The sequence below is a fragment of the Hyalangium gracile genome (assembly GCF_020103725.1).
Taxonomy (GTDB): Bacteria; Myxococcota; Myxococcia; order Myxococcales; family Myxococcaceae; genus Hyalangium; species Hyalangium gracile.
The window spans coordinates 1-49,885 of sequence record NZ_JAHXBG010000046.1 but is presented as its reverse complement, the minus strand read 5'-3'; the positions used below and the strand labels follow the sequence as shown (position 1 = coordinate 49,885).

General features: G+C 65.1%; 30 protein-coding genes and 1 tRNA gene. 9 read left to right on the top strand and 22 right to left on the bottom strand.

The window, feature by feature from the left end; genetic code table 11:
- Positions 1-119 precede the first annotated feature (119 nt).
- Complete coding sequence (locus KY572_RS45890) at positions 120-431, bottom strand: hypothetical protein (protein WP_224250146.1); 312 nt, start codon at positions 429-431, stop codon at positions 120-122.
- A 655-nt stretch (positions 432-1,086) separates the two neighbouring features.
- Here KY572_RS45890 and KY572_RS45885 point away from each other — a divergent pair.
- The 4 genes from KY572_RS45885 (at position 1,087) to KY572_RS45870 (ending at position 5,442) form a co-directional block, all read left to right on the top strand.
- Positions 1,087-3,912: an SEC-C domain-containing protein gene (locus tag KY572_RS45885; protein ID WP_224250145.1), complete on the top strand. Its 2,826-nt coding sequence runs from the start codon at positions 1,087-1,089 to the stop codon at positions 3,910-3,912.
- Positions 3,913-4,185: 273 nt separating this feature from the next.
- Positions 4,186-4,536, top strand: coding sequence for a helix-turn-helix domain-containing protein (locus tag KY572_RS45880; protein WP_224250144.1), 351 nt, complete (start codon positions 4,186-4,188; stop codon positions 4,534-4,536).
- A 271-nt stretch (positions 4,537-4,807) separates the two neighbouring features.
- Entirely contained in the window at positions 4,808-5,116 is a 309-nt protein-coding gene (locus KY572_RS45875; RefSeq protein WP_224250143.1) for an HNH endonuclease, read from the top strand.
- Between the two features lie 23 nt (positions 5,117-5,139).
- Positions 5,140-5,442, top strand: a complete 303-nt coding sequence (locus KY572_RS45870) for an HNH endonuclease signature motif containing protein (RefSeq protein WP_224250142.1) — start codon at positions 5,140-5,142, stop codon at positions 5,440-5,442.
- A 2,205-nt stretch (positions 5,443-7,647) separates the two neighbouring features.
- Here KY572_RS45870 and KY572_RS45865 read toward each other — a convergent pair.
- The 11 genes from KY572_RS45865 to KY572_RS45815 all read right to left on the bottom strand — a co-directional run bounded on the left by KY572_RS45865 (position 7,648) and on the right by KY572_RS45815 (position 28,707).
- Positions 7,648-8,613: a nucleotidyltransferase domain-containing protein gene (locus KY572_RS45865; RefSeq protein ID WP_224250141.1), complete on the bottom strand. Its 966-nt coding sequence runs from the start codon at positions 8,611-8,613 to the stop codon at positions 7,648-7,650.
- Between the two features lie 35 nt (positions 8,614-8,648).
- Positions 8,649-10,454, bottom strand: coding sequence for an SAVED domain-containing protein (locus KY572_RS45860; RefSeq protein ID WP_224250140.1), 1,806 nt, complete (start codon positions 10,452-10,454; stop codon positions 8,649-8,651).
- 123 nt (positions 10,455-10,577) lie between these two features.
- Entirely contained in the window at positions 10,578-14,522 is a 3,945-nt protein-coding gene (locus KY572_RS45855) for a patatin-like phospholipase family protein (RefSeq protein WP_224250139.1), read from the bottom strand.
- A gap of 77 nt (positions 14,523-14,599) precedes the next feature.
- Positions 14,600-16,027 carry a DUF4407 domain-containing protein gene (locus KY572_RS45850; RefSeq protein ID WP_224250138.1) on the bottom strand — a complete coding sequence of 476 codons (1,428 nt, stop codon included), beginning with the start codon at positions 16,025-16,027 and terminating at the stop codon, positions 14,600-14,602.
- Positions 16,028-16,032: 5 nt separating this feature from the next.
- On the bottom strand, positions 16,033-17,022 hold the full coding sequence (locus KY572_RS45845) for a hypothetical protein (RefSeq protein ID WP_224250137.1): 990 nt from the start codon (positions 17,020-17,022) through the stop codon (positions 16,033-16,035).
- Between the two features lie 257 nt (positions 17,023-17,279).
- Complete coding sequence (locus tag KY572_RS45840; RefSeq protein WP_224250136.1) at positions 17,280-19,535, bottom strand: hypothetical protein; 2,256 nt, start codon at positions 19,533-19,535, stop codon at positions 17,280-17,282.
- A complete protein-coding gene (locus tag KY572_RS45835) occupies positions 19,522-22,215 on the bottom strand; it encodes a hypothetical protein (RefSeq protein WP_224250135.1) in 2,694 nt (897 codons plus the stop codon). Before KY572_RS45835 ends, KY572_RS45840 begins: the two co-directional genes overlap by 14 nt.
- Before the next feature lie 4 nt (positions 22,216-22,219).
- Positions 22,220-23,548, bottom strand: coding sequence for a hypothetical protein (locus KY572_RS45830; RefSeq protein ID WP_224250134.1), 1,329 nt, complete (start codon positions 23,546-23,548; stop codon positions 22,220-22,222).
- A 77-nt stretch (positions 23,549-23,625) separates the two neighbouring features.
- Positions 23,626-24,465, bottom strand: a complete 840-nt coding sequence (locus KY572_RS45825) for a serine/threonine-protein kinase (RefSeq protein WP_224250133.1) — start codon at positions 24,463-24,465, stop codon at positions 23,626-23,628.
- 7 nt (positions 24,466-24,472) lie between these two features.
- On the bottom strand, positions 24,473-25,258 hold the full coding sequence (locus KY572_RS45820; RefSeq protein ID WP_224250147.1) for a sigma-70 family RNA polymerase sigma factor: 786 nt from the start codon (positions 25,256-25,258) through the stop codon (positions 24,473-24,475).
- Positions 25,259-25,260: 2 nt separating this feature from the next.
- Entirely contained in the window at positions 25,261-28,707 is a 3,447-nt protein-coding gene (locus tag KY572_RS45815) for a serine/threonine-protein kinase (protein ID WP_224250132.1), read from the bottom strand.
- Between the two features lie 1,002 nt (positions 28,708-29,709).
- Between KY572_RS45815 and KY572_RS45810 the strand changes: the two genes are divergently transcribed.
- A complete protein-coding gene (locus KY572_RS45810) occupies positions 29,710-31,968 on the top strand; it encodes a kelch repeat-containing protein (RefSeq protein WP_224250131.1) in 2,259 nt (752 codons plus the stop codon).
- A gap of 123 nt (positions 31,969-32,091) precedes the next feature.
- On the opposite strand, the gene KY572_RS45805 is transcribed toward KY572_RS45810, so the two are convergent.
- On the bottom strand, positions 32,092-33,132 hold the full coding sequence (locus tag KY572_RS45805; RefSeq protein WP_224250130.1) for a C1 family peptidase: 1,041 nt from the start codon (positions 33,130-33,132) through the stop codon (positions 32,092-32,094).
- Positions 33,133-33,642: 510 nt separating this feature from the next.
- Here KY572_RS45805 and KY572_RS45800 point away from each other — a divergent pair.
- The 3 genes from KY572_RS45800 to KY572_RS45790 all read left to right on the top strand — a co-directional run bounded on the left by KY572_RS45800 (position 33,643) and on the right by KY572_RS45790 (position 38,564).
- Positions 33,643-35,373 carry a DUF6345 domain-containing protein gene (locus KY572_RS45800; RefSeq protein WP_224250129.1) on the top strand — a complete coding sequence of 577 codons (1,731 nt, stop codon included), beginning with the start codon at positions 33,643-33,645 and terminating at the stop codon, positions 35,371-35,373.
- A gap of 148 nt (positions 35,374-35,521) precedes the next feature.
- Positions 35,522-37,255: a DUF6345 domain-containing protein gene (locus tag KY572_RS45795; protein WP_224250128.1), complete on the top strand. Its 1,734-nt coding sequence runs from the start codon at positions 35,522-35,524 to the stop codon at positions 37,253-37,255.
- Between the two features lie 157 nt (positions 37,256-37,412).
- The gene (locus tag KY572_RS45790; protein WP_224250127.1) at positions 37,413-38,564 is read left to right on the top strand and encodes a hypothetical protein; all 1,152 of its coding nucleotides are present in this window, start codon (positions 37,413-37,415) and stop codon (positions 38,562-38,564) included.
- Between the two features lie 525 nt (positions 38,565-39,089).
- Here KY572_RS45790 and KY572_RS45785 read toward each other — a convergent pair.
- From KY572_RS45785 to KY572_RS45770, 4 genes are read right to left on the bottom strand one after another with little or no spacing between them, the layout of a single operon-like run.
- Positions 39,090-40,247, bottom strand: coding sequence for an ABC transporter permease (locus KY572_RS45785; protein ID WP_224250126.1), 1,158 nt, complete (start codon positions 40,245-40,247; stop codon positions 39,090-39,092).
- 3 nt (positions 40,248-40,250) lie between these two features.
- Positions 40,251-41,411, bottom strand: a complete 1,161-nt coding sequence (locus tag KY572_RS45780) for an ABC transporter permease (protein ID WP_224250125.1) — start codon at positions 41,409-41,411, stop codon at positions 40,251-40,253.
- Complete coding sequence (locus KY572_RS45775; RefSeq protein WP_224250124.1) at positions 41,408-42,091, bottom strand: ABC transporter ATP-binding protein; 684 nt, start codon at positions 42,089-42,091, stop codon at positions 41,408-41,410. The genes KY572_RS45780 and KY572_RS45775 overlap by 4 nt, the downstream gene beginning before the upstream one ends.
- A gap of 1 nt (position 42,092) precedes the next feature.
- Entirely contained in the window at positions 42,093-43,328 is a 1,236-nt protein-coding gene (locus KY572_RS45770) for an efflux RND transporter periplasmic adaptor subunit (protein ID WP_224250123.1), read from the bottom strand.
- A gap of 331 nt (positions 43,329-43,659) precedes the next feature.
- On the opposite strand from KY572_RS45770, the gene KY572_RS45765 reads away from it, so the two are divergent.
- Positions 43,660-43,733: transfer RNA gene (locus KY572_RS45765), tRNA-Arg, on the top strand.
- Positions 43,734-44,042: 309 nt separating this feature from the next.
- Here KY572_RS45765 and KY572_RS45760 read toward each other — a convergent pair.
- The 5 genes from KY572_RS45760 to KY572_RS45740 form a co-directional block, all read right to left on the bottom strand.
- Complete coding sequence (locus KY572_RS45760) at positions 44,043-44,543, bottom strand: hypothetical protein (RefSeq protein ID WP_224250122.1); 501 nt, start codon at positions 44,541-44,543, stop codon at positions 44,043-44,045.
- A gap of 816 nt (positions 44,544-45,359) precedes the next feature.
- Positions 45,360-46,799 (bottom strand): IS1380 family transposase, encoded by a 1,440-nt coding sequence (locus tag KY572_RS45755; RefSeq protein WP_224250121.1) that lies wholly within the window; start codon positions 46,797-46,799, stop codon positions 45,360-45,362.
- A 456-nt stretch (positions 46,800-47,255) separates the two neighbouring features.
- The gene (locus tag KY572_RS45750; RefSeq protein ID WP_224250120.1) at positions 47,256-47,459 is read right to left on the bottom strand and encodes a hypothetical protein; all 204 of its coding nucleotides are present in this window, start codon (positions 47,457-47,459) and stop codon (positions 47,256-47,258) included.
- Between the two features lie 211 nt (positions 47,460-47,670).
- Complete coding sequence (locus tag KY572_RS45745) at positions 47,671-49,434, bottom strand: AAA family ATPase (RefSeq protein WP_224250119.1); 1,764 nt, start codon at positions 49,432-49,434, stop codon at positions 47,671-47,673.
- A 262-nt stretch (positions 49,435-49,696) separates the two neighbouring features.
- Positions 49,697-49,885: helix-turn-helix domain-containing protein (locus KY572_RS45740; RefSeq protein WP_224250118.1), on the bottom strand; the 189-nt coding region annotated here is incomplete at its 5' end.

The following is a 49,885-nucleotide window of genomic DNA, read 5'->3' as shown; positions in this document are numbered from 1 at the left end:
AACCTCGTAGGCCCCGAGGCTCGACGGTTCGACAACACGGCGCTCCTTCGCTTTCTGCGCCTACCGAAATAGGTTCTAAGGCTGATACCCACCAGCGCACTTGGATTTCTGATGCTGCGTCAGCCAGCGGGCGGGGCCCTCTGGCGGGGTTTGAGCATCCGCTCGACGTGCGCGTCGAAGCATCCCAGGATGATGTCCGTCCGTTCCTTCTGGCTGCCCACGAGAAACCGGACGTGCAGCAGCAGGCACGCGCGGCTCAGGCGCGGCTTTACCGCGTAAAGGCGCAGTAGGAAGGGGTGGACGCCCTTCTTGGCCAGCGCGTGCTCGCGAGCCATGGACTCGTTGAGGGTTTGGCAGAGGCACTTTGCCTCCGCGAACGTCATCGGCCGGAACAGGCGGCAGTTCCGGACTGCGTGGATGATCTTCTTCACGGTGTCCTCCATGCGGCGCGCGCACGAAGGGCGTGGAGTCCGCGTAGCGCGCGCGGTGCGCGCCAACGGGCGCAGGGTTGTGAGTGGGGTAGGGACTTCGAGATGACTCGACGCTTGGGCGCTACGACGGACAACTCCAGCGGGTTGCTGTCGTGGTCATCCGAGCGTCAGCGGAGGAAACTCCGCCAAGGGCTTATACCCGGGGAGGAGGGCTGGATTGTGCAAGGGCAGGGGCAGGGTGCTCGTCGTAACTGATCGCCGTGCCCCGTTCGAGACGAGGAGAGGGAGTTGCCTGCCGAGCCAGAGGAAGACGTGAGGCGGACGCTGCGTCAGCATCCTGTGTGCCCTGTGCCCAACTTCCAGTGGCATCGGGCTGTCCGGCCGGAGGCTCAGGAGAAGTGGATACTCCATCGCCACGATGCTGGGCGAGCAGTTACTCTGCTCGTCTCTTCAGGCTTCGGCTCTTCCCCTGCTTGATGACTCTCTCGCCCCTTTGACAGGGCCCCCATTCGTCTTGTGCTCCGGCAGAAGCTATAGTGCTCGCGCGAAGGCTACGCGCGCGGGAGCGCAGGGGCGCGTTAGGGTATCTGCCTTCATCGACCGCTTACGGCTTCGCTCAGCGGCGCATCGAACGTATCCTGCGCGGGGGAATGGCATGGACGAAGGCCGTCCGGTGGTGGTCGACACGGCTCAGCTGACTCGTATCGAGGCTGTCCACCGTGGTTTCCTGTTCCAGCATTTGTACGCCGCCCGGAGCCTGCTGCTGACTCCGGGCACGGACGTGTTGGCCGTTATCGTAGAAAGCGACGAAGACGTCGAGATCGTTCGTGCGAATGGCCGGACCTATGTGCAAGTGAAGTTCCGCGCCGGGCCACTCGGCAACACTGACATTGAGGCTGCGCTCGAGCGCTTCGACACGTACAGGCGATTGCATCAATCTGGAGCGCGCCCGGAGGAGGCGGTGTTCGTCATCGCGACGAACGCCCCGCTGACGCCGTCTCTCGCGAACCGCGTGGCAGACCCGAGCTGGCCGAGAGATGTTCGTATCGACTATCCCGGCAGCGCAGCGTCCGGTGACCCCGTCACTCCGATCTCGCCCGCAAGCCTAGCGGATGCATTCAACGTGTGTCGGGAACTCGCTGCCCGCCTGCCGTATGCTCTGCTGTCGCCCGAAACGCTCGTCTGGAAGCTCGCCGGGGCGGTGATGGCGGCGGCCAGCGGAGCGGCACCTCGCGCCGATCATGCATTCCGTCCAGATGAACTGACAGGGCTCTTCGAACAGATCGTCGTTCAGTTGCAAGACTTCCCGGCGCCACCGTCCGTGTACCGCGCGCAAGCGGACGAGCCAACTTTGCTCGCAGATGCGCCACTGCGGTTGATCGCCGGCTATTCGGGCGCGGGTAAAACGGCTTGGGTGTCCCAGGCCGCTCTGCATACGGTGGGTGACCTCGCCTACTACGATCTCCGCGAGGTGCCGGGGCCGAGCCTGGCGTCCGGTCTGGCGCGTGACTTGGCGGCGCGCATCTACGGTGCCTCAGGTGGCAGGCTCGGCGAAGTGCTATTGCCGGGCGCCTCTGGTTTGGAGATCCTGAAGGGGCTCGCGCGTCGCCTCGTCTCCGAGGGCCGGAAGCTGACTGTCGTGCTCGATAACGCGCACGACCCGCAGCCGGTCGACGTCGAAGCCGCCGTGCGCGCCGCGTCTGGGCTGAACTTCGTTTTGTTGTGCCAGCCCGGAGCGCACCAACTGGAACTTGCCCGACGGCTCGGGGTCGAGCCAGAGACTCTGCACGGCTGGTCACCCGATGCCATAGCGGCCGAAGCGGCTTCCATGAACTGCCGGGCCAATCTTGCTGATTGCCAGGCGCTGCTCGCCCTTACCGGTGGTCTGCCACTCTACGTGCAGAATGCTTTAGCCGTAGCGCGCTCGGAGCTTGGCGGCGACGTGGCTGCTTTGTGCGCTCAGTTCTCCGCCCTGACTCATTCTGTCGAAACCGTCCAGGAATTGATCCTGTCCCGCACTGTCGACGCCTTGTCGGGGCCCGCTCGGCACGCCTTGGGCGTGCTCAGCCTGAGCGACGTGCCCCTGTCCCACGATGAGATTGTCGGCGTTGTGACGGCGTCACTGGGCATCGACGTGCGAGCGGTCGCGGGATTGTTGCGCGGGCTGCGTACCGCGGCGGTGCTAGAGGTGTTCGGCGGCGACCACCTCAAGATTCATGACGCTTTTCGGCTCCTTGGTCGAGCGCAACTTGCGAGCCTGGGAGCCGACAGCGAGGCTGCGGCATACCGCAGTCTCCGGGATGTGCTTCGGAGATCGCTGAAGGCGGACTGGAGTTACCCTAAGCTGAAGCTCCTCTTGCGTGTCTTGGCGGAAACGGAGGACATCAAGACGCTCGTCCAGCTCGGGACCGACGAACTCTTTCACGAGATGGGTCTGTGGCCGGAGATAGAGGCTCACCTGCACGCCGCAGCGGGATCCGACAGCGTCGATCCCGAGTCGCGCTTCTGGGCTCTGGACGGAATCGTCTTCAATGCTCTGCGGGAAGGCGGCGATGTCCGACCTCACATAGAGCGCATGAAGCGCTTGGTCGCCGACCACGCTCTCGGCCAGGACGAACGGCTCGCGGTCAGCCTGAAGGAAATGATGCTGCTCGCGCGCGAAGGACGGGCAGACGCGGCGATGCGCGTCAAGACCGAGGCCCAAGCCGCGCTCAAGGCGACCCCGGCTTACCAGCGCATTTTCCGCTACAACGCTGCGGTCGCGCTCCACCATCTCGGCGATCACGACAAGGCCGCGTCCGAAGCGCTCGCGGTGGCTCAGGAGTACTACGACCTGCTCGGACTCACGCCCCAGGTCGTTCTTGGCCGTAATGCGTCTGAACTCCGCCCGCTGCTAAAGCGGAGTGACGATGTCGTCGACCATTGCAAGCATCTCGCGGACTGCTTGGACCTATGCGCCAAGGCGGTGAACGCGGACGGCGCGGATGTCGCGTTCGCGCGCATTCACGCGATGAAGTTCTATGAACTCGCACAGGCGCCGGAGTCGCTGATCCGCGTCGGGCAGGACGTCGTAGACGAGTTCATAGGCCGCTGCGACTACGTCGGAGCCCGGCAGGTCTTCGAGACCAACATCCTGCCCAACCTGCAGCGGCTCAAGCTTGCGGCCTACGTCATTCCCGTGAGATCGCAGTATGCTGTCACGCTGGCATACTGCGGAGACTTCAGAGGCGCTGAGGCCGAGATGGCACGGCTCGCGCCATATGAGGCGGGGCTCTCTGCCAATGGCCGCCTCGAGTTGCAAAGGCAACGCCAGCTCATCGCTAAGCTGAGACGGGACCCGCCCCCTCCTCAGTGGCTGCCGCCGCCGGGCTTTCCTTTGCCGGATGCGGAGCCGCGCCACGCCGAACGGCTGAGGAAACTCGGCCGCAACGAACTGTGCTTCTGCGGCTCGGGCAAGAAGTACAAGAAGTGCCACGGCTGACGCCGGCGGCTGAGACTGCCCAAGTTCCGGGACATCCCGAACGTAGTGAAAGAGCCCGGGGACCTGCGGGGGGGGCGCGAGCCCTATCTGCCGAGGTGTTGCCCGTTCTCAGAAGAGGATGGTGGGTGAAGGTAGGGAGAAACTGCCAGCTGGCCCCTGACCAGCTGCGTCATTAAAGCTGCTCGGCAGACCCACTTGACGGCCGTTCAGGCTCTGCTACTTTACGCACTTGCATATGCGAGTGCGTGCGCAAGGGCGTACGCGAGAACGGAGATGGCACTGATGACAGGCAACGCGATCAAGGAGCTGCGGACCGAACTCGGAATGACCTCGAGCGCGTTCGCGCAGCTGCTTGGCGTGAATCCATCGACGCTTTACCGGTGGGAGGCTGAAGGAGACAAGGAGGTGAAGACTGATCCGAACGCAGCGCGCATTCTCGCAGCGATCCAACAGGCTCGAGGACTGAAGGGTGGCGAGGACCTTAAGACGACGCTCGGAGGCGCGCTGCTGCTCGGCGGGGGGCTCTTCGCTCTCTTCAAGCTGCTTGAGCACCTGTTCTCGGACGACGAGGCACCAGCAGCACCCGCTACAACACCACCTGAAGTGACGAAGAAGGCCGAATAGCCGTCGTCGATGACGAAGGCATCGCCCGGCCAGAAAGGAGTGGCAAAGACGGCGAAGTGATGGAGCGGAACTGAAGCGAAAGAGGAGAGGTCGGAGCGGCAACTCCGACCTCTCAAGGCTACTGCTGCTCGGCCTGAGGGGCCTGACGGGACTGCGCAACCATTGGTGGTTTAGCCACCAAGCACGTCCTCCGTCAAGCCGACTCGAAGCGAGCGGTCAACTAGGCGCTGGAAAGGCGCCCGACGCGTCGCGTGGGAGACGAAGAGGATCGATGCTTTCTAACGAGATTATTGAAGCTGTGTTCGAGAAGACCAACGGGGCTTGCCGCTACTGCGAGAAGCAGATCGTGTTCAGCAACCACGGCGTGTACAGCCGGCGTGGCGCCTGGCAGGTCGATCATTCGGTCTCGAAGGCAAATGGTGGGACCGATCACCTGAACAACCTTTTCCCGGCCTGCATCGACTGCAACCAGGAGAAGGGCTCGCGGAACGGCGCCTCGTACATCAGGTGGCGTCGCGAGCGGAACCTGCACGTGCCCACCCGCGAGAAGCCGGGTTTCCTGGACTGGCTGTTCGGCTAGGCCCGTAGAAAGGAGGGAGAACCATGTGGTTTGAGCAGAGAAACGGCTACAAGATCTTCACCGATAGAAATGGACGGAAGAAGTCCGTCCACCGGCGGGTGATGGAGAAGCAACTGGGAGGTCCTATCCGTCGCGGGCGGGTGGTGCACCACATCAACGGGGACAAGGGCGACAACCGGCCGGAGAATCTGGTCGCGGTAACGCGTGCGGTACATGGGCGCCTCCATGGGCGGTCCCCGAACGTCTGCTACAGGTGCGGGCGCACGTCCCATTGGGTAGAGGAGTGCTACGCCACGACGGACTACGCCGGCAGGTTTCTGCGGTGACGGCGTAGTGCGTAGACGGGCTCGCTGATATGGCCTGAAAGGGGGCCTCGGGATGCTTCGAATGGGCAGTAACCTGTAGGCCCCTACCTGGTGTTGCTGGTCCTCGACACCATAAACAAAGAGTTCACCCATTTGCATGGACCCATGGGGCGAGGGGACATGCCGAAGGAAGCGAGCTCGCACCTGAAAGAAACCCGGTAGGTCCGGAGCGCGAAAAGGCGCCAAAGAGTTCCTGGAAACAGTTCCGAGAGTTCTTGGCGGAGTTCAAAGCTGTGCGGTGAAGTTGATGCTGCCCGAGGTGTCATAGATACGAGCACGACGAACATTGGGCCTTTCGTCATCGGCAACGAACCGTCTGCGGAGGTCGTTGCCGACCTGGATCCATCGATCCACTCCGACCGGCGCGAGGGTCTGTTGTCGCGGGGCGAAGTCCGTTCCTTACCGTTCGCGTTCGTGCTGGCGGATGAGGTCGCGCACAAGAGGCTGGATGGCTGGGGAGCTTCATACGGCGAACTCGAGGGTTACCGGGAGTCGGCCCAGCATGCGGAGATGCGCCATCTGGTGGTCGCCCGGGCGCTACGTGCCGGGCTCCGGGTCTTCCCTCGAAGTATCGGCATTCAAGGGATCGGGACGTTCGCGAATCTGCTCGTCACCGACGGCCAGAACATCGTGTTCATCGAGTGCCTCACCCATCCCACAGCGAAGACGGTGGCACGCAAGCGTCAGTTAGAGAGTGTTGCGCCAGTAGTCTTCATTGTCTCGCCTAACGCGGATGGCCGTGTACTTGATGAGCTTGAGCCAGGTCAGTTGTACGTTGCGCTTCCGCATCTCGGGACGTTGGCCGTACCGGGGACATATACCGGGGAGCCCTGCTCGCGGTGCGGTGCCTTCGTGCCACGCCGCTCTTATCGCCTTTATACTCGTATTCCTGCGGACGAATGGCCAGATGCGCCTTGGGCCGTGCGTCCCTTGGGCCGCCGTGCGCTTGTCTGCGCAGCATGCGAACCAGCACTGACTGAGGGGGTCCGCACGGCCACGAAGGCGAAGTGGGACGCTGCATTTCTTGAGCAGAGTCGCCAGCGTGATGCGGCTCGCTTCGAATCAACAGTTCCTCGTGTTACTGAGGAACTCGCGCGGGCTTGGGATGCGTTCAGAAAAACGTTCGATCACGTCAAGCGCAGGCACGCCGAGGCGCTTCCGTCACCCTCATGGCGCGAGACGACACTGGAACCGCTGTCGTCGGAACTTGCCGGGGACTTCGCCGCGTGGTGTCTCGGAGCGGAGTCCCGACTCTGGAACATCGCAGCCCCCGTCGCCGTTTCGCCCACTGCTTCAGACCACTATGACTTTCATCGGACCGGCACAGCTGAGGCACAGGTCGGGCCATTTCGGCTAATCGTGAAGTTTGAGGAGACGACGGAGTTTCGGTTCACGTTCGCGATCCTCGATGGCACGAGCCGCCTTGAGGGACCACTCGCGGGAGCTGCTCGGTGCTCTGGATGTGGTGCAGAGGGATGCAGTCGGTGCATTGCTTATGGGGATTATTCTGCGCCTGTCACTGAGCCTGAGAAGCGCTGCCGTGAGACTCTTGGCCATTTCCTCGCGTTACAGCTTCCGCAGTTGTTAGTGACTCAAGTTCACGTGCAGGGAGTTGGTCCCGCGACGCTTGATCGTCTCTTCTCGCTGAACCTCACGGTGCGAGGCGTGGTTGTTCGTGATCGATGGGAGGCAGCCGTGGCAAGCATCCCGCGCCTTCGGCAGAAGCAGGCCGAACTTCGTCGACGGCTGATTCCTCGGCTTCTTGAATCAGCTCGGTACGCTGCACTCCCTCCTGCGAAGCATGGGAACTTCTGTCTGGAGTGTCGCGGGCGCATGTGGTCACGGGAGCAGTGTCGTGAAGCTTTTCGTGAAGGCTGGGAATTGATGACGGCTGAGTGGGAGGGGCTCGCTCCTGACATGCGTCAGGTCAACCCACAGCCGACACGACACCGTGGCCATCGTTAGGCTAGGGGGCGAGATACCGCGAGACGAGCGCGGCGGGCGAGTAGTAATGGACGTGAGCAAGATGCTCGGTGCTGCCTTGGGCCACGCATTCAGCTGTAGCGTTCGCTCCTTCCGCCGCCTTGCCTCCCCATTGCCGCTGTCGGCGGGCCCACCTCGCTCGGCTTCGGCTCCGCACTCGCTTGAGGGCGCGGCCATCGAGCGTCACTGCTCAGGAAAGTCCTCGCCAAAGGCCTGGCGCAGTGGGCTAATGGATCGAGTCTTCCGCCCCTCCTCAAGCCATCCTCCCAGGATGCCCAGGCGCTTGTGGAACTCGATCATCTGCTGATTCGTCATGCGGGCGAACACGTCATCATGTGGTGCCTTGGGGAACAGGAGGGAGAGTCGCGGAACGTCTCGGGAGAGAGACGAATCCCAAGCTTGGCCGAATCGTTGGTGGATCTTTTGCACCAGGGCCATGGTCGCTATCAGGTCGTTGTACTCCTTGCCTGCAGCTGTGGCGTCTGCCATCGGCTGGAACCACTCGTACGCGGCGACGGTGAGGCTCAGTCCCGTGGGCGCCGCATGTCCCTCGCTGGAGAAGTGCTTGTCCTTCCAGCGCTTCAAATAGCGGATCACCCGACGGAACTGTGCGGCGTCTTCACTCGTGGAGAAGCGGTTTTCGACGGCCGTCATGAAGCCCTTGCGATCATCGTTCTGCCACTCGCGCTGGCTTTGCGCCGAGTTCTCCTTGCCGATCGCTAGGCGGAGCCCGCCTGTGTAGGGATCCTTGGCCATGATGGCAAGATCGACGTGATAGACGGGCTCTCCCTCCTGCTGGTAGTAGACCGTGATACAGGGCCGACGCCACTGGATGGCCTTGGTGTGGCCCTCGATGGCCTTGTAGACCCATCCTTTGACCTCGACGGGATCATGACTCCGGTAGTCGAGGTTGAGTTCGATCCCGACATCGATGTCGTAGTCCTTGTTGAGAGGCTTGATGCCCGTTCCCATGGCATAGCTGCCCTGGTTGAACGGCTCGAAGGTGACCTTGACGTTGCCAGGACCCTTCAGATTGTCGCGAAGCCTCTTCAGGATGCGGTCACGCTTCTCGATGAGTTCGGCGTTCTCGTCGAACCGCTTCAGTTGAATGGCCTCGTGGAAGCGCCGGAACAAGGGTTGAAATGACATGTGAGCTCCTTTGAACGGTAAGGCAGGGAGGAAGTTCAGCGGACGGTCTGCTCGAACGCCGCGCGCAAGGCGTCGAGGATCTTCTGGCTCTCGCGCTTCTGCACATGGGCGAGCAGTTCCTTGATGGAGAAGTCGAAGCGCGCTCCGTGTCGGTAGAGGCGGCCGTCATGGTAGATGGCGAGTTCAGGCACGTTCATGTGTGCGGAGTCGAGAGCGAAGTAGATGCGCTCGCTACGTGTACGGACATCGGGCCCGGCCAACTCGATGACGGGACGCTGGGCGAGAATCGCTAGGACCGTGTCGAGCGTTGTCCTGCGGCCCATCCCAGCGCCACGCTCCAGCAACAGGTATTGCCAAGCCCAGATGAGGTAACGGTTGAGTCGACGGACCTGGATCTCACGCAGCGGTGGCCCCCCATCATCGAATGCCCACATGGTATTCGTCGCGATCCGGATAAGATCCATGAAGAACCGCTGTACGTCTTCGACCTCGCGAGGGGACTGCAGCCCGGTCAGCGCATGTTCATGAAGCATTGCCCAGACGTCCGCGTGATAGTCGATCTCCTCAAGCACCTTGGGAAATCGCCCGATGCCCCGGCTTGAGAAACTGGTGAGTGCCTGAGGACCTCGGTGTGCGAGTTCATGCAGAACGAGCATGCGCAGAGCCCGCTGTTTCTCCTTGGTTTCAGGCAACCTCAGCGAGAGGCGGGTCAGCCAATGGTCGTCCAGTTGCCATACATTGAGCGTGGACTCGAGGCGAAAGCTGTCCTCGACACTGTGGGTGGGAACATCCACAGTCGACCGCGACAGAGGCGTCTCGCGCAGAGCAGGCAGGTGCAACCAAGCATGAGAAAATGCCGAATGTCCGTCAGGCCGTGCCAACAGCCCCGCAAGCCACCCTTGCGAAAGGTGTTGGGGAGGCTGGCTCGCGAAGCCCTTCATTCGCTCGAGGTCTTCCGCCAGGTGTTCGCGATCGCGCTTGGCCCGCTCTTTCTCCCCCGGACCCAAAGGGACGGGCTCCGGACGTTCCGGACCATTCACCAACACTGCAGGCACGTGATACACCGAGCTCTCAGTGTTCCGCACATATTGATAGGTTTGCACGGGAGGATGCATCGTCGGACTGATCTGGGCTCCTAGAAGGAGCGCCACACCTGGCTGTACTGACGCAAACAAGTGGATGCGGTCGACTCCAGGGAATTGATCCCCTAGAGTGTCCAGCGCTTCACGGAAGGCATGAGCGACCTTCTGCATCTCCTGCAGGTGGGAGAAGGCATCTTCGGCCGGGTGCTCCAGTGCAATGTCAATCTCCACGAGCGGTTCAGACACTACGCGCCGTGTCATCAAGGGGTCCACGACATGGGATGTCGAAACCCGGATGATCGCCTCTCCCGGCGTCCGATCCCGCTCCTCTGGCAGTTGGACGGGAGTAAGGCGGGCGGGCGGCTTCCCAGGCTCGGAGATCCACTTCCAGATCCGCTGCCCATGGTGGTGCGGGACGACCTCCACCTGCTGCCAAGTGTTGATCAAGAAGCCCAGATGGATAGCGAGCGGGACGGGTGAGGAGCCGAAGTAGATGATCCGGTAGTCGGGATGTTGCTTCTTGAGGGGAGCGAGCTTCGAACGGAACAACTCCTCCATCGTGTGCTGTACGGCACTCCAATCCAGAGAGCGGATTGCCTGCTGCGACTCCTCGGACATGTCCAAGTCGACGAGGATGTGGGGAAGCCCACGGTAGGCCTCGGGCAGCGCATCGAGCATCTCCTGATGCGCGGTGCGGAGTTGCTCAGGCTGGGAGAGAAGAATAAGTCCTTTGGGCAGCGCGTCGTTCGGTTCACTCATGGAGAGTCCAGTCCCTCATCTCCAGAGATGCCATTCGCGAAAAGATCCATCGCATGGTCGCCTCCTTTTTTTCAAAGCCCCTGGGTCAGCAGCACCCCATGTGCCGGAAGAGGAGGTAACGCCTCATCCGTGCATCGGGTCGGAAATGCACTGACGAAAGATGAGGTTCGCGGCTTTCTGCTTCTTCTCCTCCACGAACGGACACTCGAATCTCTCCCCTTGGCCTGAGTCAGAGACTTTTTCGAAGAAGGGGCACAGGAATGCATTCATGCGATTTTCGGCACGTGGGTCCTCTCTCTCGGTCCGGCGACGGAGGTCCTTGAGCTTTCCCGCGTTCCGCACGGCCCTGAGGGCTCGGGTGCGCTGGTCCTCTTGCGGCAGCCCAGCTTGCTCCAGGGCCAGGGTCCGCAGCGTCTGATAGCAGCCGTCTCCGATGGACCGGCCGACGCGCTCTGGAGCGAAGCCCGTGCTCGGTGTGAAGGCAAAGGTTGGGTTTAGGTGATCCCGCGAGGTGGGGAACACCGGAAGGATGGCGGAGTTGACGACGCCAGCAATGAGCTGGCGTTGGGAACTGTCCATGCGGCCCCCTTGCTTCGCGGCCTCGACCAGCCGCTGGATCTGACGGTCCACGGCTCGCGAGGCGCGCTGGAAGGTCCGGATCTTCACGTTGTCACGAAGGGAACCCGCTCGCGCGAAGATGGCTGGCAGGTGCTGGTAAGGCACAGGCGCCGCGTCCGTCTCCTCCGGGTTCACGTTGAGCGCCCCAACGATGAAGAGGTCTGGATTGTCTCTGCGGTCCTCCAGGGACTGGATGAGCTTCGCGTCCGGGACCTTCTCCCTGTTCTCCCAGGGCTTCAACTCATCCAGCTGAACAGAGCGCAGGACATTGATCGCCGGGATGAAGGGCAGGTTGTCGAACATCCCTCCATCTGCGAAGACGACATCGGAGCGGCCGACGCCCGGGCGGATCTGGCTCTCCCGCCGCGGGGAGAAGATCGCCGGGAAGGCGCTTGAGGCGAGCGCCGCTTCGACGATGTCATACGGCTCATCTTCTGGTGCTTCACCTCCCAGCAGCTTCAGGCTCTCGGTCCAGAGATCGGTCGCCGTCCCGAAGAAGGCAATGTGCCTGCGCTTCGGGTCCCCCGGCGGCCCCATGAAAGGTTGTCCACCCGAGCCGAGCGTCCACCAATCCGGCTCGAGGTGCGTCGACAGAGCTGCTGCCTCGTCGGAGAGATCGAGCAGCTCTCGGGCGCGCAGCTCCAACAAGGAAGTGCCCAGCAAGGCTTCACGGACATCGAGCCGAGGCAGCGTCTCCTGGCGGAGCAGATGCAGGAACTGGCGAAGGGCCTCAGCGAACTTCCCTGTCACGAAGCTCGACGCCATCTCTGCCGTCTCCCGGTGAGGGAATAGGAACATGTCGGCGAGAGCGTCGAGCAGCGCGGGAGGCGCCCCCACGGCTGCGAAGCCGGCATCCTCTCGGGCTCCCCGCTGCAGCATCCAGATCACCTCACGTGGCGAGAGGTTCACCGCTGTAGCCCGTAAGGCGAGGGTCCGCACAGCGCTCAACAGCGAGCGCGTATGCGTCACCTGCTGGTCCACCTCCAGGAAGATCTTCGCCAGCTGCTGCAGGCGCTTTCGCGCCTTCGTTTCCTCCAGATGGAAGAGCGCGCCCGTCACCGCTCCTATGAGCGTGCCCACCGAGGCACCGACGATGAGATCAGGCTGCAAACCGATCTCCAGGAGCGCCCCTGCCAACCCGACGTGGAAGGCGCCCCGGAACACGCCTCCGCTCGTCACGAGGACGACGCGGGGCCTGTCTCTCCGCAGCTGCGGGAAGTGGTCTGCCCGGAAGGGGAGCGCACTCTCCCGAGGTTGCGTGGCCTCTTTACGCTGTGCGCGTTGCAGCTCCTGGGGAACCTCCACTTCATGGGTGCAGTGCCCGCAGACCTCCGCACACCCGCCGCGCTGAGCCTGAGAGATGGCTTGCTCGCGGCGCTTCGCTACTGCTGAGAGCAGCATTTTGCATTGGAGCTTGCCAGTATCCTTTCCCTGGGGGTGGGTCAGGATCTCCCGCGCGTACAGTCGGCCAAGCGTGCGCCGACATCCTTCCGCCGTCAGGCGGAGGACCTCATCCCGCGTGGGCGCCACCTGGTTCTGGAAGGGCTCGTGCGAGGCGGGGGCGATCTCGTCCGCGTAGATGCAGCGGAGGGGCTGCATCGCGGCGCCCTGTTGGGGCTGCAAGTCGCGGATGGTTTTCTCGAGCCCCGACATGAAGTTGGTCTGGATGACCTCCAACTCCGTGTCACACCGGCGCGCCAGGCGCAGGCTCTTCTGGGCCGCCTCAACGATGTCCGGAAAACCTTCTCGTGAGGCGGCCTCGCCTAGCTCGCGCTTGTCCACGGCGATGCTGTAGACGACATGGATCCCCGGGCGTTCCGGTGTGTTCGCTCGCTCGATCTCATCGCCCAGCTTCGAGCCCTGGTCCTTCTGGCGTGGATCCAGGAACGTGAAGAGGGCCGGCAGCGGGTTGTTCCGGATTACGGCGCCGTCCACTAGGTCGGCCTGGGTGATGCGCGAGAAGTCAATCGACTGGGCGCCCTGCCATGCTTTCGAGAACCGCTCCTGAGAGAGCCGAATCGGTTCAAACAGGCCCGGCAGCGCGAGTGAGGCCCGTAGGGCTGCGATCAAGTCCGTGCCGGGAGCTGCCCAGAGCTGGTGGGTCTTGCTACCGCGCGGCTGACCCCCAGGCGCTTTCGCATCGTTGGCTTGGTCGGGCTTCCTGGGAATTGTCTGCAGTGGAGCGGCAACCAACAGGAGCTGGGAGTGCTTGAACGAGCCAATGGTCCTTGTCCGTCTGCCCCCATCCGCGAAGAGATGCGCCAGGAAATGGAGGAGGTAGAAGTCGGAGAGGAGGGCGCGGGTGATGCCCGTTCGCTCGATGAGGTACTCCACGAGCGCGGAGTTTCCCTTCGAGAAGAAATCCACGGCCTTCTGTGCCAGCCATGCGAGCGGCCTAAGGCGGTGCTGCTGAGCCAACCAGGTCGTGAGCGGGCGCAGCATGCTCACCAGCAGGCCAACGGCCACTGGAGCCGCCGCAATGATGGCTCCGAGCTTTAGGCACTGGAGCACGTCCATATCCGGGATCCACCGGGCCATGGCTGGCCAGCGAGGCAGGGAGAAAGAATGGAGTCCCCCTAGCACCATGCCCAGTCCCAGCCCGATCAGGGTGACGAACCACGTGAGGAGCAGGACAAAGATCACCGTGGATCCCAGCCAGCCACGCCAGCCAAACAGCGGGCGCAGCCGCGGGCTCCTTCGCTTTCCCGACTTCGTGGGCTGCAGGTAGTGCGCCTGGTTGAGGAACTGAGGGGTGACGACGAGGTGCAGGAGGAACTGCAGGACGCTCAAGACCGCGAGTCCCAGGAACCTCGCCGTGGCCATGCAACGCTCCCACCATGTGCCAATGTTGCGCTCCCGGGCTACGGCGCTATTGACGAACAGCCCCGCTATGTCCTTCATCTTGAGCGGGAGGTGGCAGATCCACTGCCCGAGGTGCTGGAGCAGGAACCGGCGCTTCAACGCATCACGCTCGGCTTCCTTGAGGAAAGAGTCCTGCGGGATCGCTGGGTCGGGCAATGGGCGTAGGCGGCCTCCCAGGGTCGAGAACTCGGCGAAGCTGGGGAGGCCCCGCCAGAAGACATCCAGGGGCCGGTTCGCCAGAGCGTCCAGATAGGAGCGGAACCAGCGCCAGCGCCGGGCTTCATTCCGCCCCTTCTCCTCGTGGCATGAGGCCAGCTCCTCGAAGCTGGCGGCCATGGCCGCCGCCGAGAGCGCTCCTGAGGAAATCCCCGCGATGACCGCGGGAGGAGGGCGATCCGCAGCCAGATAGGCATGGGTGACTCCTGCGGCAAATGGGGTGCCATCAACGCCTGCCGTGAAGCACACGGCCTCCAGCGAAGCGTCCCGGGGAGTGCCCAGCTCATTCGTGGTCCGCGCATCCCTTGCTCCTGCACCAACCTGCGCGCTCCGGAGCGCCTCGGGCGCTGGTATATCCGCAAACTCTTTCATGATCCCCCCAGGGCTGGCGCTGCGTGCAAGAGCTGACCTATTCCCTCTTCTATGAGGTATTGTTGAAGGGGACGGGGTCAGTTCTTTGCGCTCTCCCGCCAAACGTTCTGATGTAGCACCGCATCCGGGTTGCCGGCCAGTGCTTGGCACTTCACTGAGTAGTAGTTCTTCATCTCTTCGCTCATGGTGAACTTGAAGAAGATAGCAAGGGATGGAATGGCCGCGGCAATGAGGAGTACCAAGAGCCATGGCCAGAACATGGAGACGTTAGCGTCCACCTCGCTCGTGGCCGACGCCGGTAGCCGCAACAGCACGATCGCTTCTTCCTTCCGAGAGGGCTCCACGTTCGTCGGCCAGCGGGGGGGCTTGCCCTGGGTCAGCTGGTAGAGGATGTGCATTCGCTCAATCAGGTCGGCCCGGCGCCATTGAAGCGGCTCGCCGCTCGGCGTCGTGACGGGATCCCCATAGTTTGCCCGGCGCAGATCGCTGATGAACTTCTCCATGGGTTTGGCTTCGGCTCGGATTCGCGCCGTTTCAGCAGCCTTCACTCCATTTGCGGTGTTGAGCTCTCGAGTGTAGGTGACGGAGGACTCCGTGAACTCGCGCTCGGCGTCGTCGAGAGCTTTCAGGGCCAGCGTCCTGTCGTCATCTGCAGCACCGAGGTTCTTTTTCGCGGCTCTCACCTTTCGGACATGCTGCTCGTACTGCTCGCGAGCGGCCTCCACTTTGTCCTGCGCCGTGGGATCGGCCTGCAGGCGATCCAGCTTGTCCTGCAGGTACTTCCTGTATCTCTCGGCTTCCTCCAGGTGCCGCTGTTGGCTCATGAACTCCCGCTCGGCCTGCTCTCGCCTCTGGAGCGCCGCATCGCGTGCAGCCTTCGCATCGTCGTAGCGGTTTTTGATGATGCTGGGGATGTTGTCTTCCGCCGATTTTTGCTCTGTGGACTGAGCCGCCTGCAGTGTCGCCTTGACGGAAGATACCTGGGCGACCGCCTCCTCGCGCAGGATCTCCTCCTTCAGCCGTTCATGGATGCTCGCGTCGAACACGAGCTGTTCGATAGGCTGGGCCGTGATGAGCGCGGACACCACCACCAGGAGCGCCCGTGCGGCGAAAGCCCACCACTTCGCCGCTCCTGGCCGATGAAGGTCCGTCGTGATGAGCCCCTTGTCGATCGCGAAGATGCCGCAGCCCCAGAGAAGCCCGAGGCCGATCGCGGCGAGAGTCCAAGCGTCAAAGGCGAATATCCCCTTGTGGAGCACATAGTTGAACAGCAGGCTCCAAGCCGCGGCCTCGAAGACGAAGACCACCCCGAGGATCAGGTAGGCAGCGGCCATCTCGGCGGCGACCCGCTCGCCGAGCAGAGTGTGCCCCCAGGTGTCCAGCCGAACGAGTCGGGCGAGCAGGTGGCTTCTTCGCGACCGGGTCTGGTGCACGAACAGTCGGAGGTGGGGGGGGGACTTGGGCTGGGTTGTCTGTATCGGGGTCGAGTTGATCGCCTTGGGCATAGGGTTCACCTCATGAACGGAAAAGAGTCGAGTGGCAGCGCCCGTTCCCGGACGAGCTCGCTCAGGTCATGCACCCGTTTGACCGGACCGCCACAGCGCCCCGTCGTGATGAAGCGGAGCGCCTCGTACACCCCAAAGCTGCTCCAGGCGCCGAGCCGCTCCTGAGCGTCGCGCCCGGCGCTCCACTCGGTGAAGGTCTGGCCAGACGAGCCTCGCAGGAATCCGCGGGCGCTCGAGACGCCCACCGCGAGCCGCGCCCGGCGTCCCATGACGGACCAGATGCGGCGGAGATTGCGCTCGCCGATGAGCTCCAAAGCCAGGGCGACCGGGTCGATGGCCTTGGCCACCGCAAGCGGAGACACGTCGAGATCCTGCTCCCTAAGCTGCCGAGAGACGGAGTGTGCGAGCTTGTCGATCTGGGTCAGCAGGATCAGGAACCTCACGCTGGCGAGGGGGACATGCCGCCCCACCTGTGGCCGCTGCGGGATCCAACGGAGAAGGCGTCTCCAGAACCCCGGGTTCTCCGGGCCGGAGAGGCTCGTGATGCTGTCTAGGATTGACCGCAGCTGCCGCTCGACCAGCTCGGCGGAGGACGCGGTCGAATCAAGCACGAGGATGATCGAGGAGGCTTCCTTCGCCTGCCCCAGGAGCCTGTTTCGCAAGTCCACGTTGACCTGAGTGCCCTGCTTGGGGAAGAGCAGGTCACCCGGAGTGTCAGTGCATTGGATTGTGGTGACGCGCTGCGAGGAGCGGAACCCGGGGCGCCGGGCTTGTACCGTGACCTCGAGCATGTAGTCGGTGCAGCCTAGGGTAGAATGGGGATCCTCGTCTCGAGTGACCCAGTCGACCGTGTAGCCCGACAGCAGGCTCTGCCCGTCGACGGTGAAGCCATGGCGAAGATTCAGCTGGCCGTCGTCGTCGAGAGGGCCGGCGTAGCAGGCGGGCTCGAGCGCGGCCAGCACGCAGGTCTTGCCAGCGCGTGGCGGCCCGATCACGATGCATGACTCTCTGCGGCCGCGCCGTGCCGCATGGCTCGTGGTGGACTGCCGCGACTGGCCGGCAGGGGTTTGCGTCGTGGGCGGTGGCTCGCTGATGGGCGGGCTCGGCTCCGGGGCGGGTGGTTTCGGAGGTGGAGAGCCACCCTCTGGATGGGACCGCGTTCTGTCGGAAGTCGCGTCCCGAAACGCCGCGTCCAGATCAGGAGGGGTGGCACCCTGCGCGGCTTCCCGATCACTGGCGGTTCCTGGCCCGGTCATGACTTGGAGTTCCGGTCAGGGTCCGTCGCCGCGGGAAGAGGTGGCGTGTCGGTCGAGGGTGGGGTGTCCGCCGTGAGCTTCTTGTTCGGCTTCTGCTGCGGGAGGCTCAGGTCGGTGGTGGACATCCCGAACGAGGTGCCGAAGCTGGAGCACAGTTCATCCACCTTCCGCCGTATCTTCTCGGCGTCCGCATGCTTCCCCCGCAGAATCAGCGTGCTCTCCTGCTGCCTCAACTCGGCGATCCGCGCCCGTTGCCATTCGCTTTGTTCCCCGAGGAGCCGGCGATTGTCGTCGAGCTGCTGCTGCAAGGCCTCTTGCTGGGCATCGAACAGGGCCTGCTCGCGGGTGGTGGGGTCGCGGTACCAGGCCACGATTGCGGTATCGAGCCCGATCCTGTCCCTCATCCGTTTCCGCAGACTGACAAAGATGAGCTCGCGCGCCTGCTCCTCGGTGAGGCCGATGGCTCCGTTGCCCGTGAGGAACTCCGAGAACAAATCCCTCGCTGCCGACGTGACGAAGGTGGTCACCGTCTCCAGGGTAGGCTGGAATGACTGAAAGCGAGGCCAGCCCTCGTCGGCGACACCGTGCACCTGCAACGTACCGTGATGCATGGTCCACCCGGGGTGACCCAGCAGGGGCACATTGACCTGGAACGGGATCGCGATGGCCTGGGTCAGCGCCAGGTAGGAATCCCGGATGGTTGACTTGCCCTGCTTGACCGTGAGCGTGAGCAGTTTCAGTCCATAGCGGCTCTCGAGCACGTTCTTGATAAGGTCGTACAGTTCGTCCGTCACCGGCCGCCGCTTGTCCTTGTCCTCCTGGGGCACGAGCACCTGCTTGCCCGTGTGGTCCACCGGTGGGCTGAAGCGGGTGAAGAGAAAACCCGGTGACACCGTGTGCAGGTAGGCGGTGGTCTCGTCGAGTACGACATCGTGGAAGAGCTTCTCGAGGTCCGCGCCCCGATTGAGTTCAGTCTTCACGGACTCCAGCTGGTCCAGCTGCAAGCGCAGAACCAGCTCGAGTCCCGTCTTCACGTGATCCACCGAGGTGGCGAACTGCCCCGAGACGACGAGCGGAAAGGGTTGTTTGAACCTGTGCTCAGGGAGTTCCGGAGTGGTGATCTGCGCTTTGACGGCATAGCCGATGGCGTCGGCGGCCTCCTGAAGCTCCTTGAGGATGAGTCGCTCCCAATCGGTCAGGTCGGCATGGAGCTGAGAGTAGCGCACGTGGAAGAGGCTCTGTTGCACAATGCGCCGGGCGCTGTCCTCGACCCATTGCTTGAGCGTCGGCGCGCCTGCACGGTGGTACCTGCCCTCGTCAGTCAGGGCGAGCTGGACGCGGGTGCGCAGGCTGACGGGACGCGGGTAGCCGCGGAGCTCGATTGTGAACGCTGACTCCTCATGCGCGAACCGAGCCACGTCCGGCAGTGGGGTTCGCAGGGTGATCGAGAGGGTCTTCAAGTTCAGGTACCACTGGGACAGCGACTGCTTCAGGCGCTCGCACAGCTCCTGTTGCAGCGAGCCCGTGAGTTCAGCACGGAAGCGCTGCAGCTTCACATCGACGAAGAACTCGCGGGTGACCGCTCGCAGGGTCTCCTTCAGGTGCGGCTGGCGCTTCATCGCGTCTGTGGCGCGGAATTGATCGTGAGCACTCACCGAGAGGACCACGCCGAGCTGCATGTTCAGCTCCGTCGCGTAGTCTTCCAGGTGCACCGGTACGTCAATGTCGAGTCGCGGCAGCGGGTGCTCCGAGAAAGTGGGGTCACCGAGCAGCCGTAGCTTCAGCTCGAGGCTCAGGCCGTACTCCTCCGAGATCCGCAGCTCCAGCTCGCGCGCAACGTCCACCGCACGCCCAGGCAGCCGGCTGAAGAACGTGGCAGCGGTTGTACGCGCGAATTGCTGCACAGCTTCGACCACCAGCTCCTCGAGTCGCTTCCCTGGGTTCTCGCCAGCCACGGCGCGGACCACCTCCAGGGCATGCTCCGGCGCGATCCATGCCTCGTAGTCGAGCTCGATGCGCAGCATCGTGCCATTGGCGGGATCCTTGACGCCGATGGGACCAATGGTGCCCTTCGCATCCGGGCTTGCCATGGGCGAGCAGGTGACATGGTAGAACTGCAGCCCTCCTGTCAGGAACAGGGGGAGCTTCTCCAGGAACGAGTCGATCGCTGGATCATAGATGAAGTGCGAGGCGTTGCCGGGTTGATAGGCCTTCCGTTCGAGACGTCGCACCAGCTCGTCAAGCTTGATCATGGCTGGACTCCTCTAATGCTGACGGGTTCATCCCGGCCTGCAGCTGCTCGATCCGCTCGCGCCGCGTGGCCATCGCGTCCAGGATCTGAACCTTCTCCGCGTCGCCGAGCCGCTGCTGCTCCAGCACCTGGGCCTCGGAGGCCAGCATCACCTTGCCCAGGATGCCCAACCAGAGCTGCACAGAGCTCTGCTGCTCCTCGTCGAGGGTAGAGCGGAGGGCGGCCGCCATGGCGGGTACTGCGTCCGCCTGATCCGCGAACAGCTCGCACCACGCCGCCAGCGTGAGCGCTGGGAGCAGGAAGTGAGGGAACGAGGTGTTGTCGATGTCCGAGCCCAGCTCGTTCACTGTCTTGTTCCACGCTCCGACGACGACCTCGAGCCAGGCTCCCAGAGCTGGGACCTCGAAGGAGTCCTTCTCTGGCGGCAGCAGGAACACCGCCAACAGCTCTCCCCGGTGGGCGTGGTGCTCGGTGAACAGGGTCTTGACGATCTCCCGGCGAAGCAGGACCTCGACCAGAGAGCGGATTGCGGCAGTCCCACCTCGTGCCGTGAATCGCTTCAGGAAGCTCTCGACGGCGGAGACACTCTGGGAGCGGACGCCCGAGGCGAAGTGGATGGAGGCGATGCACCACCCAGTGACGATCCGCTGCGCGATCACAGAGCCCCAGCCACCGCCCTGCTTCTCCTTGGGCAGCCAGGACTTGAGCCGCTCGAAGTCGGCCGATGCGTCGCTCGCCTCGCTCTGCAGGCTGCGCTGAAGAACCTGCACCGCTCTGTCACGCGGCTCGTCGTTCCCCCGTTCGATCACCTGGCGAATCCAGTGCCACAGATCGAAGCCCGGTGCGTCCCGCAGCTGCCAGGCCAACTCCAGGAGCAAGGTCGCCGCGCGCGTGGAGCCCACCCGGCACAGCTTCTCGAAGATCGCGTTCACCAGGGAGGGGTCGCGTTGGCTCAGCTGCTCGTTCAATCCGGAGGCGCTGGCGGGCCCGACGTTGATCAGGCGGCGGAGCAGGCTGCTCGCCCCGGCCAGATGACGGGTGCCGAGCATCTCCAGGTGCATTCCGGCGGTATCCTCCGTGAGCGGGATGTCCTGCGTCTCCGGGTCGATCCGGAACAGCATCCCCAGCAGCCACTCCGCGTTGTATCGGATCGGATCCTGAGTGGCGGCCATCGTGACAAGCTCGATCACCGCATGGCTGAGCGCCTCGCTTCGATCGAACAGGAGACCGGCCGTCCGGATCCGCTCGAGCTGCTGGTCGAGGAACATCGGCGCTTCCTCGAAGAGCAACTTCAGCTTGGAGGCCATGCCGAGTCCCTGGAAGTCGATGCCCCTGCTTCCATCAGGAAGCAGCTGCAGCTCCAGGTGGGAGTTCTTCATGATCGGACGCAGCCTCTCCCGCCATTCCTTCGCGAGTGGGATCCGGGTCTGCACCGGTCGGGTGTTGCTGTCAGCAGGAGTACCGGGAGGGAGGCTCCATTCGGTGCGCTCCCGGCCCTCGAGGAGCTTCTCCACGGCGCGGACAAAGTCGTGCTGGCTGAGCTGGGGCAGAAAGGTGGCAACGAAGACCGCCGTGAGCAGTGCTTCATCCGCGCCGTTCGTGGCATCGAGCGCAGCTCTCACCCGCGTGATCAACGCCTCTGGATCGAGGTCACCGCTCTGGAGCAGATCCCGCAGGCGTTGCCGACCGACTTCCCCGGTCCCGGGGGCGGCAAGCCGTTTGTAGATCTCCTTCTCGTTGCCATCCCAACCTTCGCGCTCGAGGAATTTCTGGAGCTTTGCCGCGTACACGGCGGCTTCCTCGGGAAAGTGCCTGCGCAGCCACAGCTCCAGGAACCTGATCTGGAGGACTTCGCCGAGGAACCCTCGCTCGGAGTGATCACGCCGGAGGTGCTCAAGCGCGGAACCCCGCGGGAGGAGGATCAAATGCCTCTCTTTCTCCCTCAGCTTGTTGCTGAGTTCCTGCGTCTTGATGTCCGTCTGAAAGAGTCGATCGATGAGCTTCTGTCCTCGATCTCCTTGCAACACCAGCAGCATCACACATGGCCCATCTTTGATCTGGGGATGGATGATGTTGGCGGGTGTCCAGTCAGCGGTGTCCTCCTCAGGTACTCCGCTCGTGGCGGCCTCGGTGGGGTCGGGGGAGCTGCCGGAGACCAGCCCCCGCACAGGGGTTGTCTGGAGCTTCGCGCGTTGGATGACTTCCGCCGCCGCCGCCCATTGCAGCTCGCTGTCGATACACTCGATCACAAGGATATGGTTCTCGAACAGCTGATCCGCGGCGCGAGTGATGGCGTCGTTGAGCGGTTTCTCGATACCTCCCTTCAAGAGGTCGCTGAGCGGATTAGGCAGTACGCGCAGGCCTTCAGAAACAGGCCAGTCCACCGGTGGCGGCTGGCGAACCACACGCGGGGGAGGGAAGTGCCTGGCAGCCTCGGTGTCCCTCTGCGCCAAGGACATGAGCCTGTCGAACTGCTCCTTCGGCACGTTGATGAAGTTGTTGTGGTAATTGTTCTGGTTGCCGATCGAATTGAAAGTGGCATTGCTTCCACCGGCTTTATTCGAGATGACGGGACCTGTCGTCGCCCCGTCCGTGGCAGGCTCTGTCAGAGCTGCACCGCCACCCGTGCCTTGGGCCTTGGGGGCAGCCCCTGGAGAAGCAGGATCGTTATGCTCGGCCATGGCCCTACTCGGCCTCCGTTCCCGTGAGATTTGGTCTTCTTACGACCATGTGGACGGTCTGGTGGCCGATGCTAGACACGTTCGCGTTGTCTCCCGTGATGGTGTTGGAGATCACGCCCGCAGGAACTCCTGCAGTCGGAGCCTTGGGAGCTGGACTCTGGACCGCCGCGGCGCTCGCGTTGCCAGGGCGCTTCGTCGATTGCTCCAGCCAGGGAGCCAGCGCACCCATGGAGAAGAACAGGGCGAAGAACCCCTTCTTCACCCTGTCCAGGTCGTTCTCGCGCAGGGCCTCCAGCACCTCCAGGGCCTGCCCAGGGGTCGACCTGAACAAGCGGCTGTTCGTGTAGATCGCGATCTCCAACTCGGAGGCGCGGGACAGCTCCGAGAGCAAGGCGACGCTCCGCAGCGTGCCGCTGCGCTCCTCCACCCGCAGCGGGATCCCCGGTGCTTCCACGATGACTCGCCTGCCCAAGCCGAACTCTCTGAGGGGCAGCCCCTTCGGCGCGGAAGCCGCACGCGCGTGCTGCATGTGCCAGATGAGGTAGCGGCGCAGGCGACGCTCGGGGAGTTCCCTGAGCGGGAAGCGGCCCTCGAACTCGTCGAATGCGGAGATACCCCCGAGCACGGTCCTGACGATCTCGGCGAGCACCCCCACTTCGCCCTTGTCCCTCACGTAGCCCTGCTCTTTGTCGCGCCGCCATTGCAGGCAGCCTTGGATCGAGAACGTGTCCGCGTCGTAGTCGATGCCTTCGAGCACGAAGCCCGCTCGGCCAATGCCCCGGTAGCTGTAGCCGGTCAGTCTCTGGCCGATGTGGTAGCCCTCGTGCAGCAGGAAGAGCCGAAGGAACTCCTCCCATGTGGCCCCCAGGCGCTGTTTCGCTTGGCTGAGCGCCCACAGGAAGGGGCGGGTGAACGACAGCCTCTTGCCGATGTAGTCGAAGACGAACCCGTCGGCGCTGTCCTCCGAGGTGGTGGAGATCTCCGCATGGAGGAAGTAATCCCCCCCAGCAAGTGCCGCAAGCTGCTTCAGGGCCGGGCGCCGGAGAAAGTCTGAGAGCTGCCTGTGCATGCGCTGGATGTCGGCGAGCGTGCTGTCGATGCGCAGATGCTGGTCCTGCGAGAACGCATCGGCTGAAGCGGGCAGGCGAGCTGCCTCTGTGCGCTGGGGTGGGTGTACTGGCTTCTCGGGTTGGTGCGTTGGAGTGCTCATCTGGGGCCTCAGAAAAGAGGACGCAAATGAGGAACAAATGCCATCGCGGCCAGGTGCTTTTTCTCGTTGAGTTACGCGCTCAGCTCCTGCTGCACCTCTCTCGTCCACCTGTGAGGACGCCATAAAGCGAGGGACCCCATCGTAGCCCCGTGCATTTTTTCCTTTTTCAAGGAAGCGCCGACAGGTGGCTAGCAGGCCGCCTACAGCTGTTGCAGCAGTTCGCCTAGGGTGAGGCGCTTCTCGGCCTCCTTCTCCAACATGCGGGCCACTAGGTCCCGTACGGGCTCAGGGGCCACGTCCTCGAGAAGCGCCAGCGGAGGTTTCAAGAACAGGTGCTGGTACATCAGATCCTGCTGTGCGTCGTCACTGAAGGGTACACGCCCGGTCAGCATCTCGAACCAGAGGACTCCCAGCGAGTAGACGTCGGCTGCAGGACCCACACTCTTGGAGCGGACCCACTGCTCTGGTGCGATGTATTCCCTTGTCCCCAGCAGTGCGCTGCCTGCCGTCGAGACGGGGAGGGCAGGAGTCAGTGCACCTTCTCCCTTGCCGCGCTTGGCGAGCCCCAGATCCGCGAGCTTGACGATCCGGGCTTCCGCTTCACGCCGTGCCAACAGCACATTGGCGGGCTTCAGATCGCGGTGAATGATCTCGTGCGCGTGCAGCACGGCCAGGGCTCCCGCCAGCTGACGGATGATCTCCACGCAGGCCTCGGGTGGCAGGCGCCGTCCTGCCTCCGTGAGTACCTCGTGCAGGTTCGCTGGAAGCCACTCCAGAACCATGAACGGCGCGCCTTGGGGAAGAACACCTGAGGTCAGCACTGCTACCAAGTGCGGGTGCCGCAGCCGCTGGAGATCCTGTGCCTCGTTGATGAACCGCGCCACCACCTCTGCGTGGATGCACAGCTCGGGGCTGAGCACCTTGATCGCCACCTGTTCGCCGCTCTCGGCGTGGCGCCCTTCATACACATGGCTGGTGGCACCCACGGCGGCGCGTCGGACGACGACGTACAGGCCTGCGTGGTCTCCTGGAGAGATCATTGGTGCGTCAGCCCTTCGGTTTCGAGGAGGAGCCAGTGCGCTTCAGCGCCTTCAGCCGCTCCACCCAGCGGAGCATCTCCCGGAGCTCATCGGCGCAGTGCGGGTAACTCGCGACGAAGGCCTTTGGATCGACGTCCTCGCCCGCTTCGCACTTCCGGAGGAAGATCCGGAAGGCCGCCTCCGTGGCGGAGCTCGTCTCTCCAGACGCGCTCTCCTTCAGGCCTGCCACTCCCCGCTGCAGCAGCGAGTCGACAGCGGCGATCGTGGAGCGCCCCAGCTGCTTTGCCACCTCGGCCTTTGTTAGGCCCTCAATGAAATAGAGTCGTACTGCTTCACCCTGATCTCCCTTGAGTGAGAAGAGCTTCGTCCAGACTAGGCGCCGCTCCTCGTTGTGGGCGGTGTGCTGGCTTGGGCTCGGCTGCGCCGCTCGCACTTCCAGCGCCTCATCGGCATCCAAGGGGACGGTGGCCACAGCGCTGCGCTTCTGGCTCCCCTCCTTCCGGAGCATCTGCTCGGCTTGATGGAGGACGATGCTCCGGAGCCAGCCGTCCCACTCGCCCTTGGAGCTCCCCTTAAAGGAGATGAAGCGCTGGTACACCAGGAGCGCCGCCTCCTGGGAGATGTCCGAGGGGCGCACACCGCCCGGTCTCTCCAGGCACCCGCGCTCTTCGGCCCACATCCCCATCTTGCGCTGGTAGCGGCGGATCAGCTCCTCAAGCGATCCTTCCTCCCCCGCACGCGCCTGGCGGATCAATTCCTCGATGGACCTTCCTGGCACCGGCGGCGGCCCCATGTTCACTTTCCCTCCGGTGGACATGAGTGGCTCAGGGGGTTGAAGCGCACATCCGCGTCGTCCTCTTTCCGGAATGGTTTGACCAGCTTGCACCGCTCTGAGCGGAGGCGCTCGGCTTGCTCATGTGCTCCACGGGCCTGGAGGGACTCCTCGTGGCTCTGCAAGGCCTTGGCAAGAGCGATGGCGTAGCGCTTGTTGAGAGGCTCCCCCTCCCGTAGCGAGCGCCCATGGGTCTCCGCCTCCTTGAAATGCTGGTCCGCAAGTTCAGTCCTCTTTTGTGCGTCCCGCAACCTCCCGAGCCTGACAAGTGTCAAGGCAAGAGACAAGCGATAGACCTGATTGCCAGGCTTCGCCTTGACACAGTCTTGCCCCAGATCGAAGGCCTGCTCGAGGTAGCGCTCCGCAACGTCCAATTTATCGTCCCCTTTGCCCGCACTGAGGACGACCTCTCCACGGTTACTTAACGCCTCCGCGAGGAGATACCGGTTGTAGTGGTCTTCTTTGCCGTTCTGATTTTCTTGGTGCAGGCGGATGGCGCTCTCATACGCTTGAGCAGCATCATCCGTGTGTCCAAGCTGGAACTGCAACTCGGCCCACTCGGAGTGGCTTACAGCCTTGGTGCGTCGGTCATCTACTGAGTCCTTAGTCTTCACGCCAGGGTGGTCTAGCAGTTTCAGCGCCTGGGTGAAGTGAGCGCTGGCACCATGGGTATCGCCTCGCGCCAGTGCCACCTTGCCACGCTTTGAATGATTGAGTGCCAGTTCCTTCTGCCACTCTCCGTCCTCTGAGTGGAGCGTGAGTCCTGCATCCAGTTGTTCTCGTGCAGCCCGCAGGAAACCGTCTGCCTCTGCAAGCGTATCATCGTGGAAGGCGAGGTCCGATTGTCTGTGGCGAAGGCGGATGCGAGTCAGCTGAGCCTTGGGATCCTGACGCTCGTGCTCGGACAGGGAATTCAAGGTTTTTTCGAAGATCTGAAGCATTCGTCGCCGCGCTTCCAGCGTGTAGGGCGCGCGGCTGAACTCCCAGTCCAGGCCCCCCACGAAGCTCTCAAGAACGTCGAGGCTCCGATGGAGCGCCTGCATGGCAAGCCGCTCCTGCTCAATACGTCCCGTGAAGAAAACGATGAGCAGCCCCGCCGCAATGGCGGCGGTGGCCATGCGCGCCCGCTGGGCCCATGCGCGCTGCCGCTCCAGCCGCTCGGCCGCCTGGAGGAAGCGAGCCTCGCGGGAGCTGAGCTTTCGTGCCAGTGAGCCACCGCCCTGCGGAGCGTCCATTGCGCCCCGGTAGTGCTGGAGCAGGGTACCCGTGGGCAACCCCTCCGTCGGGCACTGCCTCTGCTCCCAGACCAGCGCGATGGCCTCGAGATCCGCCTGCCGCTCCAGCAGCGGCCGGTCCTGCTCGATCCACTCGGCCAGGGACGGCACCTTGTGGAGCAATGTCTCGTGGACCAGCTCCACTCGTTGGCGCGAAGGCTCTGCCTCGGCAGACAGCAGGACGAGCCGCAGTCCCTGCTGTGCCTCGGAGTCGTTCCCCGTACGCATCCCCGTCAGCCGCAGCAGTACCTGCTCTGCCAGCTCGTCACCGCCCGCGGCTGAGAGCACCTGCTCCCGAGATCGCGGGCGTCGTGTGTCCGGCACACCGCGGCCCACCTGCACCAACTCCAACAGCAGGCACCGGGCGCGCTCTTTGCCTTCAGCCCCCAGGCTCTCCAGCAGCCCCTCGGCTTGCCGCGCGAGCGCTCCACCTACCCCGCCGATGCGCTCATAGTGCTCGAGCGTGAGTGGCTTGCCCGCGCTGAGTGTCCACAGCTCCCGTAGCGCATGCCCCAGCAGCGGCAGCCGTCCACCCTCACCCTGGGTGTCACGCACCATTCGTTCTGCCAGCCCCCTGCCGAGCGGCAGCCCCGCATGTCGGGCTAGGCCCTGGATGACCTGCGCTAGCGCTTCCTCCTCCATAGGCAGCACGGGATAGCGCGCGGCGCCATGGAACTGGTGCGCCAAGCCCGGCAGTTGCTTCAGCCGGTGGAGGAAGTCGCTGCGCAGGCTCGTGAGCAGCCGGAGCGGGCACTCGGGCGCGGCTAGTGCGGCAGCCAGCCGCGCATCCAGCCAGTCGCGGACATCCGCGTCGAGCGTGAACAGCTCCTCCATGGGATCGATCACCAGCAGGAGCAGGGAACCCTGGGGAGTGTGCGAGGTGACGAAGTCCCGGAGCGCCTCCGGACTGGCCGTCAGCGCGCGCTCCACCTGCTCCTCCGACATCTTCTCGGCCCCCGCATTCGCATAAGCATCGGTCAGCGCCCGGGCGAGGTTGCGCGCCGGTGCCTCCATGCTGCGCATGGTGGCTATGATCCACCGCGCTTCCCCCGGCTCCTGGGACTCCTGGAGCCGAGGCAGCACCCCGGCTCGGAGCAAGGATGACTTGCCCACTCCACTGAGCCCTTCCACCTGCACCCAGCGCCTCCTGCCGACGCGAGCCTCGCCGAGCAGCTCCAACAGCGCTCGTGTCTCCTCCTTGCGGCCAAAGAACAGCTCCGCTGCTTCCTCCGTGAACGGAGCCAGCCCGGGGACAGGACAGCCCTCCTTCACATGCTCCCAGGAGATGGCGAGCACCTCCCGGCAACGTGGCATCGTGGGCCGCGCCCCGGGTGTCTTGGCGAGCATGGTATCCACGAAGGCACAGAAGGCTGCCGGGAGCGTGGGCACCCACTGCTTCAGGGAGGGTGGCGTCTCGTGCTGATGGGCCGTCAGGAGCTTTACTGGGTCGTCAGCGACAAAGGGCGCGTGGCCCGTGAGCAGTTCGAAGAGCAGCACCCCCAACGAGTAGACATCCGCACGACCATCCACGGATGAGGGGTTGAGCTGCTCCGGGGCCATATAGGTGTATGTGCCGAGCAAAGTCGACGCGTGGGTGTGGACCTGGGTGGCGGCCAGTACTCCGTCCGCAATGGGGGGAAGCTTGGCAATGCCGAAGTCGAGCAGCTTCACCCGGTAGCCCAGGGGAGCCGCCGTCTCGGGGCAGAGGAAGACGTTCTCCGGTTTCAGATCCCGGTGGACGATGTTCCGGGCGTGGACGTCCGCCATCACGGATGCAATCTGCCTGCAGAGGATGAGTGCGGACGAGAGAGAGACAGGACCGGTCTGGCCGTGCATCCACTCGCGCAGGGACTGGCCGTGGAGGAGCTCCATGGCAAGGAAGGCCGTATCCCCGGTCCGATCACAGTGGTACACCCGAACGACACCTGGGTGATTGAGCTCGGCTAGGGCACGCGCCTCCTGGAGGAAGCGTGCTACGCGCTGGGGGTCGCCTTCCGGATCGGGCAACAGGAGCTTGAGGGCTACCTCCTGTCCCATGTTCTCGTGGACGGCGGCGAAGACCTGGCCCATTCCACCACTGCCTATCAAGCGCAGTAGCCGGTACGGGCCAACGTGGGTAGGGGTGGGACGCTCCATGATGGTGGCTGGATGGACTCTTGCTGGGGGAGACGGAAAGCCTGCGCCATCCGATTGTTCTCCGTCTAGCCCTTCACGGCGGGTGTACGCGGCGCTGTGGAGTACCTCTCCAGGGGCCTTAAGGCTGGCCATAGCCTCAGTAGATCGACGAGCCCTTGAAGCAGTCGCTGGCGCTGCGATGGGATGGCCATGTGCCCCGTATGTGCCCCTCCGGCGCGGAATCAGGCGGAACCAGGTGGGACAGGATGGGACGGGGCTGGAGGGAGAACCCGAGAGAAATCAAGGCGATAGCGGGTAAGGGCGCGTCCTGCTTGAGGTTTCCTACCGCCGTGCCTCGGGTTCGATCCCCGGCTCGTGCATTCTTAACCCACGGACTTTACTGGGAAATTCCTCCCAGCCCGGTCCGTGTGTCCCTCGAGCGCCCGGACAGTGCCCTCTCATCTGCAGGTGGTTGGCGAACGTGGGCTGTAGCCTGGGCCAGCCGATGGGCCTCGGGCCTCGGGCCCCGGGCTCGCCCGCTCGCAGGCCCGGAGGAGGGCCTTCCCGCAGGTGTCCTGCTCAAGGTTGGTTCCCCTCCTGCGCGGCGTGCCTTCCAGTAGGTCGAGGGGGAATCTCAGCCCCTCAAGCCTCGTCATCAGCGCGATTCCTCAAGGGGCGCCACGCGAAGAGCGCCATCATGAGCCCATGGGCTCCTCCTCTTGGAGGTGGACGGCTCACGAAACACCGCTGTGGGTGGGCGTACCCAGGAAGAGGCTTGCAGCGCTGGCTGCGGCTTCAGCGCAACGCGCGCCTGCCTCACGCAAGGCCAACCTCCGTCAGGCACGAGACGGCCCACGGGATGTCTGGGCCATAGGCAGATCATCGCGCCACAACCCATACTCCGCGCCTGTTCGATAGCGCGGCGGGCACGGCACCGGTGTGTCTGCTCGCCTCCGCTCACCCCCTTACCAGGCTCGTTTTCACGGTCGATGAAGGGGCCACGCTGTAGTGGAGGAAACCCTCATGAGGAAAGCACTTGCTCCCTTGATGTTGGCGCTCACTCTGGCGTTGCAGGCGGGCTGCTCTCCCTCGTCTTCGTCTTCCGGCACCGGCTCGGCGCGGTTCGCCGTCTCCGAGCTGAAGTCCCTCTCCTCGGAAATCTCCCGCGTCTCTGTCACCTCCAGCGCCGTGGACATCCCCTCCGTTTCCATCGATCTGGCTCCCACCCAAGGTATCTGGGGCGGCATCATCGGCAACCTCCCCGCTGGCGCCGACCGCTCCTTCCTGGCGCAAGCCTTCGACGACTCGGGCACCCTGCTCTTCGAAGGCTCCGCCTCCGGCGTGACCATCTCCGCGAATCAGACAACCCTCGTCGCCATCACCCTCCAGCAAGTCAACCCTCCGCCTCCCTTCGAGAATGAGGCTCCGCTCATTGACTCCCTGGTGGCCTCCTCCACCACGATCCCCACGGCTGGCTCCATCACCCTGGTCGCCTCCGCCCATGATCCCAACCCGGGCGACACCCTCTCGTACGCATGGAGTGCCACCGCAGGCACCTTCTCCTCGCCCTCGGAGGCCGCCACCTCGTGGACCGCGCCTGTCTCCACCGGTATCCAGACCCTCACCCTCACCGTGACGGACTCCCGTGGCCTGGCCTCCAGCATCGTCCTGGCCGTCAACGTCACCCTGAGCGGAGGAGAGGGGGATGCGCAGCTGTCCATCTCCTTCAACAGGTCACCCCTGGTGGCCGCTCTCAGTGCCAGCCCCACGCACCTGGTCGTCGGCCAGACCACTTCCGTGTCCGTCGCGGCTTCCGATCCGGACGGTGACAGCCTTTCCTATTCCTGGAGCGCCTCCTGCGCCGGCACCTGGACCCATGCCTCCGCCAGCTCGGCTCGGTTCACTCCTTCGCTCGTGCCCGCTGGCTCCTGCAACAACTGCCGCCTGAGCGTCTCGGTGTCGGACGGACGAGGCGGGCAGTCCACGGGCACCGTCGCCCTGTGCGTCCGCAGCACTCCCCCGGTCAATCACCTCAACCCTGTCATCATCCGCTCCTACCGCTCCTCGGATACCGCCTCGCCAGGCCAGGAGCTCACCTTCGAGGTGGTGGCCAGCGACCCGGAGGGCTCTGCCCTCACGTTCTCCTGGGCAGCCGCTACCGGCTCGCTGGGCACTCCCTCCAGTGATGCCTCTCGCAGCCGCATCACCTGGACAGCCCCCGCCTGCGTCAGCACCAGCGCGCCCCCGACCGTTACCGCCACTGTCACCAACGCCTTCAGCCTCGCCACCTCCCGGAGCTTCACTGTCACCGGGCTGCCGACCTGTTCCTCGGGGCGCTGGGACCCGACGGGCCCCATGCTCGGTGGGCCTCGCTGGGGCCATGTCTCGGTACTGCTGCCCGATGGCAAGGCCCTCGTCGCCGCGGGCAGCGCCCAGAAACGGAGCTTCTTTCTCGATACGGCGGAGCTGTACGATCCGAGCTCGAACACCTGGAGCGAGACGGGCCGCCTGGTCGAAGCCCGCTTCTCCCCCACGGCGACGGTGCTGCCCGACGGCAAGGTGCTCGTCACGGGCGGAGAGAGCCGCGCCCTCATCACCCAGACGGCGGAGCTGTACGACCCGGCCACCGGCACCTGGAGCTACACCGGCTCCATGTTGGAGCGCCGTGAGAACCACACGGCCGCGCTGCTGCCCAACGGCAGGGTGCTCGTCGCGGGAGGAAACTACCTCTTTGGCAGCGTCCTGACGGCGGAGCTGTACGATCCGGCTACAGGCACCTGGAGCTATACCGGTTCGCTGCTCGAGCCCATCGGCGGCCCGGCCACGCTGCTGCCCAACGGCAAGGTGCTCGTCCTCTCCGAGGGGGGAACTGCGGCGCAGTTGTACGACCCAGCTACGGGGACCTGGAGCCATACCGGTTCCCCGCTCGAACCCATTGGCGGCCCGGCGACGGTGCTCCTCAATGGCCAGGTGCTCGTCGCGCGGGGAATGACAGCGCAGCTCTATGACCCGGCTTCGGGCACGTGGAGCCATACAGGCTCTCCGCTCCAGCCCGTCGGCGACTCGGCGACGCTGTTGCTCGACGGGAGGGTGCTTGCCCTGGGGCAGTCGACGGCGCAGCTGTACGAGCCGGCCACGGGCACCTGGAGCACCGCCCCCCCCACGGCCATCCATCGTGGGTATTTCACCGCCACGCGGCTGCTCGACGGCCGGGTGCTCGTCGCCGGAACACCCCCCAACACAGAGGAAGATTTCGAATCGGCGGAGGTGTACACGCCCTGAAGGAGGACCACCGGGGCAGCAGTGCCACGGTGGACCGATGGAGCAGCGCACCAGGTACCGCGGCTGGTGGAGTGTGGCGCGGCGCTGACGCGCCGCTGCCAGCCTTCAAGACGGACGGCACTCTCAGTGGTGCATCGTCTCCAGTCCGAAGCGCCGCGTATCCACCCATCTCATGCCCAGGATGGACCAGAAGTCGACCGCCAGGGAGTTCTGCACGTATTCGTAGGGCAGCCAGCCATAACCCTGGTCCCCCCAGTCGGCACCCCACGAATTGCGAATGAGGAGGGCGCCTGTCGACTTGAGGCCGCACCGCTTGTTCGTGATGGTGATGGTGTCGTCATACCCGACCGCGGCGACGGCATGTCCCCAGATGGCTTGCTCGTCCTTGCAAGGCACCGGGAACGCGCCGCGGACATCCCCACTCTGCCACGAGGGGAACCCGAAGAAGCCGAACATACAGGGGACGCCATGGGCGAGGTACGTCTTGACGCTCTTCAAGACGGTGTCGGGAGTGACGCCCGACGGATCGTGGCGGAAGTAGGAGATGGCCTCATAGTTCTCGGCCAGCTCGTAGACGAACGTGCTCGGCTCATCGTCGAATCCATGCGGAGTGTTCAGCCCGGGTTTTGCGACGGTGGTGTAGGGCCAGTACTTCTCCGGAGGGACGCCGCAGTAGGTGAGCGCTGCCATGGTGTATCGCAGATAGGCGCCCGTATCCCCCTGTACGTTCATGAGGTTGCGCGTGACCTTGTAGACGAACAACTTCGAGCCCTCGACGTAGGACTCGTAGGAGCGGTTCTGGAAGTACTCGACGATGCCTACCGCGGCGTGCGCCGTGCATGAGCCGAGTGCGCCCTGGTTGTCGATGGGCGAGCAGTACCTCCTCAAGTCGATGCTCGAGGGCAGCGCCGCGGCGAAGTGTCCAGGCGAGATGCCGAGCCTGGCCGACATCTCCGCGACCACTGGAGTCACTGGGGTGTAGTCCCGCAGGTCGGGCATGGGAGGCAGCCAGCCGGTGCCGAACACCATGCCCTTCTCGGGCTGCACCACCTTTTCGTAGGCCGCGTAGGGGCCGGTGGCCCCCCGAGCCGGGGCAATCGTCTGCTGGGGAGAAATGCGCCCCTCCACACTCTCGAACTCCGGGGAGCCAAGATCGTTGGCCATTGTCATACTCCTTTCGGTCGGAGATTGCTGGCGACGCCAGACCGAATGGCGCCGGCCAGGACCCAGTGCAAGGCGGAGTCCAGCATTCCATCCGTGGCGATTGTCCCGGTTGAGCGCTCATCCGCGCGCCGGGGGACGAGTGCCGCGTTCGCTCCTCGACCTGGTGGATGCAAGCAATCGATGTTGGCGCCCACCTGTATGAAAACGGCGTCTCTCTTCTGCGCGGAGTTTTTCCCTCGCTGACACGGGCAGGCGTTCAGGGGGATGTGACTTCGAACGGAGCCGCGAGAGGCCCGCACCGGGTGACCTCACTGTCCCATCCCTCCCTGCCTGGGGCTCCCCGTGGGGCTGGCGGCTCACACCTCACCTCGGAGCAGCTTGCGCTCGTGAGGACTCCAGCCCCTTTCCCCGCGAGGCCTGACAAAGGCTCAAGCGAAGCAGGTGCGCTGCCTGTGAAAAGACGTGTCCCTATCGTACTGCGGGTCATCCGAAAGCAAAGGAGCCTCATCCATGGCTACTCGAGGTAGACCGAGTGTTCCCGAAGCAGGCACCCCTGAGTTCGATCAGCAGACGCAGCAGATGTTGCGCCGGCTGGAGGAGGAGGAATCCCAGGCCGGCATCCAGATGCGCGTGGTGCTGCAGGCGGAGCAGGTGGGGCCAGGGCTCGTGCAAGAGGACGTCGATGCCCCTACTTCCTACGCGGCCAACTCCTTCGGTGCATTCAGCGTCGAGCGGTTCGCCGCCGCCAGTCCTCTGACCTATTCCCACGACGACGCGCAGGGCTGGTTGACCGGCGCTGGGATCCCCCCCGACTTCTGGTTCCAGGACTCGGGCGTCGCGGTCTGGGCCTACTACGAGGATTACGACAACTGGCAGAACAGATATGGCATGGACGCCGTGATGGCCGTCTACCACTCCGGCCACGGCGGCATGGACGGCAACGGCGTCTTCTACGCCGCCATGGGCTCCAACTGGGCAGGCCAGGGCACCAGCGCCGTGTCCTCCCGCATGGCTCTGGGCAATGAGCATGTCCGCTACATCTTCTGGTCGGCCAGTTGCTCGTGCCGAGTCCATAACGGGCACAACCCGATGCGCACCTGGCATCCCGCCAACCTGGGCTTCCGCATATTGTTTGGTTACGAGACGGCCAACGTAGACTCGCCGTACTATGGCAGCGCGTTCTGGAAGCACTGGAATGCCAACAAGTCCCTCAGCAGGGCCTTCCTGGACGCCAGCTGGTACGACATCTCGACGCATCAGTCGCCAGCGGTGGTGGCCTGCGGGCAGGATCAAGCGGATGCGCGCAACCGGCTCTACAATGAGCGGTACTTCTCGCGCGATACGGTGCCCCGCAACTGGTACGCGTGGACCTGGTACAACCCGGCCTCCTCCGTGGTGGGAGTGCGCTCGCCAGTCCTCCACCTGCCCAGGAGGATCCTCACCGCCCAGCTGGCACCCAACGCCCCCAGCATGGCCCGCACACGCTCCCTGCTGGCGCAACTGCCTCTGGGTTTGCGGCTGTCGCGCGAGGTGGTCGCGAGGCCAGATGGCACCATTCTCCACGTGGAAGGCGAGCGCAGCCTGGCCCTCAGGCGGGATGGTACGTTTGACATCCAGTTCGCCCAGCCCAATCGCGACAGCCTGAATAATCCCTCGCTCGCGATGCTGCTCCGCACGGCGCAGGAGTTCCTCAGCCAGGCAGGTCTCCAACGCGAGGAGCTCGTCTTCGACCGCGTCGTCCACCAATACGAGGCCAGCGGTAGCCTTCAGGGTTCCGGGAGCCTGGAGGCTCCTCGCATCATCGAGACCTCCATCCGTTTCGTGCAGGCCATCGACGGCATCCCCGTGGTGGCACCGGGGCTGGGGAGCCTCACTGTCACGATCGACAACGATCTCAACATCACCTCCCTGAGTGATCGCACCCGCCCGGTGGTTCGACTCATCGATCAGGTGTCCATGCGCCCTCCGCTCCCGGGTGCATCCGGCCCCGAAGCCGGACTCTCCGCCGAGGAACTGCCAGACCCCGAGGCGTTGTTGCAGGCCGCCTGGCGGGAGCACCTCAAGCAGTGGCTGCTGCGTGGGCGGCTGCCGCGCTCCTTCGCGGTCGTCCCTGGCTCTGCCGAGGTGGGCTATGCCCTCCAGGGGACCATCGCGAGCCTGGTGGCGCGTCAGGAGGTGGAGATCGACTGCGGCAATGACTGCCTCAAACGCATCGTGGTGCAGGTGCCCATCCTCCCCTAGGGAGCCGCGCTCGCGATAGCGCTTGGCTTCAACCTGGCGGGCACTCGGGCCGCGACGAGACGATGCCAACGCGAGCCCATGCATCCACTCTACTTCAGGCCATCCAGAAGCAGCGATGCGATGGCTTCATGAAAGGAGCAGATTCACCATGGACAAGCCTAGCAGGCAGCCCATTTCCGAGACGAAGCAGCCGAGCCTCGATCTGACGACGCAGCAGTTGCTGCAGCGGGTGGAAGAGGAGGAGACCCAGGCGACCACGCAGCTGAGCGTGGTGCTGCAGCCAGAGCAGGTGGGGAACCCATTCTCGCAGGAGGTCCTCAGCGCCCGCGCCTTCTCCGAGGACTACTACGGCGCATTCAGTGTCGAGCAGTTCGCCTCGGCCAGTCCTCTTTCCTATACCCATGACGATGCGCAGGGCTGGCTGGCCTACGTGGAGCAATTCAAGCCACGCAACTTCTGGTACCAGGACTCGGGCGTCGGCGTCTGGGCCTACTACGAGGACTACGACAACTGGCAGGACACCTACGGAATGGACGCCGTGATGGCGGTCTACCACTCCGGCCACGGCAGCATGGACGGCAACGGCGTCTTCTACGCCGCCATGGGCTCCAACTGGGCAGGCCAGGGCACCAGCGCCGAGTCCTCCCGCATGGCCCTGGGCAACGAGCAGGTGCGCTACATCTTCTGGTCGACCTGCTACTCGTGCCGCGTCCGCAACGGCCACAACCCGATGCGCACCTGGCATCCCGCCAACCTGGGCTTCCGCATGTTGTTCGGTTACGAGACGGTCAGCGTGGACGCGCCGAACTACGGCAGCGCGTTCTGGAGGCACTGGAACACCGGCAAGTCCTTCAGCAGGGCCTTCCTGGACGCCAGCTGGTACGACATCTCGACGCATCAGTCGCCAGCGGTGGTGGCCTGCGGGCAGGATCAAGCGGATGCGCGCAACCGGCTCTACAATGAGCGGCACTTCTCGTTCGACGCGGTGCCTCGCAACTGGTACGCGTGGACCTGGTACAACCCGGCTTCCTCCGCGGCGGGGGTGCGCGCGCCAAGCCTGCGGCTGCCGGAGCGGATCGTCACTGTCCAGTTCGCACCGAACGCCGCCAGCATGTCCCGGGCGCGGTCCCTGCTGGCACGCCTACCGCTCGCGATGCGGCTGCCGCGCGAGGTGGCAGCCGGGCCGGACGGCACCATTCTCCACCTGGAGGGGGATCGCCGGATGGCCCTCATGCAGGACGGGACGTACGAGATCCAGTTTGCCCAGCCCAACCGCGACAGCCGCAACACCCCCTCGCTGGCGACGCTGCTCCGCACGGCGCAGGACTTCCTGATCCAGGCAGGCCTCAACCGCGAGGAGCTCGCCTTCGATCGCATCATCCACCGCTACGAGTGTAGCGGCAGCCCGCAGGGCTCCGGCATCCTGGAGACTCCGAGGATCGTCGAGACGACCATTCGCTTCACCCAGAGCATCGACGGTGTGCCTGTCGTGGCGCCCGGCCTGGGCAGCGTGGCGGTGACGATCGACAACGATCTCAACATCACATCGCTGGTCGATCGCACCCGTCCGGTGGCTCGAGCCGCGGAGCGGATCTCCATGGAGCCCCCCATCCCCGGTGGGAACGCCCGCGCAGAGGGAGTCTCGGCCGGGAGCTTGCCCGAGCCGGAGGATCTGTTGCAGGCGGCCTGGCAGAAGAAGATGCAGCAGTGGCTGCTGCGTGGACCGATGCCCCGGTCCTTCGCGGTCGTCCCTGGCTCGGCGGAGGTCGGCTACGCCATCCGAGGCAACACGGGAATCCTGGTGGCGCGTCAGGAGGTGGAGGTCGACTGCGGCAATAACTTCTTCAAGCGCTTCGTGGTGGAGGAGCCCATCCTGCCGTAGCGGGACCGCTCACCGCCCGGAGTCAGGGGCGTGAGCAGCCTGGACCCCGGGGCAGGAGTTCCCATGCTCCACGCCCCGGGGGCTCCCATGCCGGGGCCAACCGCCTGCTGGCCCCCAACCCCTCGCTGCGCTCCCCGAGCGTGCGTAGGTGTCTGATATGACGGCCGACGACACGACCAACCGCCTCGAGCAGATCAAGCGCACCACGCTCTCCGAGCTCGCCAGCTTCCGGAGGCGCAAGCTGAGCATGTCCGCCACCCAGCAGCTCTGGAACAAGCTGGGGCGCGTGGCCGAGACGCTCCTGCTGTGCGCCAACCAGATCGAGCACCCCACGACGCGGGAGGTGTCCATCCTCGAGCAGTGCTGCCACATGCTGGAGCTGGCCAGGGCCCACATCGACCGGATGGTGAAGCGGCCCTTCACCTTCTGGGAGCTCATTCATCAGGTCGATGGGCAACTGCTGGTCGTCATGCCAGCGCACCTGCTCGCCACCAAGGGGCTGGAGGTGGTCGAGCAGTTCGACAGGAAGGTGAAGGACCCCATCCAGCGCAGGATCTGGCTGGGGACGAACGCGGCGCCCGGTCCCCTCCTGGAGGCGCTCCAGGTGTTCAAGCAGATGCTGTCACCCAGGGCTGGCCACGGGACCCCCTCCACAGTGGAGGCCCCGCGGCTCGAGCGCTGCCGCAGTGTCCTCCAGGGGGCACTGCGCCTCTTGAACGAGCAGGTCGACATGACCTTCTGGCAGCTCTCGATCAACGTCTCGATCCAGATCCTCAGCGCCATGGTGCTGCTGGGGGCCTTCGTCGCGTCGCTCATCCTCTCGCTCGTTCTCGAGGAGCGCCTCTGGCCACTTGGGTATCTGGACTTCCCGCCAGCGCAGATGATCCCCTTCCTGCTGTTCGGGATCGGAGGCGCTGTTCTCTCGAACATGCTCTCCAAGGAGCGCTTCGTCATCGCAACGGGAGCGACGGCCCGATATTACGTCTATTACCTCGTCGTCAAACCGCTCATCGGGGCCTTCGCGGCGCTGTTCATCATCCTGCTCGAGCGGTCCCAGATCCTGTTCTCGGTGACCGTGTCCGCCAGCGACACGCAGAGCGGTGTCCAGTTCGTGGTGCCCACCCCCGAGGCAGCGTTCTTCGCGCGGGCGGTGTTGTCAGTGGTCGCGGGCTTCTCCGCGGAGCGGCTGCTGAGCTCCATCATGGACGAGTTGATCAAGAAGCTCCTCAAGCAGTCCGAGAAGGCCAACCCGCGTGATCCCACCCCGGAAGAGGCCGCGCCCCCCGCTAGCTCGCCAGCAGGGCGGTAAGGTCTCTCCGCGGCCCAGGACAGTGGGAGTCCCCAGCCAGGCAGCCGTTGCTCGTGTCTGCCTCACGCAAGCGTGGAGGCAGGTGCGGCTCATTGCGGCCGAGAGCCGAGCGGAGGCACATGCACCTCCTGCGAGCGCTCGACCTCGGAGACGCCGGCGACCTGCTCCAGTCTCGTGAGCGAGTCCTCGCGAGCCCCCCCCTGGACGAGCCCAACCTCCGCCAGCACCGAGGCGTCGCGCAGCCCAGCGACCCGCAAGCCGCTCACGAGCCCACGAGAATGTCGGCCCCATAGGCCACGTGGCCTTCGCGGCCCCCGGCGCGGCCTTCTCTGTCGTGCCCAGCAGGTTGCCGATGAGCGCCAGCACCGAGTCGCGGTACCCACTCAGGTAATCGGGGGTGATGCCCACCGCCAGGGGAGGGGCTGCCTCCCGCCGTGGCTCCGCCAGGAGCGGCTCGGGCGCCATGGGTTCGAGCCCGAGCTCCTGCAGGGACGCCCACTGGCTGGCGCCCAGGCGAACGCCGCTTCAGGCCCGGAGCGCATCCAGGATGGAGAGCCGCGCCGCGCGCAGCGCCGGCAACAGCCCCCCGAGTAGCCCCATCCCCGTGCCGAAAAGGAGCGCGGCCAGCAGGATTCCCGGCGTGGGCGCGAAGCCGAAGGACACCTCTGCGAAGGTTTGGAAGTTGAGGGTACGGATGTCCACCCACCGCATGGCGAGCGCGGCCAGCGCGCCCAGCAATCCGCCTGCGACTCCGAGCAGGGCGGACTCGGCCATGACGCTGGCGAGCACGCCGCGGCGCCGGAACCCCACCGCCCGCAGCATCCCCAGCTCCGCGATGCGCGAGGCCACCTGGGCGTACATGGTGATCATCGCCCCCAGGATGGCTCCCATGCTGAAGACGAAGGACACGAAGAGGCCCAGCACCCGGATGAAGGTGGCCAGCGCCGTCGCCTGACCCTCCCAGTAGTCCGACTCGGACTGGGCCTTCAGCGTGAAGCGGGGATCCGCCTCGACGCGGCGGATGAAGCCGTCCACCAGGGCCGGAGAGCGCAGCCGGACGATCGCCGAGCTGGGGCCGTCACGCCCGAACGCCGAGCCGAGCCGCCGCGCGTCCGCCCACAGCTCCGACTCGAAGGCGCCGCCCTCCGCGCTGAGCACGCCCACCACCGGCCAGACCTGCTGGGCGAAGCGCAGCGTTCCCCCCTCCGTGGCCCCCGGCGTACGGCCCACCAGGGACGCGCCCAGCGCCACCTCGTTGGTCCCTGGCCGAGGCATCCGGCCGGAGACGAGCCGCACCGTGGGGCGGGCCGCCAGGCTCTGCGCCGAGATGCCCCTCGCCGTGGTGTTCATCACGCTCCCGCCGTCCCGCGGCAACGCCACCAGCACTACCACCTCGCCGGCCGCCAGCGGCTCTCCCTCCACCGAGGTGGCCACCTCCGGCCCGGTGGACAGCACGCGCAGCGCGTTGCGCTCCACGAAGCTGCCCAGCTCGCTGTCGGTGCCCTCGCGCAGCAGGACGACGTTGCCCGGATCTCCTCCGGCCGAGAGCGCCGCCTCGATGCCGCGCGCCAGCATGAGCACCGCGGCGAAGACGAAGACCACCAGTCCCAGGCCCATCACCGTGAGGCCCGTGGACAGCCGCCGGCCCCAGAGGCTGCGCGTGTTGTAGTAGAGCGGCACCATGGCTCAGGTCACCTTCCTCAGCCCCTCCGCCACGGGGAGCCGGAGGGCTCGGACCGTGGGCCCCACCGCCGCCAGCAGCGCCATGCCCAGCGCCGCCAGCCCCGCCAACACCAGCGTCCTCGCCCGCGTCACGCTCTCGGCCATGGGGCCGAACTGGGACTCGACCGCCCGCATGAAGCCTTCCAGGAGCGGGGGCGCCGCGAGCATGCCCAGCACTCCGGCGGCCACTCCGATGGCCCCCGCCTCGGCGAGGACGAACAGCACCACGTGGCGGGGGCGGAAGCCCATGGCTCTCAGGGTGGCGATGTCCCGGGTGCGCTCGCGCACGCCCATGGCGATCGTGTTGCCGATGACGAGCAGGATGATGGCCAGGATGACGTTGGACACCAGCTTGACCGCCGTGAGGATGGCGGAGGACATGGCCACGAAGCCGAGCTGGAAGGCGCGCTCGCTCTCCGTCAGCGTCGCATACGGGCTGTTGGCGAACATCCCGTCGATGGCCGCCGCCACCTGCGCCGAGCGGGCTGGATCATCCACGCGCACCGAGTAGAGCCCCACCTGGTCCCGCCAGCTCTCGGGCAGTCGCTCATTGAGGCAGCGGTAGCCGAACACCAGCGCCGTGGTGTCCGTCCCGGGGCGCGTACCGTCGTAGACGCCGCGGATGTTAAGGGTCCACTCGCCCGGGTAGATCTGGCTCTTGAGCGTCAGCCGCCGCCCCTCCTTCCACCCGTAGCGCTCCGCGAGCTTGCGCCCGACGAGAGCTCCGCACGGATCGGCCTGGAAGGCGCTGAGCTGCTCGGGCGGGAGCGTGTACTCCGAGTACACCTTCATGAACGAGGTCGGGTCGATGGCCAGGCTGGGGAAGAAGTCGCGCTGGGACTCGCTGATCGTGCCGCCGAACCAGCTCTGGTGGGTGATGGCCGTCACGCCCGGCAGGGCAGCGATGCGTGGGAAGTAGGAGAGGGGGAGTGGCTGGGTGATGGCCACCTTGTTGCGGACGACGAGCCGGTCCACCTGGGCCGCCGCCGCCCCGGAGTAGAAGAGGTCCACAACGGTGCGCAGGAAGACGAAGGCCATCACGCCCACCGCTCCCGCGAGCACCGTGAGGCCTACCCGCAAGGGGTTGCGCCGCAGATCCCTCCAGGCCAGCCGGGCGTAGTTCACTGGAGCACCCCCTTCTCCAGGTGGTGGATGCGCTCGGCGCGCTCGGCCGCGTGCGGATCGTGCGTCACCATCACCAGCGTCTTGCGCAGCCCGTGGTGGAGCATCTCGAAGAGGTCCAGCACCTGCTCGGCGGACCTGCGATCCAGATCGCCGGTGGGCTCGTCCGCGATGATGAGGTCCGGATCGGTGACGATGGCCCGCGCGATGGCCACGCGCTGCTGCTCGCCGCCGGAGAGCTCGGAGGGGCGGTGGCCCCGGCGGTGGGAGAGGCCCACCACCTCCAGCGCGGCGGCCACGTGCCGGCGACGCTCGGCGCGCGAGAGCGGCGTGAGCAGCAGGGGCAACTCCACGTTCTCCGCCGCGGTGAGCACGGGGATGAGGTTGTAGAGCTGGAAGATGAAGCCCACGTGGGCGGCGCGCCAGTCGGCCAGCTCCGGGTCGCTCAGCCGCGCCAGGTCCCTGCCCGCCACCTCCACCACGCCCGTGGTGGGTTGATCCAACCCGGAGATGAGGTTGAGGAGCGTGGACTTGCCAGAGCCGGAGGGGCCCATGAAGGCCGCGAAGGCCCCCGCCGAGATGGAGAGGTCCACCGACTCCAGCACCGGCACCTCGACGGAGCCGCGCCGGTACACCTTGGAGACTCCTTGCAGGCGCACCATGGGCAGGACCGCGGCGTCCATCTCACCCGCCCTCCGTCCGCACCTTCACTCGGCGGCCGTCACGCAGCCGGGGATCCGGCGCCAGCACGACCTGGGTGCCCGCCGGCGGCCCCTCCTCCAGCACCACCTCTTCCTCCCGGCGCTCGCCTACCTTCACGGGCTGGTGCTCGAGGCGGCCGTCCTTCACCACCCACACCGACGGGCTCCCCGCGACGGGCACCACCGCGGACACCGGCACGCGAAGATCCTCCTCCTTCCCCTCGAGCTCCTCGGTCGGCACCTCCTGGGAGAGGAAGGACACCTTGGCGCCCATGTCGGGCAGCACGCTGGCCGGCGGGGAGAGGAACTCCACCTTGACCTGGGCGGTGGCCTTGGAGCGGTCGATGGCGGGGCGGACCGTGCCGGTCCTCGCGCGGAAGACGCGGTCCGGGAAGGCATCGAGGAAGATGAGCGCCGGCTGGCCGGGCTCGATGCGGGAGAGCTGCTCCTCGCTGACCTCGGCCTGCACCTCGAGCGCCTGCAGATCCACCAGCTCGACGATGCCGCCCAGGTTGGCCTGCTCCAGGGCGGCGGGGGCGAGCACCGCGCCCTCGTCCGCGAGCTTGCGTGCCACGGTGCCGGCGAAGGGGGCGCGCACGATGGTGTGGGTGAGCTGGAGGCGGGCGGCCTCGACTGCGCGGCGGGCGGCACCGAGCTGGGCCTCCGCGGCACGGCCCTCGGCGATGGCGGCGCGGTTGGCGGTCTCCACGTCCTGGAGCTGAGCGGGAGCCACGGCGCCCGCGCTGGCCAGGCGCCGTGTTCGAGCCGCGGTGCGGCGAGCGTTGAGTGCCTGGACCTGGGCCCCGGCGAGCCGGGCCTCGGCGGAGAGGACCTCGGACTCGGCGCGCAGGATGGCCACGCGGGCGTCGCGGTCATCCAGCCGGGCGAGCACCTGTCCTTTCTGGACGGCATCTCCCTCCTCCACCGTCACCTCCACGAGGCGGCCGGGGATGAGCGGGGCGATGATGGAGCGGCGCTTGGAGGCGACGTAGCCGGCGGCGGACAGCTCGGTCTGCTGTTCGCCGGGACGGGCCTCGCGCACCTCGGCGACACGGACGGTGGGGGCTCGGCCGGCAAGCCCCATGACGACGGCGGCGAGGACGAGGAAGAGGAGCACCGCTGGAACGAGCCATCGGCGCAGTCTTCGCCTGCGCGGGTGGGTCGAGCGATCGATCCGGAGCGCCTCCAACCGCGCGCGAGCCGCTTGTGCCTCCGCCATGGTGCCTCCGCGTCGCAGCCCGCGAGCGGAAGTCGATGCCTCCCGGGCGCGGCGCTCAAGGAAAGCTGGGAAGGAGGCCAACCTCATGTCCAGCAGCACACGGGGATGGGCCCGCCCGGTGCCCTCCCTCCGTCCCATGGCGTGCCGCCCTCCTGGCACTCCCCGTGCTGTCCGGCTCCGCTGCGGTTGCTCGCTGCCGCTGGGGGCAGGGGCTCCGCTCCTTGGCGCCCCCCCACCCCGGAAGCGGTGTCCCCTTGTCATCGGTTGTGGGATTGCGTGCTTGCGTCAGCAGGGGAAGTCGGCTAGTTGTGCCCTCGGTTGTAGGCCTCCTGCGCGATTAGCTCAGCTGGATAGAGCGTTGGCCTCCGGAGCCAAAGGCCACAGGTTCGAATCCTGTATCGCGCGCTGGTGTAAGGGGCTGGAATCCCTGGGGATTTTTCCCGGTGATTCCAGCCCCTTCGCTTTCCCGGACGGGGCTTGCAGCGGCCGGAGACCTCGACGGGTGATTCGCGGGTCCCGGCGCCAAGCGATGCGCCGGGCCTCGGTCTTCGCCGCTTTCTCGTGGACGCTCGCCATCGTCCCGGCCTCCTCAGTGAGCGACAGTCTGGGCACGTCGATTCAACATCTTGAAGGGGGCTCCTGAGGGGCAGGAGGTCTCACGAGAGACTGGACCCCGTCACGACGGGGCACGGCGAAGTCATGCGCAAGGGGGCACTACCGCCCGTGCTTGCGGGTGGGGTTGATGCCGTGTCGGGCGGCCACCTGCCGCGCGTATTCGATGCCGTCGAGCATTTGCTGACGGGAGTGCCGATGCTTGGGCAGCCTGCGCACCCGGCGCTCCGTGTCTGCCAACATGGCGAAGGCGTCTTCCGCTTGCTCGGGGAAGCGGGGCAGCGACTGCACGTAGATCGTCGAGATGTGAAAACGGTTCCAGAGATCCGGGAAGCCGAGCCGCCTCACCTTGCGCAGCCACGGCCCAAAGTCTTCCCACGGTCGGCTTTGGCCGAAAGCCTCGTCTACAACATCGAGCGCAGTCAGACGCTTCAGGTGCAGACGTTCAGCGGGGCTTCGTGCCTCTCGCGTAAACTGTCGCTCCAGGTCCCTGAGCGCGGCCACGAAAACTTCGAAGGGCTGCTCCGCGTGAGTCAGCCCAAACGTCAGCCACTCGCGCTGCTCGGCAATTGTGCTCCACCACTCCTTACGAGAGCGCGCCACAGTTAGTGGCCCCCAAGACATTCGATCTCGTTGACCTTCTCAGGCCAGTAACCGTTGGCGCGGCATTGCTGGTAGCAGGCACGGCAGATCGTCTGTCCGTGCTGGCCTCGCTTCTCGTATTCGCCCCCCTGCTCGATGCACCGATTCCAGTAGTCGAGGCACTTATCGGTCCTCTCCCGGGCTTGTTCCGGCGAGAGGTCAGTGAGAGGCGGCAACTTATCGGGCCCGTTCTTGGGTTCCTGCTTCGGCGTCTGCTTCGGCACCTGCTTTGGCGCCTGCCTGGGCGCTACTGCCCCGCAGCGCTCGTACTGGCCTGGGTTCTTCTTGAGGCAGCAAGTGATCGTTGAGTCAGTCTGATTGCACTCGACGGGGACGGACTGCGCGATGGCCTCGCCAGTCTTCGCGGGAGTTTCCCCAACTTCGGGCACGGAGCCTGCCATGCCTGAGCCGCCTGTGCCTTGGTGCGCCGCTTGGGTGGCACTACAGCCCGCCGCGCCCCAAAGCGCGGCTCCACACAGCAAGAGCGCGCGAGCAACAGAGCCCTTCACGTGTCCCTCTTGGTTCATGTGATCCTCCGGGCTTCACCCCGAGAACCGGAATTATCGGTCCGGTCTTGCAGGCGCGGCAAGATCTTAGCCTGGGCTATTCACCAAGGATGGCCGATCGCTTGCATCGTAGCTGATCAGGATGCGAGTGCAGCGGCGGTGGGTGAAGAGGACAGACCTCGAGCCGCCCGGGGACTCAGGCCCGCACCGCCAGCAGTGGCACCGCAGGAACAGCAGGGACAGCGACGAGGGGAAGAGAGACAGTGCTCCCCTACGTGACGAGGGCCGTGTCGAACGAGCGCAGGGTGTGCCAGAGCGCCCGCCAGTAGCCTGCGGCTTGCTGGCCGATGACGAGGATGACACGGCGCGAATGCACCAGCAGTCGAGAGGCGACCTTGAGCACGCGCTGGCGCACGCGCATCAAGCTCCAGCCCTCACCGGTAGAGTCCTCGAGTAGAGCGCGCGTGGCGTGGAGCAGGTTGTAGGCCAAGGCGTTGAGCAGCAGCCGCACCTGGTTGTGGGCGAAGCTGTCGACGGACACGGTGCGCTCGACAGGCGGCTTTCCTCGGTAGTGGCGCTTGGGGCGAGGAGCCGAAGAGAGCGCCGGCGCCAGCACGTCCATCAGCTCACCCATGTGCGCCTCGGCGGTGCCGCGCTGGCGGTAGTGCTCCAACAAGTCCGCGGCCGGCATCTGCTCGGCGGACCAGCTCGTCACCAGCCAGAAGGCGTTGGGGAATAGCTCGCCTTCCACCTGCTGCAGCACCAGCACCGCCCGGCGAGGCCGGCTCCAGCCCTGGGCCTGGTACTGCCACTCATAGAAGTCCGTCTTCGGCTCTCCTTGGGGCAGCCCCAGGTGCCTGAAGCGAGGCACAGCCGCCTCGTCCTTGAGCACGCTCGTGTTGCGCACGCGCGCCACATACGCTGTCCCCCGCTGCTCCAGGCGCGTCAGCAGCGTGTCCTCCGGGAAGCCCGCATCCATTCGCAGCGCCACCTTCTGGCTGACGTGCCGCTCCACCCGCTCCAGCAACGGCTCGATGAACTCCAGCGCTCCGTTGGCCGTGTGCACCTGGCCCTCTCTCAGCTGCACGTCCAGAATGTCTCCGCTCTCGGCCAGCAGCGCCACCAGCGGGTGGTAGATTCGCGTGTGGTAGTGCCCGTGGTACGCGCTGCCCGGCTGCTGGCCGTGTACCTCCACCGGCAGCGAGTCCACATCCACCGTGACTTGCTTGAGCTTCTGCCCCTGATGCTGTTTGGCTCTCAGCCTCCGGCCCGTCCCCCATACCAGCCCCTCGCTGAGCACCTGCCGGTTGTGTTCGCTCGAAAGTATCCCCACCGTCCGCGACAGCGTCGGCTGGGAGGCCAGCCCCTGCGGCGCTCCCTCTTGCTGCTCCACCGGCCCGGTGCTCTTGCGCTCCGACACCGAAAGCCTCAGCGCCGCGTCCTGCCTCAACTCGTCCGCGTCATCCTGGTCCCTCCACCCCTGCCCCAGCAGCAACAGGTGCGTTCGCACCAACTCTTCCAGCGGGTGGGTGACTCGTGCCGGCTCTCGCGGATCCTTCAACCGCTCCACCAACCACCGGCTCAGCCCCAGCCGTTCATCCACCTCTCGCAGCAGCAGCGCCCCGGCTTCCGCCGTCAACCGCTCTTCTCGGGCCTCCAGCCGAATCGAACCGTTGAACTTCAGCGCGAAGTCCTTGAGGATTTCACCCATGACGCGCCTCCTGGCGAAGGTGGTTGGTTGTCTGAACAACTCCCCTCTACCCTCGGCGGATCGGGCGCGTCATCCTACCTCTTGGGTCACCCCTCCTTCTTCTGCCGAATAAGGTAGGCTGATGCCATGTACGCCCCCAGGCGCTCCCCAGCGATGGAAAGAAGCGCGGGCTGCCACGGCTGGGGGACCATGGCCGGTTGGCCGACCGTGCCCGCGCGTTGTTCTTCTACCGCGAATGACTGCCGGGGGGGCGAGTCCAGAATGGGGGTTTTTCCAGCGGCCGGGCTAGCGGCGGCTTGATGACGATCGCGACGCTATCCGGGGAGCGGGCCTCGAACTCGCTGAGCCATCGATCGGCCGCTGCGTCGTCGTCGCCCTCGTACAGCGTCACCACCGCCAGAGCGGGGGCAGATCGGCCTACGCGCCGCTCCAGGGCTTCGATCCGGGAACGCAGATTCACCGGGCGCACGACAGGGCTCCCGCTCGACCGTGCCCCTCGTGCTTCACCGACACCTCGAGCTTGGTAAGGCGATCCTCCAGCTCGGTTCCTTGGATGATCCCGGCGAGCACTGAGTACCCGTAGATCAGCGCGCAGGCCTTCCCGGCCTCCATGGTCCCGTCCTCAAGCGCGCGGATGCAGTCGGCAAGCCCGGTCTTCACGTTTCCGAGGTTCGCCAGCCGCCGACGCCGCTGACGGGGGGAGGGGGGGTGGGGGCTTGCCCGGGGTTTCACTCATGTTCACGGCCGCTTACTCCTGTGAGACCCTGCACCGAAGGTTCGATTTTACCTCCAATAGCGGGCTCAAGGGCTTCTGGCGCTGGCGTTAGTGACCACGACACCGCTCACGAGGCTCGACTCAGTGAGGGGCGCCTCAAACGGAGGAATCGGGGGCAGGAGTTTCAGTAGGTGTGAGAGAAGCCTGTAGTTCTTGACGCAGCATCTTCTCAAGCTCGGGCGCATGTGTTGGAAGTAACTCCGCTGCCCAACGAGCACCCTCGGTCTTTCGGTAGCTACGGTTCAGGAACTTCTGAAATAGACGGTCAAGAATCTCCGAACCCTTCGCATTGACCGGGTCTAGGCCATCAAGTTCCCGAGTGATATCCGCTTCGCTAGGTTCAACCGGAGGGGGCGTTCCCTCTGGCCACCGTCCAAGGTGCACAGCGCGGACGAGCAACTCGCGGACGAGTTGGGGGGTGAGGAAGTAGTTCTCTAGTTCGTTGCGTGCAAGAAGATGCAGGTTCACACCTTTCTCTCGGTAGAAGCGCACGTGCTCCTCAGCTCTGGCACGTTTGGATGAGTCGCCTGGGTCCACGAGCAAGACGTGCCGAACGTGGGGAGACAGTTGGCGCAGCAGAGCGATCAATTCGAGTGCCTCTCGATTCCGGCTCCATACACGGCCGTCGCCGCCCAGCTCAGCTACGAGCGTGCCCCCCATCTCCGGTTCCTCGGCGGCAAGCCGGTCTAGGACCGCGCGAAACACGACCTCGTCTGCTTCGCCCTCACACAAGAGCACCCGCTCGGCTAACAGGGCATCTCGAGGCACCCACCCAAGGTGAGCTACTGCGCGGCGTACCTGAGCCTCATCGGGTAGCGCAGTCACTTTGGACACACGTAAGGTAGGGTCGCGCGTAACGAGGTGTCGGCTGCGCACATTTGGGGCGCCAACAAAGACACCATCATGGCTGGCAATCCAGATTGCGCGCTTGCGGGAGACACCTTCTAAGTAGCGCAACAACCGCCGTTGGGCATGTGGATGAAGGCGCAGGCCAGGCTCGTCAAGCATCAGATCGCATAGTTCATACACGTGTAGGTAGCTGAGGATGACGAGCAGATCGCGCAACCCATCCCCACAGTCCTCAATGGGAACTGGGGTGCCGTCCGGCTCGACGATGTGTAGATGCGAGATGCCTCCAGTCCCGAGAAAATCAAGAGTGAGGCCCTCGGTGACATCGCTGAAAGCTTCGTGGATCTCCGCGAAGAGCGACCGTGTTACAGAGTCCCTCTGGAGGTTCTCAAGGATAGAGGGAAAAGCCGCCAGATCATCGAGCGAATCCGGGACGGCCTCAAGCCTAGCGGCTGCTTGAAGGTAGCGCTGAGTCGGGACGAAAAAGGCGGGGCGGAGTCGAACTCTTGCAGAGGCGAGTGAGCGCAGCGCAAGTTCGACCCCAGTGCTGAGTTCCTGCTTTTTCGCTTCAAGTAGGGCGGCGGATTGCGGCGCTAGCCCTACATTGACGTCGACCACGCGCCCGGCCAACTTCTCGTTCCGCGTACGCGGCCAAATGAACTTGAATTTAAGGTCGCGCACATTCTCGAACCTGAGTTCCCTGAAACTAGAGGGAAGTTCCATGAGGGAAGCAGTATGGCTCAAGCGCCCCGCTGCTACCGTGCGCAGCAGGCGTGTCTTTCCAGCATGATTCCGTCCCAGGACAACATGGAGGCCCACGCTGGCAGAGACGTGCCTGCTCTCAACCTCAAGTCCTTCTATCATCGGCAATTCGATGAGCTGCGGTTCGATGAACTCGCTTTCACCATGCACCTCGACGATCTCTTCCGCGCTGACGACATCTCGGTCCGCCTTAAGCGCGGCTTCTAGGATCCTGGGCACCGTCTCGCTCCTTGTCAGTAGACCGAGCATAGGCCGAACAGGTGCTTTCTGATCCGCCACCGCGACCGAGTCTCCTACGTAGCGGTTACAGAAGGCGTGTGGACTGCTGAAGCCATGTGCGCTTCGCTGGGACGCAGACTTTTGACGCAGCCTTCTGCGCGCGTCTATTCGGCTTGCGGGCTCCCTGGCGGTCCGCTCGCCTTGTCCCTAGCCAGAGGGCGAAGCCCACACCCCGCCGCGTTGAACTCATTGCCCCATAGGGCGTGAACCCTCGGTTGATGCCGCTCCCTCCTCAGTCAACCGCGTCCTCCTCACGGGCCTCGGTGAACAAGTTGCTTAGCGACACCTCATAGGCCACTGACGCAGCAATGAGGGTGTCCACGGTGAGGTTCGCCCGGCCTGCCTCCACGCGCGGCATGTACTTGGGGTGGATCCCAATCATCTCGGCCGCCTGCTCCTGAGTGAGTCCCCGCGCCGTGCG

Bases quoted from the DNA above. Each gene is read 5' to 3' on its own strand.
- KY572_RS45875 (WP_224250143.1), top strand. From the start codon at position 4,808: ATGCTTTCTAACGAGATTATTGAAGCTGTGTTCGAGAAGACCAACGGG.
- KY572_RS45855 (WP_224250139.1), bottom strand. From the start codon at position 14,522: ATGAAAGAGTTTGCGGATATACCAGCGCCCGAGGCGCTCCGGAGCGCG.
- KY572_RS45815 (WP_224250132.1), bottom strand. From the start codon at position 28,707: ATGGAGCGTCCCACCCCTACCCACGTTGGCCCGTACCGGCTACTGCGC.
- KY572_RS45835 (WP_224250135.1), bottom strand. From the start codon at position 22,215: ATGGCCGAGCATAACGATCCTGCTTCTCCAGGGGCTGCCCCCAAGGCC.
- KY572_RS45785 (WP_224250126.1), bottom strand. From the start codon at position 40,247: ATGGTGCCGCTCTACTACAACACGCGCAGCCTCTGGGGCCGGCGGCTG.
- KY572_RS45770 (WP_224250123.1), bottom strand. From the start codon at position 43,328: ATGGCGGAGGCACAAGCGGCTCGCGCGCGGTTGGAGGCGCTCCGGATC.
- KY572_RS45755 (WP_224250121.1), bottom strand. From the start codon at position 46,799: ATGGGTGAAATCCTCAAGGACTTCGCGCTGAAGTTCAACGGTTCGATT.
- KY572_RS45870 (WP_224250142.1), top strand. From the start codon at position 5,140: ATGTGGTTTGAGCAGAGAAACGGCTACAAGATCTTCACCGATAGAAAT.
- KY572_RS45800 (WP_224250129.1), top strand. From the start codon at position 33,643: ATGGCTACTCGAGGTAGACCGAGTGTTCCCGAAGCAGGCACCCCTGAG.
- KY572_RS45805 (WP_224250130.1), bottom strand. From the start codon at position 33,132: ATGGCCAACGATCTTGGCTCCCCGGAGTTCGAGAGTGTGGAGGGGCGC.
- KY572_RS45790 (WP_224250127.1), top strand. From the start codon at position 37,413: ATGACGGCCGACGACACGACCAACCGCCTCGAGCAGATCAAGCGCACC.
- KY572_RS45865 (WP_224250141.1), bottom strand. From the start codon at position 8,613: ATGTCATTTCAACCCTTGTTCCGGCGCTTCCACGAGGCCATTCAACTG.
- KY572_RS45820 (WP_224250147.1), bottom strand. From the start codon at position 25,258: ATGGGGCCGCCGCCGGTGCCAGGAAGGTCCATCGAGGAATTGATCCGC.
- KY572_RS45885 (WP_224250145.1), top strand. From the start codon at position 1,087: ATGGACGAAGGCCGTCCGGTGGTGGTCGACACGGCTCAGCTGACTCGT.
- KY572_RS45880 (WP_224250144.1), top strand. From the start codon at position 4,186: ATGGCACTGATGACAGGCAACGCGATCAAGGAGCTGCGGACCGAACTC.
- KY572_RS45795 (WP_224250128.1), top strand. From the start codon at position 35,522: ATGGACAAGCCTAGCAGGCAGCCCATTTCCGAGACGAAGCAGCCGAGC.
- KY572_RS45850 (WP_224250138.1), bottom strand. From the start codon at position 16,027: ATGCCCAAGGCGATCAACTCGACCCCGATACAGACAACCCAGCCCAAG.
- KY572_RS45825 (WP_224250133.1), bottom strand. From the start codon at position 24,465: ATGATCTCTCCAGGAGACCACGCAGGCCTGTACGTCGTCGTCCGACGC.
- KY572_RS45860 (WP_224250140.1), bottom strand. From the start codon at position 10,454: ATGAGTGAACCGAACGACGCGCTGCCCAAAGGACTTATTCTTCTCTCC.
- KY572_RS45830 (WP_224250134.1), bottom strand. From the start codon at position 23,548: ATGGCGTCCTCACAGGTGGACGAGAGAGGTGCAGCAGGAGCTGAGCGC.
- KY572_RS45810 (WP_224250131.1), top strand. From the start codon at position 29,710: ATGAGGAAAGCACTTGCTCCCTTGATGTTGGCGCTCACTCTGGCGTTG.
- KY572_RS45840 (WP_224250136.1), bottom strand. From the start codon at position 19,535: ATGATCAAGCTTGACGAGCTGGTGCGACGTCTCGAACGGAAGGCCTAT.
- KY572_RS45775 (WP_224250124.1), bottom strand. From the start codon at position 42,091: ATGGACGCCGCGGTCCTGCCCATGGTGCGCCTGCAAGGAGTCTCCAAG.
- KY572_RS45745 (WP_224250119.1), bottom strand. From the start codon at position 49,434: ATGCTCGGTCTACTGACAAGGAGCGAGACGGTGCCCAGGATCCTAGAA.